The organism is Micromonospora sagamiensis (assembly GCF_014680085.1).
Lineage (GTDB): Bacteria > Actinomycetota > Actinomycetes > Mycobacteriales > Micromonosporaceae > Micromonospora > Micromonospora inyonensis.
The window spans coordinates 4927297-4984967 of the sequence record NZ_AP023438.1 but is presented as its reverse complement, the minus strand read 5'-3'; the positions used below and the strand labels follow the sequence as shown (position 1 = coordinate 4984967).

The 57671-nt window shown below is 72.6% G+C and carries 44 protein-coding genes, 1 CRISPR repeat array and 1 riboswitch (2 of these 46 only partly in view); of the genes, 19 read left to right on the top strand and 25 right to left on the bottom strand.

Going from position 1 to position 57671, the window contains the following annotated elements; genetic code table 11:
* A protein-coding gene (locus tag IGA62_RS22000) for a M14 family metallopeptidase (RefSeq protein WP_145819047.1) crosses the window boundary here: on the top strand, positions 1-1565 show its 3' portion. Its footprint begins 1546 nt before the window's first position; the window shows 1565 of its 3111 coding nt (coding positions 1547-3111); its start codon lies beyond the left edge, outside the window; it ends in the stop codon at positions 1563-1565.
* 71 nt (positions 1566-1636) lie between these two features.
* On the opposite strand, the gene wecB (IGA62_RS21995) is transcribed toward IGA62_RS22000, so the two are convergent.
* The 3 genes from wecB (IGA62_RS21995) to glgC form a co-directional block, all read right to left on the bottom strand.
* Positions 1637-2761, bottom strand: coding sequence for a non-hydrolyzing UDP-N-acetylglucosamine 2-epimerase (gene wecB / locus IGA62_RS21995; RefSeq protein ID WP_145819048.1), 1125 nt, complete (start codon positions 2759-2761; stop codon positions 1637-1639).
* 101 nt (positions 2762-2862) lie between these two features.
* Positions 2863-4506, bottom strand: coding sequence for a phosphoglucomutase (alpha-D-glucose-1,6-bisphosphate-dependent) (gene pgm, locus IGA62_RS21990; protein ID WP_145819049.1), 1644 nt, complete (start codon positions 4504-4506; stop codon positions 2863-2865).
* Positions 4507-4575: 69 nt separating this feature from the next.
* On the bottom strand, positions 4576-5808 hold the full coding sequence (glgC, locus tag IGA62_RS21985; RefSeq protein ID WP_145819050.1) for a glucose-1-phosphate adenylyltransferase: 1233 nt from the start codon (positions 5806-5808) through the stop codon (positions 4576-4578).
* Positions 5809-5913: 105 nt separating this feature from the next.
* On the opposite strand from glgC, the gene glgA reads away from it, so the two are divergent.
* A complete protein-coding gene (gene glgA / locus IGA62_RS21980; RefSeq protein ID WP_145819051.1) occupies positions 5914-7122 on the top strand; it encodes a glycogen synthase in 1209 nt (402 codons plus the stop codon).
* A 27-nt stretch (positions 7123-7149) separates the two neighbouring features.
* Here glgA and IGA62_RS21975 read toward each other — a convergent pair whose 3' ends face one another.
* Together IGA62_RS21975 and IGA62_RS21970 are read right to left on the bottom strand one after the other, a co-directional pair.
* On the bottom strand, positions 7150-8316 hold the full coding sequence (locus IGA62_RS21975; protein ID WP_145819052.1) for a helix-turn-helix domain-containing protein: 1167 nt from the start codon (positions 8314-8316) through the stop codon (positions 7150-7152).
* Positions 8317-8329: 13 nt separating this feature from the next.
* Complete coding sequence (locus IGA62_RS21970; RefSeq protein WP_145819053.1) at positions 8330-8527, bottom strand: hypothetical protein; 198 nt, start codon at positions 8525-8527, stop codon at positions 8330-8332.
* A gap of 203 nt (positions 8528-8730) precedes the next feature.
* Here IGA62_RS21970 and IGA62_RS21965 point away from each other — a divergent pair, with 203 nt between their 5' ends.
* Positions 8731-8958, top strand: coding sequence for a winged helix-turn-helix domain-containing protein (locus IGA62_RS21965; RefSeq protein WP_145819054.1), 228 nt, complete (start codon positions 8731-8733; stop codon positions 8956-8958).
* 139 nt (positions 8959-9097) lie between these two features.
* Positions 9098-10710: direct repeats of the CRISPR family, unit length 28 nt; unit sequence CTGCTCCCCGCGCACGCGGGGGTGATCC.
* A gap of 464 nt (positions 10711-11174) precedes the next feature.
* Positions 11175-12080, top strand: coding sequence for a hypothetical protein (locus tag IGA62_RS21960; RefSeq protein WP_145819055.1), 906 nt, complete (start codon positions 11175-11177; stop codon positions 12078-12080).
* A 111-nt stretch (positions 12081-12191) separates the two neighbouring features.
* Here the strand turns inward: IGA62_RS21960 and IGA62_RS21955 are convergent, their stop codons facing one another.
* Complete coding sequence (locus IGA62_RS21955; RefSeq protein WP_145819056.1) at positions 12192-12800, bottom strand: dihydrofolate reductase family protein; 609 nt, start codon at positions 12798-12800, stop codon at positions 12192-12194.
* A gap of 485 nt (positions 12801-13285) precedes the next feature.
* A complete protein-coding gene (locus IGA62_RS21950; protein ID WP_186499959.1) occupies positions 13286-14041 on the bottom strand; it encodes a hypothetical protein in 756 nt (251 codons plus the stop codon).
* Positions 14042-14273: 232 nt separating this feature from the next.
* Here IGA62_RS21950 and IGA62_RS21945 point away from each other — a divergent pair, with 232 nt between their 5' ends.
* Both IGA62_RS21945 and glgB read left to right on the top strand, forming a co-directional pair.
* A complete protein-coding gene (locus IGA62_RS21945) occupies positions 14274-16367 on the top strand; it encodes an alpha-1,4-glucan--maltose-1-phosphate maltosyltransferase (protein WP_145819057.1) in 2094 nt (697 codons plus the stop codon).
* A complete protein-coding gene (gene glgB, locus IGA62_RS21940; protein ID WP_145819058.1) occupies positions 16355-18457 on the top strand; it encodes a 1,4-alpha-glucan branching protein GlgB in 2103 nt (700 codons plus the stop codon). The genes IGA62_RS21945 and glgB overlap by 13 nt, the downstream gene beginning before the upstream one ends.
* Before the next feature lie 64 nt (positions 18458-18521).
* On the opposite strand, the gene IGA62_RS21935 is transcribed toward glgB, so the two are convergent.
* The 5 genes from IGA62_RS21935 to IGA62_RS21915 all read right to left on the bottom strand — a co-directional run bounded on the left by IGA62_RS21935 (position 18522) and on the right by IGA62_RS21915 (position 23432).
* Positions 18522-18935 (bottom strand): hypothetical protein, encoded by a 414-nt coding sequence (locus IGA62_RS21935; RefSeq protein ID WP_145819059.1) that lies wholly within the window; start codon positions 18933-18935, stop codon positions 18522-18524.
* A 357-nt stretch (positions 18936-19292) separates the two neighbouring features.
* Positions 19293-21341 carry a family 10 glycosylhydrolase gene (locus IGA62_RS21930; protein ID WP_232624738.1) on the bottom strand — a complete coding sequence of 683 codons (2049 nt, stop codon included), beginning with the start codon at positions 21339-21341 and terminating at the stop codon, positions 19293-19295.
* A gap of 84 nt (positions 21342-21425) precedes the next feature.
* Positions 21426-21842 carry a VOC family protein gene (locus IGA62_RS21925; RefSeq protein ID WP_145819060.1) on the bottom strand — a complete coding sequence of 139 codons (417 nt, stop codon included), beginning with the start codon at positions 21840-21842 and terminating at the stop codon, positions 21426-21428.
* Between the two features lie 5 nt (positions 21843-21847).
* On the bottom strand, positions 21848-22273 hold the full coding sequence (locus IGA62_RS21920; protein WP_091462968.1) for a helix-turn-helix transcriptional regulator: 426 nt from the start codon (positions 22271-22273) through the stop codon (positions 21848-21850).
* A 64-nt stretch (positions 22274-22337) separates the two neighbouring features.
* Positions 22338-23432, bottom strand: coding sequence for an App1 family protein (locus IGA62_RS21915; protein ID WP_232624737.1), 1095 nt, complete (start codon positions 23430-23432; stop codon positions 22338-22340).
* An 89-nt stretch (positions 23433-23521) separates the two neighbouring features.
* Between IGA62_RS21915 and IGA62_RS21910 the strand changes: the two genes are divergently transcribed.
* The 4 genes from IGA62_RS21910 to IGA62_RS21895 all read left to right on the top strand — a co-directional run bounded on the left by IGA62_RS21910 (position 23522) and on the right by IGA62_RS21895 (position 27909).
* On the top strand, positions 23522-25117 hold the full coding sequence (locus IGA62_RS21910) for an ArnT family glycosyltransferase (RefSeq protein WP_145819062.1): 1596 nt from the start codon (positions 23522-23524) through the stop codon (positions 25115-25117).
* Positions 25118-25264: 147 nt separating this feature from the next.
* The gene (gene yaaA, locus IGA62_RS21905) at positions 25265-26059 is read left to right on the top strand and encodes a peroxide stress protein YaaA (RefSeq protein WP_145819063.1); all 795 of its coding nucleotides are present in this window, start codon (positions 25265-25267) and stop codon (positions 26057-26059) included.
* Between the two features lie 154 nt (positions 26060-26213).
* Positions 26214-26891, top strand: a complete 678-nt coding sequence (locus tag IGA62_RS21900; protein WP_145819064.1) for a hypothetical protein — start codon at positions 26214-26216, stop codon at positions 26889-26891.
* A 55-nt stretch (positions 26892-26946) separates the two neighbouring features.
* Positions 26947-27909 (top strand): TAXI family TRAP transporter solute-binding subunit, encoded by a 963-nt coding sequence (locus IGA62_RS21895; protein ID WP_232624736.1) that lies wholly within the window; start codon positions 26947-26949, stop codon positions 27907-27909.
* 46 nt (positions 27910-27955) lie between these two features.
* Here the strand turns inward: IGA62_RS21895 and IGA62_RS21890 are convergent, their stop codons facing one another.
* Positions 27956-29377, bottom strand: a complete 1422-nt coding sequence (locus IGA62_RS21890; protein WP_145819065.1) for a sensor histidine kinase — start codon at positions 29375-29377, stop codon at positions 27956-27958.
* A gap of 7 nt (positions 29378-29384) precedes the next feature.
* Positions 29385-30041 carry a response regulator transcription factor gene (locus IGA62_RS21885; protein WP_145819066.1) on the bottom strand — a complete coding sequence of 219 codons (657 nt, stop codon included), beginning with the start codon at positions 30039-30041 and terminating at the stop codon, positions 29385-29387.
* Between the two features lie 370 nt (positions 30042-30411).
* On the opposite strand from IGA62_RS21885, the gene IGA62_RS21880 reads away from it, so the two are divergent.
* Entirely contained in the window at positions 30412-30945 is a 534-nt protein-coding gene (locus IGA62_RS21880) for an acyltransferase (protein WP_091462963.1), read from the top strand.
* 203 nt (positions 30946-31148) lie between these two features.
* Here IGA62_RS21880 and IGA62_RS21875 read toward each other — a convergent pair whose 3' ends face one another.
* The 3 genes from IGA62_RS21875 to IGA62_RS21865 are packed head-to-tail and all read right to left on the bottom strand — an operon-like array spanning position 31149 to position 35577.
* Positions 31149-32432 carry a nucleotide sugar dehydrogenase gene (locus tag IGA62_RS21875; RefSeq protein ID WP_145819067.1) on the bottom strand — a complete coding sequence of 428 codons (1284 nt, stop codon included), beginning with the start codon at positions 32430-32432 and terminating at the stop codon, positions 31149-31151.
* Positions 32433-32437: 5 nt separating this feature from the next.
* Entirely contained in the window at positions 32438-33994 is a 1557-nt protein-coding gene (locus tag IGA62_RS21870; protein WP_145819068.1) for a glycosyltransferase family 2 protein, read from the bottom strand.
* Positions 33991-35577, bottom strand: coding sequence for a glycosyltransferase family 4 protein (locus IGA62_RS21865; RefSeq protein ID WP_145822079.1), 1587 nt, complete (start codon positions 35575-35577; stop codon positions 33991-33993). The genes IGA62_RS21870 and IGA62_RS21865 overlap by 4 nt, the downstream gene beginning before the upstream one ends.
* Positions 35578-35868: 291 nt before the next feature.
* Between IGA62_RS21865 and IGA62_RS21860 the strand changes: the two genes are divergently transcribed.
* A complete protein-coding gene (locus IGA62_RS21860; protein WP_232624735.1) occupies positions 35869-37047 on the top strand; it encodes a hypothetical protein in 1179 nt (392 codons plus the stop codon).
* 36 nt (positions 37048-37083) lie between these two features.
* Here IGA62_RS21860 and IGA62_RS21855 read toward each other — a convergent pair whose 3' ends face one another.
* Complete coding sequence (locus IGA62_RS21855; protein WP_232624734.1) at positions 37084-38961, bottom strand: hypothetical protein; 1878 nt, start codon at positions 38959-38961, stop codon at positions 37084-37086.
* A gap of 299 nt (positions 38962-39260) precedes the next feature.
* Here IGA62_RS21855 and wecB (IGA62_RS21850) point away from each other — a divergent pair, with 299 nt between their 5' ends.
* The 3 genes from wecB (IGA62_RS21850) to IGA62_RS21840 are packed head-to-tail and all read left to right on the top strand — an operon-like array spanning position 39261 to position 43904.
* Complete coding sequence (gene wecB / locus IGA62_RS21850) at positions 39261-40343, top strand: non-hydrolyzing UDP-N-acetylglucosamine 2-epimerase (RefSeq protein WP_145819069.1); 1083 nt, start codon at positions 39261-39263, stop codon at positions 40341-40343.
* A 34-nt stretch (positions 40344-40377) separates the two neighbouring features.
* Positions 40378-41775, top strand: coding sequence for a glycosyltransferase family protein (locus tag IGA62_RS21845; RefSeq protein ID WP_232624733.1), 1398 nt, complete (start codon positions 40378-40380; stop codon positions 41773-41775).
* A gap of 5 nt (positions 41776-41780) precedes the next feature.
* Positions 41781-43904: a glycosyltransferase gene (locus tag IGA62_RS21840; protein ID WP_186499961.1), complete on the top strand. Its 2124-nt coding sequence runs from the start codon at positions 41781-41783 to the stop codon at positions 43902-43904.
* A 66-nt stretch (positions 43905-43970) separates the two neighbouring features.
* On the opposite strand, the gene IGA62_RS21835 is transcribed toward IGA62_RS21840, so the two are convergent.
* The 5 genes from IGA62_RS21835 to IGA62_RS21815 form a co-directional block, all read right to left on the bottom strand.
* Complete coding sequence (locus tag IGA62_RS21835; protein WP_232624732.1) at positions 43971-45596, bottom strand: glycosyltransferase family 4 protein; 1626 nt, start codon at positions 45594-45596, stop codon at positions 43971-43973.
* 83 nt (positions 45597-45679) lie between these two features.
* Positions 45680-47434 (bottom strand): glycosyltransferase family protein, encoded by a 1755-nt coding sequence (locus IGA62_RS21830; RefSeq protein WP_145819070.1) that lies wholly within the window; start codon positions 47432-47434, stop codon positions 45680-45682.
* Positions 47431-48459, bottom strand: a complete 1029-nt coding sequence (locus tag IGA62_RS21825; RefSeq protein ID WP_145819071.1) for a Gfo/Idh/MocA family protein — start codon at positions 48457-48459, stop codon at positions 47431-47433. Before IGA62_RS21825 ends, IGA62_RS21830 begins: the two co-directional genes overlap by 4 nt.
* Positions 48460-48526: 67 nt before the next feature.
* Positions 48527-49636, bottom strand: a complete 1110-nt coding sequence (locus IGA62_RS21820; RefSeq protein ID WP_145819072.1) for a DegT/DnrJ/EryC1/StrS family aminotransferase — start codon at positions 49634-49636, stop codon at positions 48527-48529.
* 112 nt (positions 49637-49748) lie between these two features.
* A complete protein-coding gene (locus tag IGA62_RS21815) occupies positions 49749-50360 on the bottom strand; it encodes a TetR/AcrR family transcriptional regulator (RefSeq protein WP_186500307.1) in 612 nt (203 codons plus the stop codon).
* A gap of 210 nt (positions 50361-50570) precedes the next feature.
* Here IGA62_RS21815 and IGA62_RS21810 point away from each other — a divergent pair, with 210 nt between their 5' ends.
* From IGA62_RS21810 to IGA62_RS21795, 4 genes are all read left to right on the top strand, one after another.
* Positions 50571-51467 carry an ABC transporter permease gene (locus IGA62_RS21810; RefSeq protein ID WP_091462995.1) on the top strand — a complete coding sequence of 299 codons (897 nt, stop codon included), beginning with the start codon at positions 50571-50573 and terminating at the stop codon, positions 51465-51467.
* Positions 51460-52269 (top strand): ABC transporter ATP-binding protein, encoded by an 810-nt coding sequence (locus IGA62_RS21805; RefSeq protein WP_145819074.1) that lies wholly within the window; start codon positions 51460-51462, stop codon positions 52267-52269. Before IGA62_RS21810 ends, IGA62_RS21805 begins: the two co-directional genes overlap by 8 nt.
* 127 nt (positions 52270-52396) lie before the next feature.
* A complete protein-coding gene (locus IGA62_RS21800) occupies positions 52397-53893 on the top strand; it encodes a bifunctional cytidylyltransferase/SDR family oxidoreductase (RefSeq protein ID WP_145819075.1) in 1497 nt (498 codons plus the stop codon).
* Positions 53894-53938: 45 nt separating this feature from the next.
* On the top strand, positions 53939-55642 hold the full coding sequence (locus IGA62_RS21795; protein ID WP_145819076.1) for a CDP-glycerol glycerophosphotransferase family protein: 1704 nt from the start codon (positions 53939-53941) through the stop codon (positions 55640-55642).
* Positions 55643-55742: 100 nt separating this feature from the next.
* On the opposite strand, the gene IGA62_RS21790 is transcribed toward IGA62_RS21795, so the two are convergent.
* Both IGA62_RS21790 and IGA62_RS21785 read right to left on the bottom strand, forming a co-directional pair.
* Positions 55743-56612 carry a C39 family peptidase gene (locus tag IGA62_RS21790; protein ID WP_377465309.1) on the bottom strand — a complete coding sequence of 290 codons (870 nt, stop codon included), beginning with the start codon at positions 56610-56612 and terminating at the stop codon, positions 55743-55745.
* Between the two features lie 196 nt (positions 56613-56808).
* Positions 56809-56947: riboswitch (cyclic di-AMP (ydaO/yuaA leader) on the bottom strand.
* 363 nt (positions 56948-57310) lie between these two features.
* A protein-coding gene (locus tag IGA62_RS21785; protein WP_190289194.1) for a hypothetical protein crosses the window boundary here: on the bottom strand, positions 57311-57671 show its end. The gene runs 413 nt beyond the window's last position; only the last 361 of its 774 coding nucleotides appear in the window; the start codon falls outside the window, past its right edge — the gene reads right to left on this strand; its stop codon occupies positions 57311-57313.

Sequence of the window (57671 nt, the reverse complement as noted above, 5' to 3'; positions counted from 1 at the left end):
ACGCCGAGATGCGGGGCACGGTCACCGGCGCGAAGCCCGGCGACCGGGTCGAGGTCTGGTTCACCGGCACCGGGCGCGGGCAGGGCGTGGTGGCCAGCGAGCACTTCACCTACCGGGTGCACACCGACATCGGCGGCGAGGTGCTGGTCCTGGCGGCCGAGGACGTCACCGGGCTCAGCCCGGTGCAGGAGGGCACCGGCGCGAAGTACGCCGACGAGGTGACCGCCGCGCTGACCGCCGCCGGGCGCAGCAGCGACGTGTACGACATCGACGCGATGGGGCGGAAGGCCCCGCACCACCTGGGCGTCCTCGCCCACTACCGGGCGGTGGTCTGGGAGACCGGCGACGACGTGATCCCCCGCTCCCCCGGCCAGGTGCCGGGCACGGCGGCCCGCGCGGCGGCGGAGACCGAGCTGGCCGTCCGGGACTACCTCAACGAGGGCGGCAAGCTCCTGGTCAGCGGGAAGTACGCGCTGTACGCGCAGGCCTCCGACGGCGGGTACGTGTACCAGCCGACCGCCCCGGCCGAGTGCACCGACCCGGACGACCCCACCTGCCTGCCGCTGTCCAACGACTTCCAGCAGTACTGGCTGGGCGCGTACAACCACGTCAGCGACGGCGGCAGCGCGGACGGCGTCCCGTACCCGCTGCGGGGCTCCGAGGGGGCGTTCGCCGGCTGGCAGGGCACCCTCAACGCCCCCGGCTCCGCCGGCAACCAGGACCACACGGCGTCCCTGCTCAGCACGTCGAGCTTCCTGCCGCCGGACCAGTTCCCGCAGTTCCGCAGCACCGCGGCGCTGGACTGGGTACGCCCCGGCGGTGCGCCGTTCGACCCGCGCACCGGCGGGTGGTACGTGTACAGCGGGCGGGCCGACGAGGCGTACAAGCGGCTCACCCGGACCGTCGACCTGACCTCGGCCACCAGCGGTGAGCTGCGCTTCTTCACCTCGTACGACATCGAGCCGAACTGGGACTTCATGATCGTCGAGGCGCACGAGGTGGGCACGGACGACTGGACCACCCTGCCGGACCGCAACGGCCACACCGGCACCGACACCGGGGACAGCTGCGAGAGCGGCCTGGCCACCGAGCTGCACCCGTTCCTGCTGCACTACCAGAGCGCGGACTGCTCGCCGACCGGCAGCACCGGCCAGTGGCACGCCGCGACCGGTGCGTCAAACGGTTGGCAGGAGTTCTCGGTGGACCTGTCGGCGTACGCCGGCAAGCGGGTCGAGGTGTCCATCTCGTACGTCTCGGACTGGGGCACCCAGGGGCTCGGCGTCTTCCTGGACGACGCCCGGGTGGTCGTCGACGGCGTCACCGTCGCGGAGACCTCGTTCGAGACGGCCGACCTGGGTGGCTGGACGGTGGCCGGGCCGCCGCCCGGCTCGCTGCCCGGCTCGAACGACTGGTCGCGCAGCGAGCGGGCCTTCGAGGAGGGCGCGGCGGTGGTCACCGCCGACACCGTCTACCTCGGGTTCGGGCTGGAGGGACTGGCCCCGGCGGCCCGGGACGACCTGGTCGCCCGGTCACTGACCCACCTGCTCGGCCGCCCTCGCCGCTGACCGACGGCCCCACGCGGAACGGCCCTCCACCCCGGCCGGCTCGGGCCGGCGGGAGTGGAGGGCCGGGTGGGTCAGCGCCGGACGCCGGCCCACTCGTGGTGCCGGCGGACCGTGGAGAGGATGAAGTCGACCACCCGGCGGGAGGTGTCCGGCACCCGGTAGTCGGCCGGGCAGGGCACCCCGTCGGCGGCGACCTGGTCGACCGTCACCCGGACCGCCTCGACCACACCGGCCGGGTCGAGCCCGGTCATGATGATCCCCCCGGCGTCCAGGGCCTCGGGGCGTTCGATCGACTCCCGCAGGGTCACCGCCGGGAACCCCAGGATCGCCGCCTCCTCGCTGATCGTCCCGCTGTCCGACAGGGTGCAACTGGCCCCGAGCTGGAGGCGTACGTAGTCGAAGAGGCCGAACGGCTCGTGGAACGTGATCCCGTCCAGGGTGCTGTCGTCCGGGGCGAGCGCCTCCAGCCGCTTGCGGGTCCGGGGGTGGGTGGAGACCAGCACCGGCAGGCCCCACTCGTCCCGGACCGCCCGCAGGCAGTCCAGCAGCCGGCCGAGCCGGGCGGGCGCGTCGACGTTCTCCTCCCGGTGCGCGCTGACCAGGAAGTACCCGCGCGGGGCCAGGCCGAGCTGGTCGAGGATGGTCGAGCCGTCGATGTCCGGCCGGTGGTGCTCCAGCACCTCCCGCATCGGCGAGCCGGTGAGCAGGATCCGCCGGGGGTGCAGCCCCTCGGCGAGCAGGTTCCGCCGGGCGTGCTCGGTGTAGACCAGGTTGAAGTCGGCGACGTGGTCGACGAGGCGGCGGTTGGTCTCCTCCGGCACGTTCAGGTCGAAACAGCGGTTGCCCGCCTCCATGTGGTAGACCGGCACCCGCATCCGGCGGGCCATCAGCGCGGCGATGCAGCTGTTCGTGTCGCCGAGCACCAGCAGCGCGTCCGGGCACAACTCGGCGACCGCCTGTTCCATGCCGACCAGCACGCCGCCGAGGGTGCGCCCCAGCGACGACGTGTCCACGTCGAGGAAGCGGTCCGGTTGGCGCAGTCGCAGCTCGCTGAAGAACACCTCGGAGAGCGAGTGGTCCCAGTTCTGCCCGGTGTGCACCAGGACGTGGTCCACGGTCCGGTCCAGCCGGTCCATCACCCGGGACAGCCGGATGATCTCCGGCCGGGTGCCGACCACCGTCATCACCCTGGTCACGGTCGTGCTCCCCTCGTCGACGCCACGGAGGGGCCAACGAGGGGACGGCGGTGCGGTGACGATCCCACCAGCACGCGGGACCGCACGCCCCGGAGCGGGCGTCAGCCCTGCCCGAGCACCGTCGAGACCAGTTCCCGCGCCTCCTCCTGGATCCGGGCCAGGTGCTCCGGGCCCTGGAACGACTCGGCGTAGATCTTGTAGACGTCCTCGGTGCCGGAGGGACGGGCGGCGAACCAACCCGAGGCGGTGGTCACCTTCAGGCCGCCGATCGACGCCCCGTTGCCCGGGGCGGTGGTGAGCGTCGCGGTGATCGGCTCACCGGCCAGCTCGGTCGCACCGACCTGCTCCGGGGAGAGCTTCCCGAGCACCGCCTTCTGCTCCCGGTCGGCCGGGGCGTCGATCCGGGCGTAGGCGGGTGCGCCGAACCGCTCGGTCAGGTCGGCGTAGTGCTGGCTCGGCGTCCGGCCCGTGGTGGCGATGATCTCGGCGGCGAGCAGGCAGAGTAGGATGCCGTCCTTGTCGGTGGTCCAGGTGCTGCCGTCCCGGCGCAGGAACGACGCCCCCGCGCTCTCCTCACCGCCGAAGCCGACCGTGCCGTCGAGCAGCCCCGGCACGAACCACTTGAAGCCGACCGGCACCTCCAGCAGCGGCCGTCCGAGGTCGGCCGCGACCCGGTCGATCATCGAGGAGGAGACCAGGGTCTTGCCGACCGCCGCGCCCGCACCCCATCCGGTACGGGTACGGAAGAGGTGCCCGATCGCCACCGCGAGGTAGTGGTTCGGGTTGAGCAGGCCGCCATCCGGGGTGACGATGCCGTGCCGGTCGGCGTCCGCGTCGTTGCCGGTGGAGACCTGGTAGTCGGCGCGGGCGGCGATCAGCGAGGCCATCGCGTTCGGCGAGGAGCAGTCCATCCGGATCTTGCCGTCGCCGTCCAGGGTCATGAACCGCCAGGTCGGGTCGACGGTCGGGTTCACCACGGTCAGGTCGAGCTTGTGCCGTTCGGCGATCTCGCCCCAGTACGCCACACTCGCCCCGCCCAGCGGGTCCGCGCCGATGCGCACCCCGGCGTCGCGGATCGCGGCGATGTCCAGCGCGGCGGGCAGGTCGTCGACGTAGCCGGCGAGGAAGTCGTACTCCCCGGTGGTGTCGGCGGCGCGGGCCCGCGCGTACGGGATCCGCCGCACCTCGGTGAGCCCGGCGGCGAGGATCGCGTTCGCCCGGTCCTGGATCCACCGGGTGACGTCGGTGTCGGCCGGGCCACCGTTGGTGGGGTTGTACTTGAAGCCACCGTCGTCCGGCGGGTTGTGCGACGGGGTGATGACGATGCCGTCGGCGAGCCCGCTGGTGCGGCCCCGGTTGTGGGTGAGCACGGCGTGCGACAGCGCCGGGGTCGGCGTGTAGCCGTCCCGGCTGTCGACCAGCACCGTCACGTCGTTGGCGGCGAGCACCTCCAGGGCGGTCACCGCCGCCGGGGCGGAGAGCGCGTGGGTGTCCCGGGCGAGGAGGAGCGGACCGTCGACGCCGAACGCCCGCCGGTAGTCGCAGAGTGCCTGGGTGACGGCGAGGATGTGGTGCTCGTTGAAGGCGTTGCGCAGGCTCGACCCACGGTGTCCGGACGTGCCGAAGGAGACCTGCTGCGCCGGGTCGGCCGGATCCGGGTGCTCGGCGTAGTAGGCGGTGACCAGCCGGGGCACGTCGACCAGGTCGGCGGGCTCGGCGGGCTGTCCGGCACGGGCGTGGACCACTTCTGCAACCTCCTCCTGACGGGGCGGACCGCCGGTTCCGGGACGGGCCCGGCGGATGGGACGGCGGCCTCAGACCTCGACGCGTTGACCCTTGCCGATCACGACGACGCCGTTGTCCGAGACGGTGTAGCGCTGCCGGTCCTTCTCCAGGTCGACACCGATCTCGGCGCCCTCGGGGACGTACACGTTCTTGTCCAGGATGGCCCGGCGGACCACCGCGTGCCGGCCGATCTCGACTCCCTCCATCAGCACCGCGCCGTCCACGTGCGCCCAGGAGTGGACCTTGACCTTCGGCGAGACGATCGAGTTCTCCACCAGCGACCCGGAGATCACCGCGCCCGGCGAGACCATCGAGGCGACCGCCCGGCCGACCCGCTCGCCCCACTGGTGCACGAACTTCGCCGGCGGGTAGGTCAGTTGCCCGGTGTAGATGGGCCACTCGAAGTTGTAGAGGTTGAAGATCGGGTGGACGTTTATCAGATCCATGTGCGCGTCGTAGAACGAGTCGAGGGTTCCCACGTCGCGCCAGTAGCCACGGTCCCGGTCGGTGCTGCCGGGCACCTCGTTGTCGCGGAAGTCGTAGACGTTCGCCTCACCCCGCTCGACCAGCATCGGGATGATGCTGCCGCCCATGTCGTGCTTGCTGGTCTTGTCTTCCGCGTCGGTCTCCAGCGCCTCGATCAGCGCTTTCCTGGAGAAGACGTAGTTGCCCATCGAGGCGTAGATCTGGTCGGGGGCGTCCGGCAGCCCGACCGCGTCGGTGGGCTTCTCCCGGAACGCCCGGATCCGCCGGCCGTCCTCGCCCACCTCGATCACACCGAACTGGTCGGCCATCGACAGCGGCTGTCGGATCCCGGCGACGGTGACGGCGGCCCCGGAGGCGATGTGCTCGTCCACCATCTGCCGGGGGTCCATCCGGTAGATGTGGTCCGCGCCGAAGACGATCACGTAGTCCGGCTGTTCGTCGTAGATCAGGTTGAAGCTCTGGTAGATCGCGTCGGCCGAGCCGGCGAACCACCACGGGCCGCGCCGCTGCTGGGCCGGGACCGGGGTGACGTAGTTGCCGAGCAGGGTCGACATCCGCCAGGTCTTGGTGATGTGCCGGTCCAGTGAGTGGGACTTGTACTGGGTCAGCACGACGATCTTCAGGAACCCGGCGTTCGCCAGGTTGGACAGGACGAAGTCCACCATCCGGTACATCCCACCGAACGGCACGGCGGGCTTGGCCCGGTCGGCGGTGAGCGGCATCAGGCGCTTGCCCTCCCCACCGGCCAGGACGATCGCGAGCACCTTCTCAGCCATGCACCGACGCTAACCACCCGCGTGCGACTTCACCACTCGTACGGGCACACTTCACGGTTGGTTCCACGCCGGGTGGCGCGGGCCGGTGTGCACTAGATTGCGGACATGACCGACTCCGCGCCGCTCCGCGTCGACCTGCTCACCCGGGAGTACCCGCCGGAGGTGTACGGCGGAGCCGGGGTGCACGTCGAGTACCTGGCCCGTGAGCTGCGCCGACTCGCCCACGTACGGGTGCACTGCTTCGGCGCGCCGCGCACCGGGGAGGGCGTCACCGCGTACGCCGAGCCGGCCGAACTGGCCGGGGCGAACGCGGCGCTGCGCACCATGGGCGTCGACCTGGCGATGGCCGCCGGATGCGCCGGCACCGACGTGGTGCACAGCCACACCTGGTACGCCAACCTCGCCGGGCACACCGCGAAGCTGCTGCACGGGGTGCCGCACGTGGTCACCGTGCACAGCCTGGAGCCGCTGCGCCCGTGGAAGGCCGAACAGCTCGGCGGCGGGTACGCGCTCTCCTCGTGGTGCGAGCGGACCGCGATCGAGGCAGCCGACGCGGTGATCGCGGTGAGCGCCGGCATGATGCGCGACGTGCTGGCCGCGTACCCGGCGGTCGACCCGGCGAAGGTCCGGGTGGTGCACAACGGCATCGACACCGCGCAGTACGCCCCGGACCACGGCACCGACGTGCTGACCCGGCTCGGCGTCGACCCGTCCCGCCCGAGCGTCGTCTACGTCGGGCGGATCACCCGGCAGAAGGGCCTGCCGTACCTGCTCCGGGCCGCCCGGTCCCTGCCGGCGGACGCGCAGCTCGTGCTGCTGGCCGGCGCGCCGGACACGCCGGAGATCGCCGCCGAGGTGGAGGATCTCGTCGACGAGCTGCGGGCGAAGCGCTCCGGGGTGGTCTGGGTGGCCGAGATGCTGCCCAAGCACGAGGTGATCCAGGTGCTCACCCACGCCACCGTCTTCGTCTGCCCGTCGGTCTACGAGCCGATGGGCATCGTCAACCTGGAGGCGATGGCCTGCGAGACGGCGGTGGTGGCGACCGCCACCGGCGGCATCCCCGAGGTGGTCGCCGACGGCGAGACCGGGCTGCTCGTGCCGATCGAGCAGGCGACCGACGGCAGCGGCACCCCGCTGGACCCGGACCGGTTCGTCGCCGACCTGGCCGGGGCGGTCAACGCGCTGCTCGCCGACCCGGAGCGGGTGGAGAAGTTCGGTCGCGCCGGTCGCCGCCGGGCCGTCGAGCACTTCTCCTGGGACGCCATCGCCGAACGCACCGTGGAGGTCTACCGCTCGGTGGGCGCGACCGCCTGACCTGCCGGGCGTCGCCGCGCCGGGAGGTCAGGTGACGTGGAGGGCGGCGGCGAGGCGGGCCAGGTCGGTCGGGGCGTCAGCGGGCCGTGCCACGACGGCAACCAGGTCCCGTACCGCCGGGCGGTCGTGCACCTCGCTGCGGGCGGTGCGTTCCGCGTCCAGCAGCGCCCGGCCCGCCCGCCGCATGTCACCGGCCAGCACGTACGCGCGGGCCGCGTCGAGCAGGTACGCGGCCCGGTGCTCGGTCGGCAGCCACCGCCAGCCGCCGCCGGCAGTCAGCCGCTCGTGCCGTGCCGTCGCCACCGTGACGTCCCCGAGGGCCGTCTCGGCGACCACCCGCGCCGCCTCGACCGCCGCCGGGCCGAACCCGCCGTCGCCGGCCACGACGTCCCTCGCCAACTCCGCCGCCTGGTCGAGCAACTGCCGCGCGTCACGGGCCAGTCCCCGGCCGGCGGCGGCGAGGGCGGCCTGGAGCAGCAGCGTCCCGAGCAGGGACGGATCGGCGGCGACACCGGACCGCGCCGACCTCAGCCGGTGTACGGCGACCACGGCGGCCTCCGTCGCGGCACGTCGCCGGTCGACGTGCCGGAGGGCCTGCGCCAGTGACACCGTGGCCACGGCGGCGACCTGCGGGTCACCCGTGGCCTGGGCGAGCGCCATCGCCCGGTCGGCAGCCAGCCAGGCCAGCTCCCCGTGGTCGACCTTGACCAGCGCCAGGGCGGCGAGCGCGTACCCGGCGACCAGCAGCCCGGCGGTCGCCCGGTCGGGGCGGACGGCACGCGCGGCGCGAGCGGCGTCGAGCAGACCGGGCAGCAGGGCGAGCAGTTGCGGGTAGCGGGCGTGCCGGTAGGTCTGCTCCGCGTGCGCCAGCCGGGCCCGCACCTCCGCGACGTCGACCGGCCCGGACGGGGCCTCGACGTGGTACCGCGACAGGGCGTTGCGTACCCCCTCCACACCTGCGGCAGCGGGATCCGGTCTGCCGGGCTGGTCGGTCAGCAGCACTCCCAGATCGATCCGGAGCGCGTCGGCGACCTCCCGCAGGCTGGACACCCGTTCCAGCCGGCGCACCCCGCGCTCGACCTTGTCCACCCAGCTCTTCGACCTGCCGAGGCGGTCGGCGAACTGCTGCTGGGTCATGTTCCGCCGTACCCGCCACTGGGCGACCCGGCGGCCCACCGGTAGCTCGTTCACCATCGGCCCCTCCCGCTCACCGGAGGATCCCGACCACGAGCAGCACCAGGACGAGCAGCGCGACCGTCAGGCCGTAGGCGTACTGCCGGCGGGTGAGCGGCGCGCGGTCCGGGCGGGCCGGGGTCGGCACCCGGTCTCCGTCGGGGTGCGGTGGCCGGGCACCCGGCACCGGGCTTGCCGACGGCAGCGGCCCATCGTGGGGACGCTCACGCATCCGTGCCTCCTCGGGGTTGGGGACGGGGGGAGGGCGGGGTGGCACGGGGAGGAACCACCCCGCCCGGATCCGAGGCACTCCGCTGCTGACGAGAGGACCTCCGCCACGAGCAACTTAGGACCCTAAGTCACCAGAGTCAACACAGGGTTCACACCGTGTCGCGCTTGGTGAGAGTCTGGACAGGCTGACGAGAGGTGGTCCACATGCCCCGCAAGCCTGTGTACGAGCAGGTCTTCGACGACATCACCGCGTCGATCCGCAGCGGCACGCTCAAGCCCGGCGACAAGTTGCCGACCATCGCCGAACTCGCCCGGCAGTACAGTTCCTCCGACAACCCGATCAAGCGGGCTCTCTGGATCCTCGACGAGCGCGGCTGGATCGAGGTGCACCAGGGCAAGGGCTCATTTGTCGCAGCCGAGCCGCCCGCCTAGAGCAGGCTTGATCCTTGACGACGCACGACCGATAGTTCTAGAGAAGCCGAACCACCATCCACCACTCCAGGAATCGATCTTGAGAGCCAAAGTGAATGAAAACGCAGTAGTTGATCTCTAGAAACGCAGGTCAAGAAGTCTGCTCCCCGCGCACGCGGGGGTGATCCTTGTCACGTCGTGTTTTTGGGACAAGGAAAGGCCTGCTCCCCGCGCACGCGGGGGTGATCCCACGCCCGCCGCACTGGACTTCCGTTCCGGGCTCTGCTCCCCGCGCACGCGGGGGTGATCCCGACGTACACGCCGGCCATGCTCCGTTCGACGTCTGCTCCCCGCGCACGCGGGGGTGATCCCGGTCGGTGCCCCTGGCCCCGGTCCCACGTAAGCTGCTCCCCGCGCACGCGGGGGTGATCCTCCCTCGCCCAGCATCAGGTGACCCAGACCCACCTGCTCCCCGCGCACGCGGGGGTGATCCCTCGCGGCACTTCTCCCGCACCGCAGGCCAGCCCTGCTCCCCGCGCACGCGGGGGTGATCCCTACCAGCGCGGGACGGCGTGGATCGTGAGCAGCTGCTCCCCGCGCACGCGGGGGTGATCCCGGGTCGTCGGTGTCCACCTCCACCGGGCCGTCCTGCTCCCCGCGCACGCGGGGGTGATCCGTTGCTCCGGGCGGCGTCCGACTTGACCACAATCTGCTCCCCGCGCACGCGGGGGTGATCCGTCCGCCGGGCTGACCCGGCAGACCCTCAACGACTGCTCCCCGCGCACGCGGGGGTGATCCCGAGCGACGACGACGTAGGGGAGATCAAGAGATCTGCTCCCCGCGCACGCGGGGGTGATCCTCCATGACGGCGCGTGTCGAGTTCGACAACATTCTGCTCCCCGCGCACGCGGGGGTGATCCGAACTCCGCGCCAAGGCGGCCCGCGTCGCTGCCCTGCTCCCCGCGCACGCGGGGGTGATCCGATCAGGTACGAGGAAGAGGTGAAGGACGGGCCCTGCTCCCCGCGCACGCGGGGGTGATCCCTGCAACGGGCCCTGGACGCGATCAACGCTCGCCTGCTCCCCGCGCACGCGGGGGTGATCCGGGCACCGCCGCGGCGATCGAGGAGTACGGCTACTGCTCCCCGCGCACGCGGGGGTGATCCCCCGGAATTCATCGCCGGGGACTTCGTCGTGGCCTGCTCCCCGCGCACGCGGGGGTGATCCCGTGTCGCGTCGTGCCTCGCTTGCCGCTCCGGCCTGCTCCCCGCGCACGCGGGGGTGATCCCGACCATTGCCGTTGCGATGAAGGAGTACGCGGCTGCTCCCCGCGCACGCGGGGGTGATCCGTAGCGCATCGGCAGACCGGTCACCCCGGCGACCTGCTCCCCGCGCACGCGGGGGTGATCCAGCAGCACGACCAGAGGAGTACGGCATGAAGTCTGCTCCCCGCGCACGCGGGGGTGATCCCTGGCGACGCTGGCGGACCTCGCCGCTCACCTCCTGCTCCCCGCGCACGCGGGGGTGATCCACCTCACCGATGCAGGCATTCAGCTAGTGGTGGCTGCTCCCCGCGCACGCGGGGGTGATCCCCGGCGGCACATCCAGGCACGGCTGAGCCAGTTCTGCTCCCCGCGCACGCGGGGGTGATCCCCCGGCGACCGCCGTCCCGCACGCGCAGACCGCCTGCTCCCCGCGCACGCGGGGATGATCCGGCCAAGATCACCCGCGAAACGTGGGACCAGGGCTGCTCCCCGCGCACGCGGGGGTAATCCCCGGCCACGAGGACTTCATGCTGTCGTTCGCCTGCTGCTCCCCGCGCGCGGGGGCGATCTCGCCGGCCCGGTTGCTCTGGCCTACCGCAGGGTCTGCTTCCTGCGCACGCGGGGGTGTTCCGGGATGGCCTGCTGCGCGAGCAGCTTGAGGACGCGTCGCCGGACAGGTGTAGACCGATGCCCTGACGTTGAAGACCGCGCCGCCTCTCGGCGCCGCGACCGATGTCGACGATGCCCGCCGGGCCGGAGTCCTGACCCGCGCCGCAGCTGGTGACCTCGCCCTCGGCCACGCTGCCACGCCACCCTCGCCCACCAGGTACAACCTGATAAATGTCGATCTCAAGACCGTCGATGCCGCAAAATGACCCTGCACCTGGCGGTCTCTGAGGCACCCGGCCTCAGGTCGTCGGGGGTTCGGGGAGGACAACATGCGGTTTGGCAGGCGACTGGTGGTTTCGGTCGCGATGGTTCTCGGTTTTCTGGTCCTGTCTGGGCAGCCGGCCCAGGCCGCCTACTACAACACGTACAGCGACATTGCCAGCACACCCGACACAGGATGCTGCACCGGGGTGCAGGGCTTCGCCGCCGGAGCCACCTACCTCTACTCGATCAAGACGCGCACCAACTACGACGACGTCTCCGTCATCTACCGTGTCCACAAGGACACCGGCGCGCGAGTGCTGATGACGAACGGCACGAACAACACGTCGACCAACCCCTGGCTCGGGCACGCGAACGACATGACGATCGTCGACATCGACGGGCAGCACCACATGTTCGTCGTCACCATGAAGTCGAGCGGCGCGCAGCTCGTCAGGCTCCGCTACGACGGCACCACCTACTACCACGCCGGGTCGTACCAGGTGCGGCTCAACGGGGCCGTGGCGACGCCGTCCGGGATCCACCGGGTCTCGGTCAGCAGCAGCGCGATCACGTTCATGTTCAAGAGTGGCAGGACGATCTACAACGCCAGTCTCCCGCTGCGCGCCAGCTCCGGGACCATCGATCTGACGCAGGCGTTCACCTTGCAGGTCGAAGGTGCTCTCGTCAACGGCGCCACCGTGCCGGACCTGGGGACCTTCGTCAACCAGGGGTTCTTCTACGACGCCCCCAAGAAGGTTCTCTACTACCCGCTGACCAAGGACAACCGCAGCATCGTGCTCGTCTACCGGAACGTGTCGCCGGCGACGACCGGGACCGCGCCTGCGGCCACCGACCTCTCCTTCCGCATCACGTCCTCGGCGTACTCCAAGTTCGAGATCGAAGGTGTGGGGATCAGCGACGGCAAGCTGTACTTCAACACGAACCGGTCGAACTCGAGCGGCGCCTACGACGGGGTCCACGTGTTCAACGGCTACGTCGCGGCCTGACCCACTCGACCGCGTGGACTCGTTGTGGCTCAGCGGTCGAGCCACAACGAGTCCCACGCCCGCCTGCCGGATTCGTACTCACCATGCGCCCCGGACGACAGCGCGAGACACCTACGCGGGCACCTGGTCCTTGACCTCGTCGTAGCCGACCGTGGCGGGGGCGGCGGTGGGCGCGTAGATCACCCGGATCGCACCGGTCGGGAACACCTCCGTCAACGTCACCTTGAGGTGGTACGGCTTGTCGCCGTCGTCGAAGAGCCGGCGGCCCTTCCGCGCCGCCACCGGGTGCACCAGCAGACGCAGCTCGTCGACCAGCCCGGCGGCGAGCAGTTGCTGCACCACGGAGATCGACCCGGGGATGAGGATGCCCTTGATGTCGGGATCGGCCTTGAGCGCGGTGACGACGTCGAGGAGGTCACCCTGGATCACCTCGGAGTTGCGCCAGGAGAACTCCAACTGCTGACGGGTGACGACGATCTTGCGTACGTCCCCGAGCTGCTTGGCGAACCCCGCGTCGTCGCCACCCGCGGCCTCGCGGTCGGGCCAGGCTCCGGCGAAGCTGTCGTAGGTATCGCGGCCGATGAGCAGCACGTCGGCGGTGTCGTAGTCCTCGCCGACGGCGCGGCCCATGTTGTCGTCGAAGTACGGGAAGTGCCAGTCAGGATCGATTTCGGCCACACCATCGGCCGAGATGAAGAGCGTGGAGACGACCTTTGCCATTGTCGTGATCCTTTCGGGTCAGCAGGTGCCGTGAGGCAGACCGCCGCATTCTGCTACACCCCACCGACAATCCCTGGCACGTTGAGCCCCACCGCGAGGGTGTTCTTGTCCTCGCAGTGGGGAATTCGCGGACGGATATCTGCTGTCGAACACGTCGTCGAGCACGAGCCTTGCCCGTCCTGGACCTGGCGTCGTGGTGCCGGCACGGATAAGCCCGAGGAACAGTCCGCCGAATCTGGCCCGGCTCGCGCCGGCCGCGCCGCCGATTCTTGGACAGTTTCCGTCCTCATCGAGCGGTAACTGTCCAAGATTCGGCTCGCGTGCTGGATACAGGCCACTTCGGCCGGGTGCCCCGCTGGTCGACCAGCCTGCCGTCGGCCCGGCAGCAGACCCGACAGCTCGTTGCCGAAGCAGGCAGCGAGCCGAGGACGGACCGCCAGATCCAGGTGTCCTTGCTGGCGAGCAGATCGAGGGTGACCGTGACGTCAGCGACGAGGTCGTCGGTGAGTGGCGGGAAAGCCCGACTGCCAGGGCTCGTTCGTGGAGTCGCTGTGCGGCGAATCGGGCCAGGGTGAACCGCCGACCAGCGCCGGGTCTGTCTCGTCGGCCCTACCCGGCTTCGTCGGATCCTCGGCCTGCTTCGTCGACCCGAGCCCGTCGGCACCGAGCGGGCGGAGCCCTTCCGCACCGAGCGGGCGGAGCCCTTCCGCGCCAAGCGGGCGGAGCCCCTCCGCGCCAAGCGGGCGATCCCGTTCCGGTACCGGCGGAATGACCGTGTCGGGGACGACGACCGCCGGCTCAGCAGCGTCCGGCTGTGGCCAGCGCCGCCACCGCTGGACACTGGCGACCCCGACCAGGAGCAGCGAGCCCAGCAGCACCGACGTCCCGGTCCGTACGGGGACGAGCAGGTCGATCTGGTAGCCCGCCACGCTCAGCTTGTGACCGAGCAGGTCCAGCAGCCGCGCCGGGCTGAACAACAGACCTACGTAGCTGGCCGAGTACGCCAGTCCGGTCAGCACCGAGCCGAGCGGAGAGATCCGTACGGTGGCGACGAGTCCGAGGAGAAGGCCGGCCGCCGCCAGCACCAGCAACGGCTTCAGCAGAGCGTCCGGGTCGAGGGCGCCACCACTTTCCTGCGCCTCCCCGAACACCCGCAGGGACCGGCCCTGTCCGGCGGCGAGCAGAAACCAGGCCAGCGGACCCACGCCGAGCGCGGCGATCACGGTCTTGATGTGTCGCATCCGGGCAAGGTACCGATCTTTCATCGTTGATCGGCAACGCGATAAGCAAAACTTAACCCGCCGTCACGTTCCGTCGTCCCGCGCGGCCGGCGGTATCGAAGGTCGGCTGTCAACATGCGTACCGCTCGACGAGTTCCGCGCCGAGACCACGACGAGGATCGCGCAGCACGCGCCGGTGGGACAGGGGGCGCTCGACCGAGCGCGAAGGGATCTCGGGCAGTAGGTTTACGGGGTGACTGGACGGTTCCCGATCGAAGACATCACCCCCTCGGTGGCCTGCGGTCGCTACCCGGCCAAGGCGGTCGTCGGCGAACTGGTGCCGGTGGCCGCCCGCGCCTACCGGGAGGGGCACGACGCGCTGGGCTGCGCGGTGCGCTGGCGGGGCCCGGACGGGCGGGAGCGCCCGGCGGTGCGGATGCGTCCCGGCGAGCCGGGGCAGGACCACTGGCACGCCACCATCCGGCCGGACGCCGTCGGCCGCTGGTCCTTCACCGTCGAGGCGTTCTCCGACCCGTATTTGACCTGGCAGAACGCGGTGACGAAGAAGATCGCCGCCGGGCAGGGGGCGGCCGAGCTGGCCAACGACCTGGCCGACGGGGCGAAGGTGCTGGACGCCGCCGCGACGACCGTACCGAGGGACGAGCGGAAGCGGGTCCGGGCAGCGGCGAAGGCGCTGCGCGACGGGAAGCTGCCGGTGCCGCGCCGGGTGGCTCCGGCCCTGGAGCTGGCCGAGCTGCTCTGGGCGCATCCGGTCCGGGAGCTGGTCACCCCCGCTGACGAGTACGCCCTCTGGGTGGACCGGCCGCGGGCGCTCTTCTCCGCCTGGTACGAGTTCTTCCCGCGCTCCGAGGGGGCGATCCCGGCCACGGTCGACGCGCCGGCCCGCTCGGGCACCTTCGTCACCGCGATGGAGCGGCTGCCCGGGGTCGCGGCGATGGGTTTCGACGTGCTCTACCTGCCGCCGATCCACCCGATCGGCCGGGTCAACCGCAAGGGCCGCAACAACACCCTGGTCGCCGGCCCGGACGACGTCGGCTCGCCGTGGGCGATCGGCGCGGCCGAGGGCGGCCACGACGCCCTCCACCCCGACCTGGGTACGCCGGAGGATTTCCGCGACTTCGTCGCCGCCGCCGCCGAGGTGGGGCTGGAGGTGGCGATGGACCTGGCGTTGCAGTGCGCGCCGGACCACCCGTGGGTCACCGAGCACCCGGAGTGGTTCACCACCCGCGCCGACGGCACCATCGCGTACGCGGAGAACCCGCCGAAGAAGTACCAGGACATCTACCCGCTGAACTTCGACAACGACCCGGAGGGGATCCGCGCCGAGATCCTGCGGGTGGTGCTGCACTGGGTCGGCGAGGGCGTGAAGATCTTCCGGGTCGACAACCCGCACACCAAGCCGGTCGACTTCTGGTACTGGCTGATCGGCGAGGTCAAGAAGGTCGACCCGGACGTGCTCTTCCTCGCCGAGGCGTTCACCCGCCCGGCGATGATGCACGGGCTCGGCAAGATCGGCTTCACCCAGTCGTACACGTACTTCACCTGGCGGACCACGCCGGCCGAGATGCGGGCGTACTGCGAGGAGCTGGTCGCCTCGGTCGACTGGATGCGCCCGAACTTCTGGCCCAACACGCCGGACATCCTGCACGAGACGTTGCAGCACGGCGGGCCGCCGATGTTCAAGATCCGGGCGGTGCTGGCCAGCCTGCTCTCCCCCTCCTGGGGCATGTACGCCGGCTACGAACTCTTCGAGCACGAGGCCCGCCCCGGCGCGGAGGAGTACCTCGACAACGAGAAGTTCGAGCTGCGCCCCCGGGACTGGGCCGGCGCGCAGGCGCAGGGCCGCTCGCTGGCGCCGTTCATCGCCACGCTCAACCGGGTACGCCGGGACCACCCCGCCCTGCACCGGCTGCGCAACCTGGTCTTCCACGAGATCGACAACCCGATGCTGCTCTGCTGGTCGAAGCGGGACGCCGAAACCGGCGACACCGTCCTGGTGGTCTGCTCGTTCGACGCGCAGAGCGTGCAGTGGGGCAACACCACCCTGGACATGCCCGCGCTCGGCTTCGATTGGCACGAGCGGTTCACCGTGCACGACGAGCTGACCGGGGCCAGTTACGAGTGGGGGCAGCGCAACGCCGTCCGGCTCGACCCGTACCTGCAACCCGCGCACGTGTTCACGGTGCGGCGGCCCGCCCCCACCGACCCTCCGGCCGCCGTCCCGGCCGCCCCGACCGAGCTGACCGTCGAGGCGGTGCCGGACGACCTCTCCGGCGGTACCGCACCGGTCGCCCCCGCTGGGAAGGATGTGGAATGGACCAGTTGATCGCCGGTGCGGCGCACGACCCGCACGCCGTGCTGGGGGCGCACCCCGCCGACGGAGGCACCACGATCCGCACGCTGCGCCGGGGCGCGGCGACGGTGGCCCTGCTGGCCGACGGTACGCGCCACGAGATGCGCCGGGTGCACGACGCGGGCGTGTTCGAGGTGACCGTGCCGGGCACCGTGCTCGACTACCGGGTCGAGGTGGACGGCACCGCGCACGACGACCCGTACCGCCACCCGCCCACCCTCGGCGAGCTGGACCTGCACCTGATCGGCGAGGGGCGGCACGAGCGGCTCTGGGAGGCGCTCGGGGCGCGGGTCACCGACGCCGGGGTGGCCTTCGCGGTGTGGGCACCGAACGCCCGGGGCGTCCGGGTGGTCGGCGAGTTCACCGGCTGGGGGCCGGACGACGGCTGGCCGATGCGCTGCCTCGGCTCCAGCGGGGTGTGGGAGGTCCTGGTGCCCGGGGCGACCGCCGGGCAGCGGTACAAGTACCGCATCCTCGGCGCGGACGGCCGCTGGCGGGACAAGGCCGACCCGATGGCCGCGTACGCCGAGGTGCCGCCGGCCACCGCCTCGGTGGTGCACCGGTCGACGTACGAGTGGTCGGACGCGGCGTGGCTCCAGCGCCGGGCGAAGCGGCAACCGCACCAGGAGCCGATGAGCGTGTACGAGGTGCACCTCGGCTCGTGGCGGCCCGGCCTCGGCTACCGGGAGCTGGCCGAGCAGCTCACCGCGTACGTCACCGACCTGGGCTTCACGCACGTCGAGTTCCTGCCCGTGATGGAGCACCCGTTCGGCGGTTCCTGGGGCTACCAGGTCACCGGCTACTACGCCCCGACGTCCCGCTTCGGCGACCCGGACGAGTTCCGCCACCTGGTCGACACCCTGCACGCCGCCGGAGTGGGCGTCCTGCTGGACTGGGTGCCCGCGCACTTCCCCAAGGACGACTGGGCGCTGGCCCGCTTCGACGGCACCCCGCTCTACGAGCACCCGGACCCGCGTCGCGGCGAGCACCCGGACTGGGGCACGTACGTCTTCGACTTCGGCCGCCGCGAGGTGCGCAACTTCCTGGTCGCCAACGCGCTCTACTGGCTGGACGAGTTCCACGTCGACGGACTGCGGGTGGACGCCGTCGCGTCCATGCTCTACCTGGACTACTCACGCGGCGAGGGGCAGTGGGAGCCCAACCAGTACGGCGGCCGGGAGAACCTGGAGGCGATCGCCTTCATGCAGGAGGTCAACGCCACCGTCTACAAGCACCACGCCGGGGTGGTGATGATCGCCGAGGAGTCGACCGCCTGGCCGGGCGTGACCCGGGCGACCAGCGAGGGCGGGCTCGGCTACGGGTTCAAGTGGAACATGGGCTGGATGCACGACACCCTGCTCTACACCTCGAAGGACCCGATCTGGCGGCAGCACCACCACCATCAGCTGACCTTCTCCCTCGCCTACGCCTTCAGCGAGAACTACGTGCTGCCGATCAGCCACGACGAGGTGGTGCACGGCAAGGGCTCGCTGGTCGGCAAGATGCCCGGTGACCTGTGGCAGAAGCTGGCGAACGTGCGGGCGCTGCTGGCGTACATGTGGGCGCACCCGGGCAAGCAGCTGCTCTTCATGGGCTGCGAGCTGGGTGACGAGCGGGAGTGGAGCGAGGAGCGTGGCCTCGACTGGTACCTCCTGCACGACCCGGCGCGGGCCGGGGTGCAGCGGCTGGTCAAGGACCTGAACGCGGTCTACCGGGACACCCCGGCGCTCTGGGCGCAGGACACCGAGCCGGCGGGCTTCCGCTGGATCGCCGGGGACGACGTCGCCAACAACACCGCCTCCTTCATCCGGATCGCCCCGGACGGCTCGACGCTGGTCTGCGTGGCGAACTTCTCCGCCCGGCCGCTGCACGACTACCGGATCGGCCTTCCGGCCGGCGGCACCTGGACGGAGGTCGTCAACACCGACGCGCACCACTACGGCGGCTCCGGTGTGGGCAACCTCGGGTCGGTCGTGGCGGAGTCGGTCCCGTGGCATGGCCTGCCCGCGTCCGCTCCCCTCCAGGTCCCCCCGCTCGGCGTGCTCTGGCTCCGCCCCGCCTGACGGTCGACGGTGATCGTGGTGGGAAACGGCCCCTCCGGGGGCACCTTCCCACCACGATCACGCCTCACTGGAGGCAGGCGTCTGCGGCCCGCGCGCACGCTTCCGTGATCTGTCGCACCGTTTCGTCCCGATACGGCGTTACCGGCTTCTTTGAGGACCAGATGAAGGCCGGGCCGGTCGGGAGGACGACCCGCACGAAAACAGTGCGCCCGGACCTCGTCCTGATCCTGACCCCCGCCCGGCCCACCGGCTCGACCGTGGCAACGTCCCGCAGGTCGATCCAGCGTCGCTGCACCGCGCATTCGCCAAACCCCGGAAGTTTCAGGAGCCGCGCCGGGGCGAACACCAGCCGGACGTCGGTGAGGACGAGCAGCACGCCGACGAAGGCCAGACGGGTACCCGGAACGGGAAAGTAGGCCCGCTGGGTGAGGTGTGTCCGCTCCCAGGTGAACAGGGGCGGCATGGCGTACGTCAGCATGGTCCGCCTCTCGTCGACCGACCGTCACCCGCCGCCGAGCAGCAGTGGTGGCATGACGGCGGTCTTCGGAACTAAGAGCCAACACTTACCGAGGGTGTCTGGTGCGTCAAGAGGTGCAGAGCAAAGGGCGCGCAGGCAGACAGGTCGCATCAGCCAGAGTCACTCCCAGTGAAGCACCCTCGCTATTGCAGGTGCCCGATACGCGAGACGGAACCCAGGGGGACGCTCCCACCCGATCCGCGTCGGGGATCAGCTACGCCACGAGGTGGACGCCACGAAGGCGGCCCAGGCGGACGGCGCGAAGGCCAACCATCTGGCCGGGACGGTCATCCCGCCCCGACCGGGCCGCCGCGCCGCTCACAGGCGGGTGATGCGGACGGCGTCGGCGACGACGTAGCCGGTGGTGGCGGTCCACCGGCTCACCCCGACCACCTGGTGGGTGCCGGCGGCCAACGGATAGCTGCCCAGCGTCCGCCACTGACCGCCGCCGCTGCGCTGGTCGACGGTGACCGTCACGTTGCCGGTGCTGGTGGCCACCAGGTGCGGGGTGGCGCTGTTGTAGCCGGGGTCGGCCGGATACCAGACCTCCACCCGGTAGGTGCCGGCGGCCGGGATCGCGGCGCTGAACCAGGCCACGTCGCTGACCGACTGCGGGTTGGCGAAGCGGTAGTTCGAGCCGTACCGGGTGCTCAGGAAGGTCGAGGTGCCCCAGTTGGCGCTGGCGGTGAAGCCGCCGGTGGTGGCGTTGTCCACGATCACGCTGAACGTGCCGGAGCCGTCGCCGGGCACCGTCCGGGCCGCGCTCGGCGCGCTCTCGTGGTGCAGCCGGTGCAGGGCGGTGACCAGGTACCGGTAGGTGCTGCCGGCCGCCGCCGTGGCGTCGGTGAAGGTGCCGGTGGCCCCGGAGGCGCGGACGGTCGCGATCAGGTGCCGGCCGTCGGTCAGCGCGCAGGCGTCCACCGGTCCGTCGCCGGGGAGCCGGTACACCGCGTACCCGGTGGTGGTGCCGGTCGTCGGGCGCTGCCAGGTCAGGGTCACCCCGGCGCTCCCCCGCGTCGCGGCGGTGAGGGCGGGCGCGCCGGGCGCGGACCCGCCCCGGGCCAGCGGTACGGGCAGCAGGGCCGGACGGCTGTAGTGGTCGGTGACCACCCGGGCCACCGCGCCGATCCGGTTGGCGCGGACGTCCTTGGCGCTGAAGTGGATGTCCCCGACCACCTGCGGGTGGCTGCGGTTGAGCGTGAGGTGGCTGGTCAGTTCGTCGACGTCCTGCCAGGCCGCGTCCTGGCCGGAGGCGCCGGCCCGGTAGGTGGCCTGCCCGACGACGAGTTGCACGTTCGTCCCGGTGGTCACCTGCGACCACCAGCGCACCAGTTCGGCGTAGTCGGCGGCGGGGTGCCCGATGTGCCAGTAGATCTGCGGGGCGATGTAGTCGATCCAGTTCTGCTTCACCCAGCGCCGGGTGTCGGCGTAGATCGCGTCGTAGGACTGGAGCCCGTTGGTACGCGAGCCGAGCGGGTCGGTGCCGGCGTTGCGCCAGATGGCGAACGGGCTGATCCCGAAGGTGACCCAGGACTTCGCGGCGTGGATCTTCTGCCCCATCTCCTGCACCAGCAGGTTCACGTTGTTACGCCGCCAGTCGGCGATGGTGGCGAACCCGGCGCCGTACTGGGCGAAGGTGTCCTGGTCGGGGAAGTTCACCCCGCTGACCGGGTACGGGTAGAAGTAGTCGTCCCAGTGCACGCCGTCGATGTCGTAGCGGCGCACCGCGTCCATCATGGCGTCCTGCACGAAGGCCCGGACGGCCGGGATGCCCGGGTTGTAGTAGAGCTGGCCGCCGTAGCTCTCCACCCAGCTCGGGTTGCGCCGGGCCGGATGGCTGCTGGTCAGCCGGGTCAGGTCGGTGTGGTTGGCGACCCGGTACGGGTTGAACCAGGCGTGGAACTCCAGGTTGCGGGCGTGTGCCTCGGCGACCATGAAGGCCAGCGGGTCGTAGCCCGGGTTCGTGCCCTGGGTGCCGGTGAGCCAGTGCGACCACGGCTCGTACGACGACGGCCAGAAGGCGTCGGCGGTGGGCCGGACCTGCACGACGACCGCGTTCATCCGGTTGCGTTTGGCCAGGTCGAGCCAGGAGCGGTACTCGGCCTGCTGCTCGGCGACGGTGAGCCCGGTGCGGCTGGGCCAGTCCACGTTGGCGACGCTGGCGATCCACATGGCCCGGAGCTGCCGCTTCGGGGTGGCCGGGTCGACCGGGCAGGCCGCCTGCACGGCCACCGGGACCGTCGCGGCCGGCCCGGACGGCGGCGGGGACGCCGACGCGACCAGACCCGCGCCGAGGAGCAGCGCCGTCACCAGCGCGGTACGGACGAGGGTCGGGATGCGCGGAGCCACCATGAAGGAGATCTTCATCGATCTCTCGCCCCGGCGCAAGGATCCTTCATGGCCGGCTCCGGTCCCGACCGCCCGCCCGCTACCGGCACCGGGGCCCGGCGATCACCGCCCGCGCGGCTGGCTGAAGCGCAGCATGTTGCCGGAGGGGTCGCGGAAGGCGCAGTCGCGGACGCCATAGGGCTGGTCGATCGGCTCCTGCAACACCTCACCACCCGCGGCGCGGATGCGCTCGAACGTGGCGTCGCAGTCCTGGGTGCGGAAGATGACCCCGCGCAGCAGGCCCTTCGCCAGCAGTTCCGCCATGGTCTTCTTGTCGGCGGGCGAGGCGTTCGGGTTCGCCAGGGGCGGTTCGAGAACGATGTTCACGTCGGGCTGCGACGGCGCGCCGACGGTGATCCAGCGCATCCCCTCGAATCCGACGTCGTTGCGTACCTCCAGGCCGAGAACGTCCCGGTAGAAGGCGAGCGCCCGGTCGTAATCGTCGACGGCGATGAAACAGTCGGAAAGCGTGATGTCCATGCGTTTCACGCTACGGACGTCGGGACGGCCTTCGCTTCTCGATTCCTGACCGGTCGCGTGAAAATCTTGGCGACGCAGGCCGGAATGGCCGTGCCCTCGTCGTGGCGACGGGCCCGGTACGCGCTGGGGCTCTCGCCGACCAGCTCGGTGAAGCGCGAGCTGAACGACCCCAGCGAGGTGCAACCGACCGCGAAGCAGACCTCCGTCACCGTCAGGTCACCCCGCCGCAGCAGCGCCTTGGCCCGCTCGATCCGGCGCGTCATCAGGTAGCTGTACGGCGTGTCCCCGAAGGCGGCGCGGAAGCTGCGGGAGAAGTGGCCCGGTGACATGAGCGCGGCGCGGGCCAGCGCCGGAACGTCGAGCGGCTTCGCGTAGTCGCGGTCGATCAGGTCACGGGCCCGGCGCAGCCGGACGAGGTCCTCCAACGTCACGCGACCACCTTTCCACAGCGCCCCGGGGCCACCGGCCTGTCGTCGTGCCCGAGCCGTACGCGGCTCAGACCAGGCCGGCCTGGCGGAGGAGTTTCCACAGGCCGGCGCCGTCCGGGGCGGAGAGCCACTTCTGCCCCACCGGCCCGGACGACGACTCCTGCCCGGCCAGCGGCGCAGGGAGCGTACCGGCGAGCACCGACTGTGTGGGCGAGAGCCGCCGGATCGCCACGCCCGCCACGTTGGCCGGATGGGCGGCGGCGAACTCCCGGTAGATCTCCTGGTCGTGCTGGCCGTCGTCGCCGACCAGCAGCCACTTCACGTCGGGGAACTCGCTCGCCAGCCGGGCCAGGGTGGCCCGCTTGTGTTCCTTGCCGCTGCGGAACCACCGGTCGTGGGTCGGACCCCAGTCGGTGAGCAGCAGCGGCCCGGCCGGGTAGAGGTGCCGGGAGAGGAACCGGGTCAGCGTCGGCGCGACGTTCCACGCGCCGGTGGAGAGGTAGAAGACCGGCGCGCCGGGGTGCGCGGTGACCAGGCGTTCGTAGAGCACCGCCATGCCGGGCACCGCGTTGCGGGCGTGCTCGTCGAGGACGAAGGTGTTCCAGGCGGCGAGCAGGGGTCGGGGCAGCGCGGTGACCATCACCGTGTCGTCGATGTCGGAGAGGATGCCGAACCGTACCTGCGGGTCGAGGATGCGCACCGGCGCCTCCACCGGTTCGGCGTCGGCCATGCTCAGCCGGACCGACCCCCACCCCGGGGGCAGGTCGGCCTTGACCACCGTGTTGACGAAGCCGCTGCGGTCGGCGCGCGCCTCGTGGCGGACGCCACCGGCCTCGATGGTGACGGTCACCCGTTTCGCCGGCAGGGTGGTGAAGCTGCGCCAGCCGCGTACCTTCTCCAGCCGCCCCTTCTTCCGGTTGTCCGCCCGGCCGAGCAGCACCCGGCACATCACCCGCACCCAACCCGGGCCGCCGTACCCCGTGTACGCGATGATGTTGGTCTGCCAGCCGGTGCGACGCAGGCGGCGTTCCACCAGCCGGTGGACGGCGTCTTCGATCCGAGCGGCGCGGTGCAGGCTGGGTACGGCGAGCTGGCCGGCGGGAGGCGTGGACACGCTGACACCCTGCCACACCCGCCGCCAGCCGGCCACGCGAGCGGCCATCCCGCCCCTCACCTGCGCCGATCCACCTCCCCCGGCCGGCTCCCCGTGACACACTTTCGCTCGCAGGGCGGCGACGGGGGCGTTCGGCGATGGCGACAGGCGTACCACGGTGGGTTCCGGCGCTGGACCGGCCGGCGCTGGTCGCGCTCCTGCTCGGCATCGCGGGGGTGGGCTACCGGCTGGTGCTGACGGTGCACACCGTCCCCGCCGGCAACAGCGACGAGGCGACCTTCGGTCTGGTCGCGCTGCACGTCGCCCAGGGCCGCGCGCACCCGGTCTTCCTGTACGGGCAGCGGTACATGGGGGTGCTGGAGTCGTACCTGGCGGCGCCGCTGGTCGCCGTCGCCGGGCCGTCCTGGACGGTGCTGCGGCTGCCCCTGCTGGCGCTCTACGCCCTGTTCGTCTGGCTGATGTACCGGTTGACCCGCCGGGTCTTCTCGCCCTGGTTCGCGGTGCTGGTGGTCGGCCTGCTGGCGCTCGGCACGGAACGGGTGGTCCGGGACCAGATGACCGCCGTGGGCGGACGACCCGAGGTCAAGGTGGCGGTGGCGGCGATGCTGCTGGTCGCGGTCGGGCTCGCCGAGCGCACGGTCCGGCACCGCCGGCTGGCCGTGGGCCTGTTCGGGCTGCTCGCCGGGGTGGCCACCTGGTCGGACTGGCTGATCGTGCCCTACCTGGCGGTGGCCGGTCTGGTCCTGGGGTACGCGCTGCGTCGGGAGCTGGTCGGCTGGGCGGCGGTGCTGCTGCTGGCCGGGTTCACCGTCGGGGTGTTCCCGATGCTCTGGGACAACCTCACCGCCGGGCCGGGGCAGGACTCGCTGTCGGTGTTCCGCCGGGTCGACGCGACCGGCGGACCTCCCGGTCCGCTGGCCGGGCGGATCGTCGGCGGGCTGACCGAGGGGGTACCGCTGGCCAGTGGGTTCTGCCCGGCGGAGGGCTGCGCCCGCTGGCAGGAGTGGTTCGGCCTGCTCTACCCGGTGCTGCTGGTGCTCGCCGCCGGGCTCGCGCTGGTCGCGCTGCGCCGCCGGGTCATCCACCCGGTCCGGCCGGTCGTGACGCTCGCCCTGGTCGCCGGGGCGGCGTTGACCCTGTTCGGGTACGTGCGCAGCCCGCTGGCCGCGTCCGATCCGCTCTCCAGCGCCCGCTACCTGTCGGTGCTCCAACTGTCCCTGCCGGCGGTGCTCTGGCCGCTGTGGGTGGCGGCGGTGTCCTGCTGGCGGGGCACGGCGGGGGTGGCCGGGCGGCTCGCGGGGGCCACCGCCACCGCCGTACTGGCCGCGCTGACCGTCACCGCGCTGGTGGCGACCGGCCAGTTCGCCACCGGCACGGGCGGCATCCGCGCCGAGGAACGTCAGGCCCGTCGGGTCGCCGAGGTGCTGCGCGCCGCCGGCCCCCGCCACGTGTACGGCGACTACTGGACCTGCCACCGGCTCACCTTCACCACCGCCGAGGAGGTGCTCTGCGGGGTACTCGACGACGGGCTGTACCCGGGGCAGAACCGCTACCCGGCGTACTGGCGGGCGGTGGGGCGCGCCGAGCGGCCCGGGTACGTGCTGCGGGCCGGATCGCCCGCCGAGCGGCGGCTGACCGAACTACTCGCCGCAGGCGGCGTCCCGGCCACGGTCACCGACGTCGGCGACTACCGGGTGTACCACCCGGCCACCGCCGTGCGCCCCTGGCGGTGAGCGCTGTCGTCCCCGCCGGTGGCATCCGGGTACGCCGCTGTCCGGCCCACCGGTGGGCAACGGGTGCGTCGCTGTCCGTCCCCGCCGACGGGGCCCGGGTAGGCTCGCCCGGCCAGCGTCCCACCGGCCCGTGAGGGGTGCCTCCCGATGCTCATCCTGCTGCCGCCCTCGGAGCGCAAGGCCGACGTCCGCGCCGGGCGGCGGCTCGACCTGACCCGGCTCAGCCTGCCCGAGCTGAACCCGGCCCGGGAGGAGGTGCTGGACGCGCTGGTCGCCGTCGCCACCGCGCCGGACACCGACGTCGAGCGGGAGGTGCTGCTCACCGGCGCCCAGCGGGACGACATCGCCCGCAACGCGCGACTGCGCCGGGCGGCCACCGCCCCGGCGGCGGCGGTCTACACCGGGGTGCTCTACGAGGCGCTGGACCTGGCCACGCTTCCCGCGCCAGCCCTGCGAGCCGCCCGCCGGCAGGTACTGGTCTCCTCCGGGCTCTGGGGCGCGGTACGCCTCACCGACCGGATCCCGCCGTACCGCTGCCCGATCGGGATCACCCTGCCCGGACCGGGGACGCTGACCGCGTACTGGAAGCGGGTGCTGGCACCGGCGATGGAGGCGGCGGCGGCCGACGGACCGGTGCTCGACCTGCGCTCCGCCGCCTACGCGGCGACCTGGACGCCCCGGGGGGAGCTGGCCGGGCGGACGGTGACCGTGCGGGTGCTGCACGAACGGGAGGTCGACGGAGTGGTGACCCGGTCGGTGGTCAGCCACTTCAACAAGGCGACCAAGGGCCGGCTGGTTCGTGACCTGCTCACCGCCGGGATCCGCCCGCGCGACGCGGCCGAACTGGTCACCGCGCTGCGCGACCTGAAGTACACGGTGCTGGAGGAACCGGTCACGCCCGGCCGGCCCCGCCGCGTCGACGTGGTGGTCACCCGGCTCTGACCGTGGGTGACCGACGACCGGCCGGCACCTCCGCCGCACTCGTCACCGGGGCGCGGCAACGCAAATTTTGCTCAAGGCTTGCGCCGATCGGTACCGCGCGGGCCCCCCACCGTCCACGGTAGGGATACCCCGACGAGTGGAGGAGCGGTCCCCGATGGAAACCACCCTGCTCGACCGGCCCCGGGCCACGGCGCACCCGCCGCCGCTGGACTGGCCGACCGTGGCCGACGCCTTCGAGGTCGCCTGCCTGCTGCGCTGCATGCCCCTGCCGGCGGGTCCCCGGGGCCGGCATCCCGGTGAGCCGTACCGGAGCACCGTCGAGTTCAACCGCGAGGACGCCGCGCTGCGCATGCGGCAGTTGCTCGGTCGGCTCGGCGTCCCGGTGGAGCACGAGATCACCGTCGGCGGTCTGCGCCGCCGTTACGAACTGCACCAACTACGGGTACCCGCGTCCGCCCGGACCGCCTACGCGACGCTGCTCGACACCGGGTGGCGGCAGGGCCGACGGGAACTGCTCGGCGGACCGGTGCCCGGCGCGTCCGCGGCCCGTCGGGTGTGGCGGTCCCGGCTGGCCGCCGCCGCCTGGCGGTCCGCGCTGCTGGCCGGTGGCCGGCACGTCCGCCGGCACATCCTCGGGGTCCGCCTCACCGACCGGGAGCTGGCCGCGGTCCTGGTCCGGGGTGCCGCCCTGCTGGAGGTTCCCGCCACGCTCCGCCCCGGGGCCGGCTGCTTCGTGGTGAGCGTCGCCGACGGGGCGGACCGCAACCGGATCCTGGAGAGCGCCAGCCTGAACCCCGCCCCGGTGGCCGCCCCGGCCGGGGAGACCGCCTAGCGTCCGCGCGACGGCGGGTTGCCAACCGGGGCTGTCCGGGCGCAGAGTACAGCCGGTGAACACCGTGCCCTCCGCCTCCGGCCGGCGGCCGGCGGTCGCCCTCGCGCTGCTGGCCGTACTGGTCGGGGCGGCTGTGCCGGCGTTGGCCGGGTGCCGCGACGAACCGGTCGAGCCGGTCCGGATCCGGATCGCCACCGGCAGCCCCACCGCGGTCTACCACGCCTTCGGCCAGTCGCTGGCGACCATCCTCAACCGGGAACTGCCCGGGGTCCGGGCGACCGTGGTGGTGACCGCCGCGTCGGCGGAGAACGTCCGGCTGGTCGCGGCGGGCGGGGCGGAACTCGGTTTCACCCAGGCCGACGTCCTCTCCGGGACCCCGGACGCCCACCCCGGCGTGGTGGCGGTGGCCCGGGTCTACGACGACCTGCTGCACCTGGTCACCAGCGCCGAGTCGCCGATCCGGACGGTGGCGGACCTGCGGGGCCGGCGGGTGTCGGTGGGTGCCCCCGGTTCGGGCACCGGGATCACCGCGGGCCGGCTGCTCGACGTGGCGGGGCTGGACGGCGGCGTGGTGCGACGGGAACGGCTCGGGCTGGACGACTCGGTGGCCGCGCTGCGCGACGGGCGGATCGACGCGTTCTTCTTCTCCGGCGGCCTGCCGGTACGGGCGATCGAGCAGCTCGCCGGCACGGCCGGGATCCGCCTGGTCGACCTGGGCGAGTGGACCGAGCCGTTGCGCCGCAGCCACCGGGAGGTCTACGTCTCCCGGGATATCCCCAGCTCGGCGTACGGCGCGGAACCGGTGACCACCGTGGCGAACCCGAACTACCTGGTGGTCGGGGCGGACGTGCCGGAGTCCGTGGTGCGGGAGGTGACCCGGCTGCTGATGGAACGCCGGGAGGAGCTGGCCGCCGCGCATCCGGCCGCCGGTCGGATGAGTGCCCGCTCGGCCATCGCCACCGTCCCACTCCCCCTGCACCCGGGCGCGGCGGCCTGGTACCGGGCGAACAAGCCCTGACCACGCCCGGCCGGCTCAGGGCGCCGCCGCGCTCGGCCCGGCCGGCTCAGGGCGCCGCCGGCTTCCGGTCCGGCTGGCACCCCGGCGGGCCGGCTCCGGTCGGCGCGGTGGGGAACCACAGCTCGGCGACCAGGCCGCGCGGCTCGCCCCGGCGCATGGTGAGGTGCCCGCCGGAGGCGTCCACCAGCACGGCCACGATGGTCAGTCCGAGCCCGGCCCCCTCGACGTTCTGCGCGTCCGGGGCCCGCCAGAAGCGTTCGGTCGCCTGCGCGAGCTGACTGTCGGTCATACCCGGACCGGTGTCGGCGACCACCAGGGTCACCCCGTCCTCGGCCGGCTCGACGGCCACCGTCACCGCGCCCCCGGCACCACTGAACTTCACCGCGTTGTCGATCAACGCGTCCAGGGCCTGGTCGATGGCGGTGGGCACGGTACGGGCGTACCGGGGGCCGGAGGCCGCGACCAGGCGCAGCGTGACCTGCCGGCGGCGGGCCAGCGGCTCCCAGGCGGTCACCCGGGAGGCGGCCACCACCACCGCGTCGACGGTGACCAGCCGGTTCTCCTCCCGCTCGGCCCGGGCCAGGGTGAGCAGCGCGTCGAGCACCTGGGCCAGCCGGTCGGTCTCCTCCAGGGCCAGCCGGTGCTCGGCCCGCCCCTCCGGGTCGGTCAGGCTCGGCCCCAGCTCCTCCACCCGCAGCCGCAGCGCGGTGAGCGGGTTGCGGAGCTGGTGGCTGGCGTGCGCGACGAAGGCCCGCTGCCGGTCCATCACGTCGGAGACCACGTCGGCCATGTGGTTGAAGCCGGCCGCGAGGCGGCGCAGCTCCGGCGGCCCGAGCCGGTGCTGGACCCGGGCGCTGCGATCCCCCTCGGCGATCTCGTGGGTCACCGCGTCCAGTTCGATGACCGGGCGCAGCACCCAGCCGGCCAGCCCGAACGCCGTCGACACGCAGGCCAGCACGGCGAGCAGCCCGATCGCCGCGAGCACCAGCCACCAGGTCGTGACGGCGCGGCGGACCGCGTCGACCGGGCTGGTGGTCACCACCGCGCCCAGCACCTCGCCGCCGTCGTTGATCGGCACCGCCACCACGATCGGTCCGTCCACCCAGGGCCAGACCGACTCGGCACCGGTGAACTGCTGCCCGGAGAGCGCGACCCGCAGGGCCAGCTCGGTCGTCGGGGACGACCGGTAGCCGTCGGAGACCGCCACCGTCCGCAGCTCCCGGTCGACCACGGCCGCGCCGATGCCGTACAGGCCCTCGTAGCTGCCCAGTTCCCCGTCGAGCTGACCGGTGCCGCCGCCGCGCAGGGCCGGGCCGGCGAGCGAGGCGAACCGGGTGGCGTCGGCGAGCCGGTCCGCGCGGACCCGGTCGGTCTCCCGGTTGGCCAGGGTCACCGCGAGCGGGGTCTCCAGTGCCACCAGCACCAGCGCCATCAGCAGCAGGTAGCTGATGACCAGCCGACGGCGCACCTCGGCCTCACTCGGCGCGGAGCCGGTAGCCGACCCCGCGCACGGTCTCCACCAGCCGCGCGTCGCCCAGCTTGCCGCGCAGCGACCCGACGTGCACCTCGACGGTGTGCCGGTCGGCCCAGGTGGTACCCCAGACGTCGAGCAGGATCCGCTCGCGGGGCACCACCGCGCCGGGCTGCCGGGCGAGCGACACGAGGATGTCGAACTCCTTGCGGGTCAGGGTGACCGACCGGTCGTCGACGGTGACGGTCCGGGCGGCCACGTCGATCCGGAGCCCGCCGGCGGTGATCCGGTCCAGTTCCGGGGCGGCGCGGGCGGCGCGGCGCAGCACCGCCTCGATCCGGGCCTGCAACTCGACCATCGAGAAGGGCTTCACTACGTAGTCGTCCGCGCCGAGGCGCAGCCCGAGCACCCGGTCCCGCTCCTCGCCCCGGGCGGTGACCGCGATGATGCCGATCTGCGCGCTGCGCCGCCGCAGCTCCCGGCACAGTTCGGTGCCGTCCCCGTCCGGCAGGGTCAGGTCGAGCAGGACCAGGTCGCACGGCGCGGCGGCCAGCGCCGCCGCCACGGTCGCGGCGTGCTCGACCTGGTAGCCCCGCCGGGTCAACGCCGACGACAGGGCCGCCGCCACCCGGCGGTCGTCCTCCACCAGCAGGACCCGCACCCGCACCTCCACTGTTGAGCCCCCGGTCAGCGAATGGTGCCAGACCCGCTGGCGTCACGACACCCCCGGCCGGGGACCGCACCGGGCACCGGCCCGTCCGCGCGCCGGCAGTGACGGCGGGAGTGACGGCGGGACCGGCCGCCCCGCCGGCCGGTGGGACAGCTCGGGTGGACGGCGTTGCGGCGGGTGAGCGTCGGGAGCGGGCGGGGCCGCCGGTTATGCTTCCCGCTGCCGTGGTGCTCCCCGGTGACGCGCGCCGGGACCACGGGTGACCGAGCACGTGCGCCGGCTCCGGGCGGGTCCGTCCCGCCGGTCGCCGGCCGTACGCCACACCGGCGCGGACGCGCCCTGCTGACTGTGAGTGGAGCCCATGAGCCAAGGAACCGACCAGGTCTTCGTGCACCCGACGGCCGACGTCGAGGAGGGCGCGCGGATCGGCGACGGCACGAAGGTCTGGCACCTGGCGCACGTCCGGTCCACCGCGCGGATCGGCGGCGGCTGCGTGATCGGCCGCAACGTCTACGTCGACAGCAACGTGGTCATCGGGGACCTCTGCAAGGTCCAGAACAACGTCTCCGTGTACCAGGGCGTGACGCTGGAGGACGAGGTCTTCGTCGGCCCGTGCGCCGTCTTCACCAACGACTTCCGCCCCCGGGCACAGAACCCGGACTGGGAGATCACTCCGACCGTGGTACGCCGGGGCGCGTCCATCGGCGCGAACGCCACCCTGGTCTGCGGGATCGAGGTCGGCTCGTACGCGATGATCGCCGCCGGTTCGGTGGTGACCCGGGACGTCGCCCCGTACCAGCTGGTCGCCGGTAACCCGGCCCGGCCCAAGGGCTGGGTGAACGAGAAGGGCGAGGTGGTCTCCCGGGACCCGGCCAACCCGCCGGCTGGCGTCTGAGGTGGTAGGAGGGGTCCCCTGTTACCGCTTTTTGTCGTGCAGGGGTCCCCTCCTACCACCCGGCGGCAGCGACGGACCGGCGGCAGTCGGCGCGGAGAGCGAGGACGCGCCGGCGAGGGGCCGGTGACGCGAACGGGCCCCGACCGGATCGGTCGGGGCCCGTGTCACGTGGGACGCGGTCCGGCGGGCCGGACCGGTGCGGCTCAGCCGCCGATGACGACGCGCCGGACGTCGGCCCAGCGCGCCGGATCGGTCACCCGACGGCCGTCGACAAGCACCCGCACGTCGGGCAGGTCGGTGGCGGCCAGGGACCGGTACTCGGCGTGGTCGGCCTGCACGACGGCGGCGGTGACCCGCTCCCCGGCGTAGGCGGGCAGCCCGTGCGCGGTCAACTCCTCGGCGGTGTACATCGGGTCCGAGACGTACGGCTTGGCGCCCCGGGCGCGCAGCGCCTCCACCGTCGGGAAGACCCCGGAGAAGGCGGTCTCCTTGACCCCGCCCCGGTAGGCGGCACCGAGCACCAGCACCTCCGCCCCGGTGAGGTCGCCGTACGCGGCGGCGAGCAGGTCGACGGCGTACTCCGGCATGGCGGCGTTCGCCTCGCGGGCGGAGCGGACCACGGTGGCGGCGGGGTCGTTCCACAGGTACATCCGGGGGTAGATCGGGATGCAGTGCCCACCGACCGCGATGCCCGGGGAGTGGATGTGGCTGTACGGCTGGGTGTTGCAGGCCTCGATGACCTTGGTGACGTCCACGCCGACGGTGTCGGCGAACCGGGCGAACTGGTTCGCCAGGCCGATGTTGACGTCCCGGTAGGTGGTCTCGGCGAGCTTGGCCAGCTCGGACGCCTCGGCCGAGCCGAGGTCCCACACGCCGTTCGGCTTGCCCAGGTCCGGGCGCTCGTCGAAGTCGAGCACCGCCTCGTAGAAGCGGACGCCGTGCACGGCGGACGCCTCGTCGATGCCGCCGACCAGCTTCGGGTAGCGGCGCAGGTCGGCGAAGACCCGGCCGGTGAGCACCCGCTCGGGGCTGAACACCAGGTGGAAGTCCGTGCCGGCGGTGAGCCCGGAGCCCTGCTCCAGCATGGGCGCCCAACGGTTACGGGTGGTGCCGACCGGCAGGGTGGTCTCGTAGCTGACCAGGGTGCCCGGCTTGAGACCGGCGGCGATGGCCCGGGTCGCGTCGTCCATCCAGCCGAAGTCCGGCACGCCCTCGGCGTCCACGAACAGCGGTACGACCACCACGACGGCCTCGCTGTCGGCCACCGCGGCGGCGGTGTCGGTGGTGGCCGAGAGGAGACCGGCCGAGACCACCTCCTTGAGCTTGACGTCCAGATCGGCTTCCCCGGGGAACGGCACCGCGCCGTCGTTGACCAGGCTGACCACCCGCTCGGAGACGTCGGCACCGATGACCCGGTGCCCCTTCGTCGCGAACTGCACGGCCAGCGGCAGTCCGATCTTCCCGAGGGCGACGACGCAGATGTTCATGTCTACTACTTTCCTCCTAGTGGAAGCCTGCGCCGCAGGCGGGCCATCACCCGGCGTGGCGTCACAGGTGCTACGGCGACGATCAGTTGACCCTTGTGGTTGGTGGTGGCGGTGAGGACGTGCAGGCGTGCGCCGCGGCGGACCACCACACGCTGGGGCACCGTCCGACGGGGACCGCGCAGGGGGGCCGTCCCGGTCGTACCGAACGCGTCGATCCGCGCCTGGATGAGTCGAAGCTTACCGCCGGGAGCCAGGTCGGTGAGGAGACCGGCCAACAGGATGCGCGCCCGGATGGTGGTGCCGGTGATGTCCGGGACCAGCTCGGTGCTCTCCGCCGGCACGTCGCCCGCCACGATCTTCAACGCCGAGGCGAGGTGCGGCAGGTCGGGGCGGGGGCTGCGGGCGGTCACCACGAGGGCGCGGGTGCCCTCGAAGGCGACCGAGACGGTGTCCAGCCGGGCGATCCAGTCCGCGGCGCTGCCGGTGATCTCGAACCACTGGTCCGGGATGCCGAGACGGGGGTCGCGGAAGCCGGGGTAGTCGGCGTACCAGCGGTCGTCCTCCACCACCGCGGGTGGGTTGCCCTGGTCGGCGTCCTGCCGGATCACCGCGAGCAGGTCGTCCAGCTCACCGTGCCAGGCCAGGGCGAGCCGGACCCGGGTCTCGATGCCGATCTGGTCCCGGATCGTGTCGGTGAGGTACCGCTCGGCCAGCGACCGCACCCCGGCCTGGACGCTGGCCTGGGTGGGCCGGTCCAACGCCAGGAAGTCGTTCTCCAGCAGCCGGGCGACCTCCCAGGCGAAGTGGCGCAACAGCACCGCGTCCCGCCGGGGACCGGCCTCGATCAGCCCGCCCACGAAGTCCATGATCGACTCGGCGCAGTGCAGCCGTTCCAGGTGCCGGCTCTTGTAGGTGATGTTGTGGGCGTTGAACCGCCGTACCGCGAAGTAGTAGTCGTAGTCGGCGAGCACGGAGACCCGTCGGGCCCGGTAGCAGGCCTCGATGGTGAACGGCTGGTCGCTGCCGACCGGCATGTCCTCCGGGTAGCGCAGCTTGTGCTGCTCGATCAGGTCCCGCCGGAACAGCTTGGTGTTCGACAGCGAGAACGGCAACGGGGAGGTGAACAGGTCCACCTCGGGCTGGGTCGACTCGTAGATCGCCTGGTGGATGTACCGGCTGTTCACCCCGACCATCCGGCCCAGCACCACGTCGGCGTCGTACCGGTCGGCGGCGGCGACGAGCCGTTCCAGCGCCTCCGGGCCGAGGTAGTCGTCCGACCCGATGAAGAAGACGTACCGGCCGGTGGCGACCTCCAGCGCGCGGTTGCTCGGTTTCGCCGGTCCGCCGGAGTTCGCCTGGTGGATCACCTTGACCGTGCCCGGGTACGACCGGGCGAACCGGTCCAGCTCCCGGCCGCTGCCGTCGGTGGAGCCGTCGTCCACGGCGACGATCTCGAGCCGGTCGAGGCCGATGGTCTGCTCCACCACCGACGTCAGACACCGGGTCAGGTAGGGCATGGTGTTGTAGACGGCGGTGATGACGGTGACGTCGGGGACGGTCACGTGCCGGCCCCCACCGCCGGCCGCGCGGACGCCGGACCGGCCGGGTCCGCCCCGGCAGCCGGTCGCACACCGGGCGGTGTCGGCCCGGGCCGGTCCGGCAGGAGTCGGCGGTAGACGCCGTCCAGCACCTCGGCCTGCGCCTCCCAGGTCCAGCTCTCCAGCAGGCCGGGTCGGTCGTACGCGGCACGGTAGCGCGCCGGGTCGGCGAGCACCGCACGGACGGCCCGGACGTAGTCCGCCACGTCCTCGGCGCGGAACACCTCACCCTGGCCGGTGGAGCGCACCGTACCGGCCATCGTCCGCACGTCGCTGACCACCAGCGGCAGCCGGGCGTGCGAGTACTCGAAGAACTTCGTGATCAGCGCGATCTCGTGGTTGGGCCAGTGGTGGATCGGGATCACCCCGACGTCGGCGGCGGAGAGGAAGGGCACCACCTGCCAGTGCGCCACGTACGGCAGGGCGTGCACCCGGTCGGCGACGCCGCGCCTGGTCGCGCGGGCGAGGACCTCGGTCATGTAGGGGCCGGCGGGCTTGTTGACCACCATCGCCACGTGCACCCCGGGCAGCTGCGGCAACGCGTCGACCATGGTGTCCAGGCCGCGCTGCCTCCCGGCCGACCCGCTGTAGACCAGCAGGGGCACCTCGGGGCCGATCCCGCAGAGGGCACGCAGGTCCGGTGCGGGTGCGTCCGGGGTCGGCTCACCGTGGTCGGCGGCCGGCGCGTTGAGCACCACGTCCGGCACGGCGGTCAGGCCGTGCTCCCGTTGCAGCAGCTCGGCCAGGCCGTCGGAGACGGTCATCACCGCGTCGGCGTACGGGGCGTACTCCCGCTCGTGGGCGCGGTGCGCGGGCAGCCAGCGGGCGTTGTCCTGCCAGGGCTTCACGCCGGGCAGGAACTCGTGCGCGTCCCAGACCACCTTGATCTCGCGTCCCCGCGCGGCGGCGCGGATCTTGGCGCGGGCGGCGACCCCGAGCATCCGGAAGTCGTTGGCGTGCACCAGGTCGGGCCGCAACTCGTCGACGGCCGGGCCGTAGGCCAGCTCGTAGTCCCACAGCCCCGGCTCCAGCCGCCGCCACGCGCCGTCGCCCTTCACCGTCTGCCAGAAGAGCGTGTACGCCCGGTCCCACGGGTTGCGGAACCGGCGGTGGGTGCGGGCCCGGGTGAGCATCCAGTACCGCCCCGACACCCAGGTGCGGGTCAGCTTCGCGGCGACCTGCTCGGCCCGGAGCGCCCGGCGACGCAGGCCGAGGCGGGGGGTCGCCGGGTCGGCGACGGCCAGCTGCGCGGCCCGGACGTCGAGGTCGGCCTGCCACGCCCGGACGGCCTGCCGCCGGTGGGCGGCGATCCCGCTCGGCGGGTACGCCAGCGGCCAGCGCAGCCAGGACCGCCGGAACTCGTGCCGGCGGCGGGCGAGCGGATCGGGCATCGCCAGCAGGCGCACCTCCGCGTCGCCGAGCCGCCAGGACTGCGCCACGCCTCCGGGGGCCCGCCCCAGCAGGACGACGTCCCAACCGGCGTCGGCAGCCGAACGGGCTGTCTTCTGGACCCGGGAGTCGCCGTGGACACCGTTGTCGACCAGCATGACGATCCGTCCCCGGGTGCCGGCCGTACCGTCAGATCCCATCATCCGCCCGTCTTCCGTCCCTCGCCGCGGCCCCGGCGAGTCTACGACAAGCGCTGCGAAGGGCCAGCCGCCCTGTCCGCCGTGTCCCCGCCGCGGGGAGTGTCCTGGTTGTTAATCTGCGTCCGGTTCCGCCGTCGGGGCCGGTGGCTCCGGTCCGGAGGCCCCCTTCGGTGTCCGGCACCTGAAGAAGCGACGTCCGTTCCCCGCTCGATACAGCCTCGACACAGACAGGACCCCATAATCGACGTGGTGACGACCGAGGAACGCCCCTCACCGGGCCGGGACGCCGACACGTCGGCGGCCGGCCCCGGCAGCCGTACCGTGCCCGGCCGACGGCTGGTCGCCGTCGTACGCCACGCACTGCCCGCCCTCGCCGCGTACACCGCGGTCCGGGTCCTCGGGGTGCTGTTCGTCTACGTCTGGGCCCGCAACGTCGGGGAGAGCCCGGCCTCCGTGCTGAGCAAGAACGACGGCCTCTACTACCTCTCGATCGCCCGGGTCGGCTACGACGGGTACGCCCGGGTGCAGAGCGACATGGCGTTCTTCCCGCTCTACCCGGGCCTGGTCGCCGCCGCCGACGTGGTCTCCCCGTTCGGCCTGCGGGAGACGGCGCTGCTGGTCGGCAGCGCCGCGTCGCTGGCCGCCGCGTGGGGGCTCTTCGCGCTCGGCAACCACCTGCACGGGCGGTCGGTCGGCGTGCTGCTCGCCGTGCTCTGGGGAGTGCTGCCGCATGCCGTGGTGGAGTCGATGTCCTACAGCGAGGGCCTGTTCACCGCGCTCGCCGCGTGGACCCTCTACGCCCTGCTCCGGGAGCGGTGGCTGACCGCCGGGGCGCTCTGCCTCCTCGCCGGACTGGCCCGGCCGACCGCCTCCGCCCTGATCCCGGTGGTGGCTCTGGCGGCCCTCGTGGCGGTCGTCCGCCGCCGGGACGGCTGGCGTCCCTGGGTGGCCGGGGCGCTGGCGCCGCTGGGCTGGCTGGGCTACCTCGCCTGGGTCGGTCGGCAGACCGGTCGGGCGGACGGGTGGTTCCACATCCAGGAGGCCGGCTGGGGCTCGTCGTTCGACTTCGGCGTCTTCCTCGTGCAGCGCGGTCGGGAGGTGCTGGCCGCCCCGTCCGGGTTGCAGCTGTACGTGGTGACCGGGGTGTGCCTCGTCGCGATCATGTTGTTCGTCCTGAGCGTGCTCGACCGGCAGCCGTGGCAGCTGTTGCTCTACGCCGGGCTGCTGCTGGCCACCACCCTGGGCACCGCCGGCTACTACCACTCCAAGGCGCGGTTCCTGATCCCCGCGTTCACCCTGCTGCTGCCGATCGCCGTCGGCCTGGCCCAGGCCGGACGCGCCAGGGCGACCACGGTGGTGGTCACGCTCGCCATCTTCTCCGCGTACTACGGCGGCTACCTGATGATGGTCTGGGGCCGCTCGCCGTGACCGGCGAGCGGCCGTCACCCCGCTCGGGCCACCCGCTCAACGGGTGAACGGCCGGACGTCCCAGAGCCACACGTCGTCGACCCGCTTGCCGGGGCCGAACATCGCGTCCAGGGTCGTCCGCAGCTCCGTCTCCCGGCCGTGTCTCGGCAGGGCGACGGCGTCGGCCTTCCAGTGCCGGACGTCGGCCCGGGCCTGCTCCACCTCGGCCGGGGTGACCGTCGGCGGACGCTGACCCCGGGCGACCGCGGTCAACAGCGTGGCCGTCGGCCGGGGCTCGACGCCCCACCGGCCGGTCCGGTCGGTGGCGGAGACCGGCGCGAGGAAGTAACCCTCGGGCACCGCGAACCCGGCCACCGCCTCGGCACCCCAGTAGATCGAGGTCATGCCGTTGACCGGCACCGGCACCAGGGTGCGTCCCGGCGCGACGTGCTCCTTCCAGGTGCCGCTGCCGACGAAGTCCGGCACCGGGACGCGGCTGCGGGCGTCCAGCGGCACCGGCATGACCGGCAGCAGCGCGGCCACCGCGACGGCCACCGTCAGCCCGCGGACCAGCCGGCCCTCCGACCGGTTCCGCGACTCGGCGCCGACGAGCCGGTCCCCGGCGAGCGCCAGCAGTACGCCCAGCGCCGCCGTGGTGATCAACGCGAACCGGGACACCACCACCGAGTCGAACACCGGCAGGTGGTGGAGCAACGCGAACGGCGCCGGGACGTCGGTGCGTTCGGTCCCCCACGTCCAGGTGGTGCCGACGGAGAGGAGGGCCGAGACGAGGGCGACCACGGCCAGCACCCGGACGAAGATCTCCCGGCGCAGCCACCACAGCGCGGCGAACGCCACCACCACCAGCGACCAGCCGTAGTAGCTGCTCTGCTCGGTGGTGTTCGGCCCCCAGGGCTGGGCGCTGGTCTCGCTGCCGGCGAGCGACTTCGTGGCGTACTCGACGTAGGAGCCGAGTTTCAGGGCGTAGGCGTCCGGGTCGCCCGGATGCCCGATGCGGTGCTGCGGGCCGGCGAACTGCATCCACAGCGGGTAGGCGGCGGCCAGTGCCACCATCACCCCGGCGATGGCCAGCCCGCCGAGCAGGGGGCGGGCCCGTCGCAGGGCCTCCCGGGGACGCACGGCGAGGTAGCCGAGCACCATGAACAGGCAGCCCAGCGCGGTCAGGAACAGGATCTCCAGGCCGATGAAGAACTGCGCGACGACGAGCGCGCCCAGCACCAGCCCGTCCCGGACCACCCGCTCGCCCCGGGCCAACGCCAGCACCCGCCAGACGAGGAACGGCACGAGCCACTGGGCGGTGATGTGCGGGTGACCGTTGCTGTGCGAGACCAGCGCGGGGGCGAAGGCGCAGAAGAGGCCACCGACGAAGGCCGCGCCCCGGGACCCCACCAGGTGCCGGGAGAGCACGTGGTACCACGCGTAGGCGGTGCCGGCGAGGTTCAGCGTGATGAACAGCAGGTACGAGAACGAGGCACCGAAGAGCAACGTGAACGGGGTCAGCACCAGGCCGGGCAGCTGCATCCCCACGTTGGTCATCAGGTTGATGCCCTCGGGGGCGTTCTGGAGGGTGGTGAAGAAGGGGTTCTCGAGGTGGGTGTAGGCGTGCGCCGCGTGGGCCAGCATCCACTCGTTGAAGCCCTGGTCGTTCGGGCGGCTGCCGAGCAGGCGACCGTCGTGGTCGCGCCAGCCACGGGCGGTCACCCAGAGCGCGCCGGCGAGGTAGACCAGGGCGGCGACCAGGTCCGCCCGACCTCGCCCGAACCGCCGCCGGGGCACCTCCGCATCGACCCGGGCCGCCGGGGAGCCGGCCTCCGGCCCGCCGTCCGGGGCGGTGGCCGGCTCCCGCTCGACGGGCCCGTCCGCGTCCGGGGACGCGCCGTCACGGCTCAGGCCTTGGGAGGGAAGGGCAGTCATGGCCCAGTAGTCTAAAAGGTGTCCAACGGCGCGGTTTCGCGCGAGGCGGCCGGGGCGGTCCGGTCGGCACCTGCGGAGAGCCGTCGACCGCCGGGCCGCGCGACGGGTCGCCGACGCGGCGGCGCACCCGGCGCGGGGCGGGCCGTGGCGCGGCGGACGGAGCGGGGACGACGCTATTGTGGTGTCGCGCTCTGCTTCGGGGCCGTCGCACGGCCGGACGTCAGGGCTGGCACCGCGTCCGGCCGAAACCGTGGGGCACAGTCTGCTGTACCTCTGCCACAGCCCGAGGAGACACACACGTGAAGGTCGTCAGCATCGTCGGCGCCCGTCCGCAGCTGGTGAAGCTCGCGCCGATCGCCGCCGCGTTCGCCGAGCGTGACTGTCGTCACGTCATCGTGCACACCGGTCAGCACTACGACGTCGACCTCTCCGACGTCTTCTTCTCCGGCCTGGGCATCCCCGCGCCGGACGTGCACCTGGGCATCGGCTCGGGCAGCCACGGCGTGCAGACCGGCCGGACGCTCGCCGCGCTCGACCCGGTGCTCGACGCCGAGCGGCCCGACTGGGTGCTGGTCTACGGCGACACGAACTCCACCCTGGCCGGCACCCTCTCCGCCGTGAAGCAGCACCTCCCGGTCGCCCACCTGGAGGCCGGGCTGCGCTCGTTCAACCGGCGGATGCCGGAAGAGCACAACCGGGTCCTCACCGACCACGCCGCCGACCTGCTGCTCGCCCCCACCGAGGAGGCCATGCGGCACCTCGCCGCCGAGGGGCTGGCCGCGCGGTCGACCCTGGTCGGCGACGTCATGGTGGACATCTGCCTGCGCATCCGCGACGCCGTGGAGCGGGGCGACCACCCCCGGCCGGAGCTACCCGAGGGCATCGACCCGCAGGCCCCGTACCTCGTCTCCACCCTGCACCGCGCGGAGAACACCGACGACCCGGCCCGGCTCACCGCGCTGGTCGACGCGCTCGCCGACCTGCCGGTCCCGGTGGCGCTGCTGGCCCACCCGCGCCTGCTGGCCAAGTCCGAGGAGTACGGCCTGAAGCTGAACCGGGGGGCGCTGCACGTGGGCCGGCCACTGCCCTACGCCGGCATGGTGGCGGCGGTGCTCGGCTCGGTGGGTGTGGTCACCGACTCCGGCGGGCTCCAGAAGGAGGCCTACCTGCTCGGCCGCCCCTGCACCACGCTGCGCACCGAGACCGAGTGGATCGAGACGCTGGACGGCGACTGGAACCGCCTGGTACCGGACCCGCACACGCTGGCCGACTGGGTCGCCACCGCCACCCGCCCCGCGCCGGAGGCGCCCCGGGGCACCCCGTACGGCGACGGCCGGGCGGCGCATCGCGTGATCGAGACCCTGCTCGCGCACCAGGCATGATCGAGCCCCGCACCCTCACGATCGGCAGCATGCGATGAACAAGCGTTTCTCCCTCCCCTGGACGCAACCCCGCTCCGGCCCCCGGCCGCACGTCATCTACCTGGCGATCGGCTTCCCACCGGCGGCGAAGAGCTGCGCCTACCGGATGCGCGAGACGGCCAACCAGTTCTGCGCCCTGGGTTGGGACGTCACCGTCATCACGTTGTGCGACGAGGCGTGGGAGCGGGAGTACGGCCTGGACCACACGCTCTCCGAGAGCGTCGACCCCCGGGTCAAGGTGGTCAAGCTGCCGCTGATCCGGCAGGACCTGGAGACGGACATCCGGGCGTTCTCGGAGGACCGGTCGCTGAACCCGGGCGGTTGGATCACCGAGCTGCGCAAGCGCGAGCAGAAGGTGTTCCCCGAGCCGGTCTTCGGCGGCTGGCGGCACGAGCTGGAGAAGGCGGTGCTGCGGGTGCACCGCGAGCACGCCGCCGACCTGCTGCTCTCCTCCTGCGCGCCGTACGTCAACATCGCCGCGACCTGGAAGCTCTGGGAGGAGTACAAGGTCCCGTACGCGATCGACTTCCGGGACGGCTGGTCGCTGGACGTGATCGGCGGCGGTGAGGCGTTCACCCGCGAGTCGGTCTCCGGGCGCTGGGAGAGCCGGGTCCTGGAGCAGGCGGTCGCCGTCTGGACGGTCAACGACCCGATCGCCGGCTGGTACCGCGAGCGCTACCCGCACCTGGCCGACCGGGTGCACGTGGTCCGTAACGGCTACGACGAGGAGAGCCTGCCGGCGATCAGCGGCCGGGCGCCCGACCCGGCAGCCGGCCTCACCTTCGGCTACCTGGGCTCGGTGAACTTCCCGCCGGACTTCCTCGACGCGGTGCTCACCGGCTGGCGGCTCGCCCGCCGCGACGACCCGCTGGTGGCCCGTTCCCGGTTCGAGGTGCGCGGGCACATCGGAGCCGGCGCGATGCGCGAGGCCAACCGCCACATGGACCTGCTCAAGGCGGCCGCGCCGGACGACGTCACGTTCGGCGGCCCGGTCGCCAAGACCGCGCTCTCGGCCACCTACGGGTCCTGGGACGCCCTGGTGCTGATGCTGGTCGGTGGCCGCTACGTCACCTCCGGCAAGGTCTACGAGTTCATGGCCACCGGGCTGCCGGTGCTCAGCGCGCACGACGTCGACCACGACGCCAGCAACGTGCTCGCCGGCCACCCGCTCTGGACCGGCGCGGTCGGGATCGACCCGCAGCGGCTAGCGCACTCGTTCTCCGAGGCGGCGCGCCTGGCGGTCACCGCCACCGAGGCCGACCGGGCCGAGGCGCGGGAACTGGCCCGCCGCTTCGCCCGCCCGGCCGTGCTCGCCCCCGCCGTCCGGCACCTGGCCCAGCTGGTCCGGCCGGGCTCGTCCGCCTCGACCGCGACCGCAATGACGGGAGTCTGACGACCGTGACCACTGTGCTCATCGTGGCCAGCAACGTCCCCGCCCAACCGGCCGTCCTGACCGAGGCGCTGGAACGCTTCAAGGGCCGGGGTGCCCGGGTCGCCGTGGCCTGTTTCTTCGACGCGGCCGAGCTGGAGATCGATCCGGCGCTGGCCGAGATCCGCTCGTTCGCCGTGCCGAAGGAGCAGATCGACAAGCGGCTCCGTACCGCCCTCGGCCGGGCCCCGGCCAACCGGAAGATCTGGCTGCACGCCCAGCGCAGCGGCTGGCTCATGAAGTGGGCACGCACCGCCGACCTGCTCGTGGCCATCGACCCGCGCTCGGTGCACACGGTCTGGGAGATGGCCCAGCGCAACGTCGCCGCCAGCGCGTGCTACGGCCTGGTGCCGGCGCTGCGCGCACTGGACGCCGGGGTGTCCGCCCCGGTCACCACCCGGCTGGAACGGCAGGTCTCCGCGACCGCCGCGCGGGGGGTGCGGGGGGCCCGTCGGGCGGCGATCTCCAGCGCCAAGACGACCCTGCGCAAGGCCACCGGCCAGAAGGTCATGGGCACGCCCGCCGGGGCGTGGCTCTGGACCCGCGCCGTGTCGGCACCGAAGATCCCGGACCGCTACCGCAGCAAACTCGCGGCACGGGTCCACGACAGCGCGGTACGGGCGGGACGGCACGCCGAGGCGGCCCGGGCCGCGACGGCGGCGGTGAGCCGCATCACCAACGCGGCCACCCGCGCCGAGCTGCTGACCAAGGCCGCGCAGTCCGAACTGGCGGTCGGCCGGGTGCCGGAGCGGCTACACGACGCGATCAGCGCCCAGCTGACGCTCGCCGACAGCCTGCTGCGCAAGGACCGCAAGCGGGCCGCCACCGCGCTCTCCAACGCGTGGAGCCTCGCCTCGAACCGGGTGCTGCACTTCGACCGGCTCTCCTCGCCGCTGGTCGACGACCCGGCCGGGTATCTCGCGCCGTTCCGGGCCAGCGAGGCCGCCCGCCTGCTGTCCGCGCCCCGGGGCCGGTCGGTTCCGGCGGCGCCGGTGCCCTCCGGCCGGCCGCTGCGGATCCTGCTGGCCACCCTGATCAACGACAACTTCCTGCACGAGATCCGCCAGCGGTACGAGGCGATGCCGAACGTCGAGGTGCGCTTCCTCGACCTGGACGACGACCCGGCCCGCCGGTCGCTGGCCCGCAGCGGCAGCTCGGTCATCGAGCACAAGCTCGCCGGTCACACGCCCTACGGCGAGAAGATCGAGGAGTGGCTGCGTCCGCACCTGGACTGGGCCGACACGGTCTTCATCGACTGGTGCCAGGCGACCGCCGCGCTGTTCACCATGCCGGATCCGGGTGACACCCGGATCGTCATCCGGCTGCACAGCTTCGAGGCGTTCAACTTCTGGCCGCACCTGGTGGACTTCTCCCGGGTCGACGACGTCGTCTTCGTCTCCGACCACCTGCGCGACCTCTCCACCGCGGTGCTGCCGCAGCTGCTCGGGGCCGAGGCTCCCCGGCTCTGGGTCATCGACAACGCGATGGACCTGCAACGCTACGCCCGGCCCAAGCCGGCCCAGGCGCGGTTCAACCTGGGCATGGTCGGGGTGGGTTCGGTCGCAAAGGACCCGCGCTGGACGATCGAGGTGCTGCGCCACCTGCGCCGGCAGGACGAGCGCTACCAGCTGCTGCTGATCGGCAGTGACCTCAACGCCAAGACCAGCGTCGCCGCCAAGCAGTACGCCGACCTGCTCAAGCGGGACCTCGCCGAGCTGGAGCCGAGCGGTGCCGTGCAGCGCCGGGGCCAGACCGACGACGTGCCGGCCGCGCTGGCCGAGGTGGGCGTCATCGTCAGCTCGTCGGTGCGGGAGAGCTTCCACTGCGGTCTGGTGGAGGGTGCCGCCAGCGGTGCGGTGCCGGTGGTCCGGGACTGGCCGTACTTCGCCGGCGGGGCGCACGGTGCCCGTACCCTCTTCCCGGCCGACTGGGTGGTGGACTCCCCGGCGCAGGCCGCCGAACGGATCCTGGCGGCGACCGCGACCGAGGAGGACTGGCGGCGCTCCGGTCAGGCCGCCGCCGAGCACACGCTGAAGACCTGGGACTGGACGGTCACGCAGACCGCCTTCGACCGGCTGTTCCTGACCGACTGAGCCGACGCCGCGACGACGGACGACGACGGTGGGCCCCGGCCATCCGGCCGGGGCCCGCCGTCGTCCTCAGCTGACCGGTGCCGGGTCCTTCTCCGGCTCGGGGGCGGGGACCGACGGCGCGGGGGGCCGGCCCGGGAGCAGCCGTCGGTAGACGTCCTCCATCACCTGCGCCTGCGCCTCCCAGGTCCAGCCCGCCAGCACACCCGGCTGGTCGTACGCCTTCCGGTACCGCTCCGGGTCGGCCAGCACCATCCGCACCGCGCGCAGGTAGTCGGCGAGGTCGTCGGCGACGAACACCTCGCCCTGGCCGGTGGCACGGGTGGTGTCCGCCATCGTCTGCACGTCGCTGACCACCATCGGCAGCCGGGCGTGTGCGTACTCGAAGAACTTCGTGATCAGTGCGATCTCGTGGTTGGGCTTGTGGTGGATCGGGATCACCCCGGCGTCGGCCGCGGCCAGGAACTGCGGCACCTGCCAGTGCGGGACGTACGGCAGCAGGTGCACCCGGTCGGCGACGCCCAGCTCGGCGGCGAGGTCCTCCAACTCGATCATCGTCGGCACCTTGCCGTTGGGGTGCAACGAGACCAGCGCGACGTGCGCGTCGGGCAGCTCGGTGAGCGCCCGGATCATGACGTCGACCCCGCGGGACGGGTTGATGCCACCGCAGTAGACCAGCAACGGCGTGGCGGCGTCGATCCCGCAGAGCGCCCGCAGGTCCGGTACCGGCAGGGCCCGCTGCTCCGGCGTGAGCGTACGCGGCGGCGCGTTGAGCACCACCGACGGCTGCTCGGGCAGGTCGTGCATCTTCCGGAGCAGGTCGGCCAGGGTGGGCGACACGGTCATCACCGCGTCGGCGTACGGGGCGTGCTCACGGACGTACGCGATCTGCGCGGGAAGCCAGCGCAGGTTCTTCGGTCGGCCGATGATGCCGGGCACGAACTCGTGGGCGTCCCAGACGAGCTTGACGTCCCGCCCGGCGGCACGGGCCCGCATGGTGGCCCGCGCGCCGACGCCGAGCATCCGGAAGTCGTGGGCGTGGATCAGGTCCGGCTTCAGCTCGTCCAGCACCGGGGCGAACGCCAGCTCGTAGTCCCACAGCTCCGGGTCCAGCCGACGCCAGGCGCGGTCCCCCATCGTGGTCTGCCAGAACCGCAGCGCCAGGTTGTCGATCCGGGAGCGTGGGTCCTGCTGGCGGTCCTGGAGGCGCTTCAGCTCGGCGTTGCGGAACTTGACCCACTGGAACTTCGCCTTGTTCACGAAGTAGGGGACGGCGAGCACCCCCTTGCGGCTCAGCTCGGAGAACTGCGAGATGGTGCCCTCCCGGCGCGCGACCTTGATCTCCGACAGCCGGAGGTCGAGGTCGTCGCGCCGGGCCTTCAGCCGTTGGATCTTGCGCCTGCCGTCCGGACCGGGTCGGTAGGCCAGCGGCCGGCGCAGCAGCGCCCGCCGGTAGGCCACCGGGTGCGGAATACGGCGGGAGACGCTGATCAGCCGCACCTCGGCGTCTCCGATCCACCAGGTGTCCTCGGTGGCGGCACCGCGACGGATGCCGACCAGGATCACCTCCCAGCCCGCTTCGGCAACCGAGCGGGCCGCCTTCTGGACCCGAGAGTCGCCGTGGACGCCGTTGTCGACGAGCATCACCACCCGCCCACGACGAGACGGAGCAGCGGTGCCCTGGACAGGTTCCATCGGTGAGTTCTCCTCGTTGAAGGTTCGGCGGACCGGTCAGTGGCCGGACCACGGGGACGGGTCATCGGACGGGCGTCGGCAGGTCACCGGAGGAACGCGTCGAAGGCGGCCGCCGTGCGCCGGCCGTCGTGGTGTTCACGGACGAACCCGGGGCCCTCCGCCGCGAGGCGGGCGGCGGTGGCCCGGTCCTCGATCAGCGACTCGATCGTCTTCACGAGGGTCGTGGCGGTCGCGTTGACGATCGGCGGCCGGAGATCGACCCGCTCGTGCACACTCTCGCTGAGGTAGGAGACCACCAGTTTGCCGGCGGCCATCGCCTCGCAGGCGAAGGTGCCGTAGGTGCCCATCACGAACTGTTCCGTGACGACGTCCGCCTCGAAGACCAGGCGGCGCATCTCGTCGTGCGGCATCCCCTCGACCAGCCTGAAGTCGATCACTTTACGGTCATGCAGCTCCTGAAGGTCGGGCAGGATCCGATCGGTCCCCTTCGTCCACCGGGTCGACGGCGCGTGCAGCACCACCGGCCGGGACCGTTCCATCACCGGACGGTCGCAGGCCCAGCCGTCGACGTCGACCACCAGCGGGGCCCAGGTCGCCCATGGTACGTCGTCCAGCAGGTCGGGCGTGGTGACGAAGAGTGGCAGCCCACTCTCCCGCGCGATCTGCCGGTTCCGTTGCGCCACCGTCGTGAGCCGCGCGCGCAGCTCCTCCGGGGCGTCGCGGAAACCGGACTCGGCGTGCCGGTCGAGGTGTTCGACCGGGTGCCGGATCTCGCTGCCGTGCGCCAGCAACGCGACCTTGACCCCGGCCCGGGTGAGGGCGGGCAGGTCACCGGCGATGTCGTCACCGTTGAGCCGGCCGAGCACCGGGCGGAAGGCGTCCACGATCAGGTGGGTGTAGCCACTCAGTACCCGCCGGATCTGGTCCAGCTGGACGTCGAGGTGGTGCTCGGTCGGGAAGTGCAGGTACACGTCGGCGGGGTACCGGAAGGAGGACGGCGGCTTCGCCATCACCAGCTCCGCCGACACGTCCGGCCGGGCGGCGCAGACGGCGGTGGCGATCGCCGCGAGCTGTCCGGCGTAGTTCGCCGTGCCGAGGCCGAGCCGGACCGGTCCGGTGCCCAGCGGGGTCCACGGGGTCGGCACCCCGGAGGGCCCGGCCGGCGCGGAGGCGGGAACCGGCGTGGCCGGGGCCGGCGCGGTGGCCGCTCTGCCCGCCGTCACCGGCGCGCTGTCCGCTCCGTCCGCCGGGGTCGGCGCGGTGGCCGCCCGCCGCACCGCGGCGGCGAAGGACGGCAGCGAGCCGGTAGCGAAGACCTCACCGGCACCGTGCCGGACGAGGTAGTCGCGGACCCCCCGGGCGTTGCCGGCGACGATCCTCAACCCGGCCGCCCGGTAGTCGTCGAACACCTCCGGCACCAGGGGGGACGACCCGTCCGGCCGGCAGAAGCCGTGCACCGCCAGGTCGGCGGCGGCCAGGAAGTCGGGCGTCAGCCGGCGGGGGCGGACCACCCGGTGCACCCGTGCGTCGACCCCGGCCGCCCGGGCCCGGCGGAGCAGGCCCTCGACCGCCGCCCGGTCGCCGCTGGTCCACCCGTGGACGACGGCCAGGTGGTACGTGGCCAGCCGGGGCAGGGCGTCGACGATCGCGCCGAGGCAACGATCGTCGACGATCCGTCCCGCGTGCACCAGCAGCGGGACCGCGTCGGAAAGCCCGCAGGCCTCCCGCACCGTGGAGTAGGACCGCCAGGCGGTGGCCTCCCGCAGGGCCGTCCGCACCGGCGAGTAGACCCGCCGCCTCATCACCGAGACCAGCCGCCGGGCCGGCGACGACGTCATGGCAGCGCCGGCTCCGGGGCGGCGCCGGACGGCGCGATCGAGACGGTGACACCAGCCGAGGCCGACTCGAGCGTCGCGGCGGCGACCTGCACGGTCCGCAGACCCTGCCGCAGGGTGACGATGTCGCTCTGCTTGCCCTCGACCGCGTCGCGGAACCGCTCGTGCTCGACCAGGAGAGGCTCCCGCTTGGGGATGGCGTACCGGACCATGTCGCCCTCGGCGACCCCGCGGAACGCGCGCAGCGCCTCCCACTCGGTGTCGATGGCACCGTTGGCGTAGAAGGTCAGGTCGGCGGTGAGCGTGTCGGCGACGAAGCAGCCCCGGTCACCGGTGATGACGGTGGACCGCTCCTTCAGCGGGCTCAGCCAGTTCACCAGGTGGTTGACCATCGTGCCGTCGGCGAGCTGGCCGACGACGGCGACCATGTCCTCGTGCAGCCGGCCGCTGCGGGAGACCGTCCGGGCCGAGACGGAGGTGTAGTCCTGCCCGGTCACCCAGCTGGTCAGGTCGATGTCGTGGGTGGCCAGGTCCATCACCACGCCGACGTCGGCGATCCGGTGCGGGAAGGGCCCCTGGCGGCGGGTGACCACCTGGTAGACCTCGCCCAGTTCACCGGCCTCCAGCCGGGTGCGCAGGTTCTGCAGGGCGGGGTTGTAGCGCTCGATGTGCCCGACACCGGCCACCAGGCCACGCGACTCGAACGCCTCGACCAGCCGTACCGCCGATTCGACGGACTGCGCCAGGGGCTTCTCGATCAGCGCGCAGACCCCGTTGGCGGCCAGGTCCAGGCCGACCTGCTCGTGCAGCGCGGTCGGGCAGGCCACCACCGCGTAGTCGAGGCCGAGGGCGAGCAGCTCGCCCAGCTCCGGCACGACGGGCGCGCGCAGGGTCCCGGTCGTGTCGCCGGCCGGGTCGACGATGCCGACCAGCTCGACGCCGTCCAGGCCGGAGAGGATCCGGGCGTGGTTGCGCCCCATCGCGCCGAGGCCGATCAGACCGGCGCGCAACTTCTTACCCTCGCTCACGCCGCCGCTCCGCTTCGCTCCGCGCCGGCCTGAGCCGTCACCGCGCTGATCATGACGATTCGCTCGCTCATGCCGCACCCCCGGCGACGTTCGCGGCGTCGGCGATCCGCTCCAGGTCGGCCTGGGCCAGCGACGGGTGGATCGGCAGGGAGATCACCTCGGCGGCGGCCCGCTCGGTCTCCGGCAGGTCCCACGGGCCCGGCTGGCCGTCGGCGTTGAGGTACGGCTTGAGCCGGTGGATCGGGGTCGGGTAGTAGACCGCGTTGCCGATGCCCAGCTCGGTGAGGCGCTGCTGGGCGGCGTCCCGGTCACCGCGTACCCGGACGGTGTACTGGTGGTAGACGTGCCGGGCGGCGTCGGCCACCGGCGGGGTGACCATGCCGGTGATCCGGGAGTCGAGGAACTTGGCGTTCGACCGGCGCTGCTCGGTCCACTCGCCGAGCTGGGTGAGCTGCACCCGGCCGATCGCCGCGGCGACGTCCGTCATCCGCATGTTCGCGCCGACGATCTCGTTGGCGTACCGCTGCTCCATGCCCTGGTTGCGCAGGAGCCGCAGGGTACGGGCGAGCGCCGGGTCGGCGGTGGTGATCATGCCGCCCTCGAGGGAGTGCATGTTCTTGGTCGGGTAGAAGCTGAAGCAGCCGGCGGTGCCGAACGCGCCCACCGGGGTGCCGTTCAGGGCCGCGCCGTGCGCCTGCGCGGCGTCCTCCACGACGGCCAGACCGTGCCGCTCGGCGATGGTCATGATCTTGTCCATCGCGGCCGGGTGGCCGTAGAGGTGCACCGGCATGATCGCCTTGGTCCGGGGCCCGACGGCGGCCTCCACGGCGGCCGGGTCCAGGCAGAACGAGCCCGGTTCGATGTCGACGAAGACCGGCTCCGCGCCGACCAGCCGGATCGAGTTGGCGCTGGCGGCGAAGGAGAAAGAGGGGACGATGATCTCGTCACCCGGCCCGAAACCGAGCGCCATCAGCGTGAGCTGGAGCGCGGAGGTGCCGGAGTTGACGGCCACGCAGTGCCGGCCGGCGACGAGCTCGGCGAATTCCTCCTCGAAGGCGGCGACCTCGGGGCCCTGCACCACCCGGCCGCTGCGCAGCACCCGGACGGCGGCGTCGATCTCGGCTTCGCCGATCACCGGCCGCGCCGGCGGGATGAATTCGGCGTTCTGCCCATCCATGGGCATTCCTCCTGTCGTGTGGAGCTCGTCCGGCCGCGATGCTAGCCGGTTCCGGTGTCTCCGGAACCCGGTGGTGCGGAATGGGCTGATGAAGCGGACGAGCTGGGGATCGTCACGGTTGTGCGCTCAGCTGGACGTCCGGCTCGTCCCGGATTGATGGTTGGCATGCTACTCGGAGCGCTGCGGCGACCGTCGCGGCCATCCGGGGCAGGTCGGCCGGGTCCAGCGGGAGCCGGGCGATGGCCAGCCGCCAGTAGAGCGGACCGACGATGAAGTCGACCACGGAGTCCGGATCCGCGCCAGTGGGCAGCTCGCCGCGCTCCACGGCCCGCCCGATCACCAGGCTGCCGACGGTGCGCTGGTTGAGCCGCAGCGCCTCCTCGAGGGTCTGGGCGATCTGCGGGTTGCGCGCCGCCTCGGCGAGCAGGTCGGGGATGATCTGGGAGGCGAGCGGGTGCCGCAGCGCCCCTGCCATGATCATGTAGAGCATCTCCAGGTCGCCCTGGAGGGTGCCGGTGTCCGGTAGCGGCAGGCGCTTGCCGGCCACGGCGGAGACGACCTCCAGCACCAGTTCCAACTTGGAACTCCAGCGCCGGTAGATCGCGGTCTTGCCCACCCCCGCCCGCCGGGCGACCGCCTCGATGGACAGCCGACCGTAGCCGACAGCGGCCAGCTCCTGCATGACGGCCCGGCGGATGGCCGTGGTGATCTCGCCACGGAGCACCGCCGCTCCCGCCGGAACCCGCCTCTTCTCGGTCGTCACGTGGAACAATGTAGCGCAGGGACGGTACGGTTGCGTCCCGACGTGTTTTCCACTACGGTCCACGCAGCGATGAGGCTCGACGTGCCCGCCGCGGACGGTTCGGGCCGGCGACGTGCCGGAGGCTCGCCTCGCGCGCATCCCGTAAACCCTGGAAGATCGGAGCGCCTACCCATGGCCAACACGGCGGTGGCTGACGCCGACTCAGGACTGACCCGGGCGCAACTGGCCGCCCGGTACGGTCTGACGGTCGCCGGCGAACGGCCCACCCTGGCCGGGTACACCCGGCAGTTGTGGTCCTACCGGCACTTCATCGCGGCGTACGCGAACGCGAAGCTGATCGCCACCTTCGCCACCGCCCGGCTCGGGCGGGTCTGGCAGGTTCTGACCCCGCTGACCAACGCGGCGATCTACTTCCTCATCTTCGGGGTGATCCTCAACACCAGGGCCGGGGTCGACAACTTCATCGCCTACCTCTGCGTGGGTCTGTTCGTCTTCAACTTCACCCAGTCGGTGGTGCTCAACGGCACCCAGTCGATCAGCGGCAACCTCGGCCTGATCCGGGCGCTGCACTTCCCCCGGGCCAGCCTGCCGATCGCGGTGACGCTGACCCAGTTCCAGAACCTGCTCACGGCCATGCTCGTGCTCGTCGCGATCGTGCTGGTCACCGGGGAGCCGTTGACCCTGGAGTGGCTGCTGGTGCTGCCGGCGCTGCTGCTCCAGTCGGTGTTCAACGTCGGCACGGCGCTGGGGATGGCCCGGCTCGGCTCGAAGATGACCGACCTCAAGCAGCTCATGCCGTTCGTGATGCGGACCTGGATGTACGCCTCCGGCGTGCTCTACAGCGTGCAGAACTTCGCCAAGCACCTGCCCGGCTGGGCGCAGCTGCTGGTCGAGCTGAACCCGCTGCTGATCTACATCGAGCTGGTCCGGCACGCCCTGATGGAGGACGTCCCGCTGACCTCCTCGGCGGCCCAGCTCTGGCTGGTCGGCACCGCGTGGGCGCTGGTCGCCTTCGTCGGCGGATACGTCTACTTCTGGCGCGGCGAGAAGGAGTACGGTCGTGGCTGAGTTCAACCAGGTCTCCCCCGGCGTCACCACCGTCGCCGACCAGCGCGTCCCCACCGTCATCGCGGACGACGTGCACCTCATCTACCGGGTCTACGGCGCCGGCACCCCCGGCAGCGGCTCGCCGGTGGCCGCGCTCAAGCGGATCGTCACCCGCACCAACGCGCCGAACGTCCGCGAGGTGCACGCGGTCAAGGGGGTCAGCTTCACCGCCTACCGGGGTGAGGCGATCGGGCTGATCGGCAGCAACGGCTCCGGCAAGTCGACGCTGCTGCGGGCCATCGCCGGCCTGATGCCGACGAACAAGGGCGCGATCTACACCCAGGGGCAGCCGTCGCTGCTCGGCGTCAACGCCGCCCTGCTCAACGACCTCTCCGGTGAGAAGAACGTGGCGCTCGGCTGCCTGGCCATGGGCATGACCCCGGCCCAGGTCCGTCGATTGACCCCGCAGATCATCGAGTTCTCCGGGATCAACGAGCGCGGCGACTTCGGTTCCCTGCCGATGCGGACCTACTCCTCCGGCATGGCGGCCCGGCTGCGGTTCTCCATCGCCGCGGCCAAGAAGCACGACGTGCTGCTCATCGACGAGGCGCTGGCCACCGGTGACGCCCGGTTCCGCCGACGCAGCGAGCAGCGGGTCCGGGAGCTGCGCGCCGAGGCGGGCACGGTCTTCCTGGTCAGCCACGCCATCGGCACCATCCGCGACACCTGCGAGCGGTCGATCTGGCTGGAGTCCGGCCTGATCCGGATGGACGGCCCGACCGACCAGGTCATCGCGGCATACAACGAGTACATGAAGAAGTAGCGTGCGGCGGCCTGCCCCCCGGTGAACACCGGGGGGCAGGTGCGTTCGGCGGCGGCGCTAAGGTCGTACCGCGTGCCCGCCGGAGGACTCGGGCACGGACGACGGCGTGGATCAGTGAGGATCGGCGATGACGCAGGACCACCCCAACGGAGCCGGCACCGGTACGGAGGCCCCGGCACCGTGGCGGCCCTCGCGGACGGTGGCGGTGGTGCTGGCCGGCGGAACGGGTTCCCGGGTCGGGCTGGGCATCCCGAAGCAGCTGGTCAAGATCGCCGGTAAGCCGATCATCGAACACACCATCGCGGTCTTCGAGGCGGCCCCCGAGATCGACGACATCCTCGTGCTGATGGCCCCCGGCTACGTCGACGACGCCCGGGGCATCGTCGAGGCGGCCGGCTTCCGCAAGGTCCGCCAGGTCCTCCCCGGCGGCGGGACGCGCAGCGACACCACCCGCCTCGCGCTGGACGCGATCGGCCCGGACGACTGCAACATCCTCTTCCACGACGCGGTCCGCCCCCTGCTCAGCGGGCGGATCGTTCGGGAGTGCGTGAACGCGCTCTGGACGTACCAGGCGGTGGACGTGGCGATCCCCTCGGCGGACACCATCGTCGAGGTCGGCGACGACGACTGCATCACCGGCATCCCGGTGCGCGCCCGGCTGCGGCGCGGGCAGACCCCGCAGGCGTTCCGCTCCGGCACCATCCGCGAGGCGTACCGGCGGGCCGCCGACGACCCGCACTTCGCGGCCACCGACGACTGTGGCGTGGTGCTGCGCTACCTCCCCGAGGTGCCGATCAAGGTGATCGACGGCGCGGACGAGAACATCAAGGTCACCCACCCGGTCGACGTGCACCTGGTGGACAAGCTCTTCCAGCTCGCCGCCGCGCGGGCCCCCCGTCCGGTGGACGAGCAGCGGTACACCGAGGAGCTGACCGGCCGCACGATGGTGATCTTCGGCGGCAGCTACGGCATCGGCCACGAGCTGGCCGAGCTGGCCCGCCGCTACGGCGCGCAGGTCTTCCCGGTCAGCCGCTCCGCCACCGGCACCCACGTCGAACGGGACGCCGACGTGCAGGCCGCGCTGCGCACCGCGTTCGAGGCCACCGGCCGGATCGACCACGTCGTGGTGACCGCCGGGATCCTGGAGAAGGGCGCCCTGGCCGAGATGGACGAGGCGACCATCGACCGGCTCCTCCAGGTCAACTTCGTCGGGCCGGTGACCGTCGCCCGGCACGCGCTGCCGTACCTGCGCCAGACCCGGGGACAGTTGCTGCTCTACACCTCCAGCTCGTACACCCGGGGCCGGGCCCGGTACGCGCTCTACTCGGCGACCAAGGCGGCGCTGGTCAACCTCACCCAGGCCCTCGCCGACGAGTGGGCCGAGTTCGGCGTCCGGGTCAACTGCGTCAACCCGGAGCGCACCGCCACCCCGATGCGCACCCGCGCGTTCGGCGCGGAGCCGGAAGGCACCCTGCTCGCCGCGGCGACGGTGGCCCGGGCCTCGCTGGACGTGCTCCTGTCCGACCTCACCGGCCAGGTGATCGACGTCCGCCGCTCGGCCGACGAACCGGTGGTGCCGGCCCAGGCCGGGCCGGCTCCCGCCGCCGCGCCGTCGGGTCGCTGAACCCGCGTCCCCACTTCCCACGCCACAGGCAGGAGAGTCAGCGAGATGCGTGGCACCCTGGTCCGGAAACTGCTCGCCCGGTGTCTCACCGTGGGCCTGGCGGTCCTGGCCTTCCTCCTGGTCGCGCTCACCGGGGCGACCCTGCCCGGACTGCTGCTCGCGGTCGCCGCGCTCGCCGCCGGGTTGTGGGAGCGCCGGGTCCGTCCGGGCGCGGACGTGGCGGCCGAGGCGGTCCTGGTCGCCGCCGGCATCCTGATCGGGTACGCCCGCCGCCTCGACGCCGGCTTCGACCCCGCCCTGGTGGCCACCGCGCTGGTGGTGCTGGCGCTGGTGCTGCTCGACGGCCCGCTGCGGGAGGCCGGTGGTCTGGAGATCCGCACCGCCAACCTGCCGGTACGGCACGGGCTGACCACCGCCCACGTCGGCACGGCGATCCCGGTGCTGCTCGGCGCGGTCGCGTTCGGCGCGCTGCTCGCCCTGCCCACCTGGTACGCCCTGCTGGTCAGCCTGCTCGTCGGCGGCCTCGCCGGGGTGGTCGGGCTGCGTCTGGCCCGGCGGCGGTTCCGCCCGTCGACGGCGGCCAGCCCGGTGGCCCGCGCGCTGGCCCGGCACCAGCCGGAGTTCCTGCTCTACTTCTCCGCCCCGCCCGGCTCGGAGTACCAGGTCACCATGTGGCTGCCGTACCTGGAGCGGATCGGCCGGCCGTTCCTGGTGCTGCTGCGCGAGCCGGAGTTCCTGGCTCCGATCGCGGCGGCGACCCGCGCGCCGGTGGTGTACTGCCCGACGCTGAAGGCGATCGACGAGGCGCTGGTGCCCACCCTGCGGGTGGCGTTCTACGTCAACCACGGCGCGAAGAACGCGCACTGCATCCGCTTCACCCAGCTCACCCACATCCAGATCCACCACGGCGACAGCGACAAGGCCCCGAGCGCCAACCCGGTCTCGGCGATCTTCGACCGGAACTTCGTGGCCGGGCAGGCGGCGATCGACCGGTACGCCCGCGCCGGGGTGCAGATCCCGGCGGAGAAGTTCGTCGTCGTCGGCCGTCCCCAGGTGGAGGCGATCGGGGTACGCCGGCCGCCGCTGCCGATGCCGGCCCAGCCGACCGTGCTCTACACGCCCACCTGGACCGGGCACCACGCGGACGCCAACTACTGCTCGCTGCCGGTGGCCGAGGCGCTGGTCGGGCGGCTGCTGGCCCGGGGCGCGACGGTGATCCTGCGGGCCCACCCGTACACCGCGCAGAACCCGGAGTCGGCCCGGCAGCTCGCCCGGGTGGAGGAGGTGCTCGCGGCGGACCGCTCCCGCACCGGCCGGCAGCACGTCTGGGGCACCGAGGCCAGTCGGGCGATGAGTCTGGTCGACTGCGTGAACCGCTCCGACGCGCTGATCTCCGACGTCTCCGGGGTGATCTCCGACTACCTCTACTCGGGCAAGCCGTACGCGGTGACCGACATGGGCGCCGACGGCGACGCGTTCACCGAGCGCTTCCCGCTGGCCCGCTCCGGCTACGTGCTGCGCCGGGACCTGGCCGACGTCGACGACGTCCTGGAGCGGCTGCTCGGCACCGACCCGCTGGCCGAGGCCCGCTGGGCGATGCGCACCCACTACCTCGGCGACTTCCCGGTCGAGTCGTACGCCGAGGGGTTCCTGTCGGCCGCCCGGGCGCACCTCGCGCCAGCCGCCGTGCCAGCCTCCCGCACCGGCGACACGCACCGGCCGGTCGGGACGGAGTCCGTCACCGGCTGAACCCGGCGCCCCCGCGGGTGGTAGGAGGGGTCCCCTGTTACCGCATTTTGAGGAGCAGGGGTCCCCTCCTACCACCGCAGCGGTTGCACCCCCGCGCGGGTCAGGCGGAGTAGCCGCGGGTGGCGGCCCAGTGCGCCAGGCTGATGGTGGTCATCCAGTACGAACCGGCGGCGGCGTTCGCCGGGTCCGCGATCTTGACGGTACGACCGTTGTCCCGGTAACCGACCACGGTCAGGTAGTGCCCGCCGGGGTAGGAGTGCCATCCGCCCGCCACGTCGGTGGCGGAACCGGCGATGTTCACCACGACGGCGTACCCGTTGCCGACGGCCCGCACCACGTCGGCCTGGAGCCGGTCCATCTGGGCCGGGGTGGCCGCGCCACCGGGGATCGTCCGGGTCCGGTAGACGTCCCGGCCGACGAGGTCGTTGAGGACCCGGGTGGTGTCCTCGGCGGAGTTGGTGCCGGCCTCGGTGGTGTTCAGCCGCCGGGCGAGGTCGTCCTGGCTGCGGACGACGTCCCGGGCGGTGAGCGCGATCCGGGTGGCGGCCGGACCGCAGTAGTAGAAGGTGGTCTGCTCCTGGTACTGGATGTCGAGCACCTTCGACGCGGGCGGCTTCGGCGGGGTGGGGCTGGTTGTCAGGTCCGGGTCCGCCGAGCGGGTGGCGGCGGGCGAGGCGGACCGGGTGGCCGGCGTCGCCGCGGTGGCCGGTGGGGTGGTGGCGACGGCGGACGGGGTGGCCGGGGACGCGGTGGCGCGGTCGCGGTGCCGGGAGGCGGCGGTCGACCGGTCCGGCTCGGCCGCCGTGGCGACGGTGTCGTCCCGGCGCACCGGAGTGTCGGGGTCGACGAGCAGGACGCCGGCGGTGGACGCCGCCACCAGCACCGCCGCCGAGGCGGTCACCTGGTAGGACCGGCGGGTTCGGAACAGGGTGAACGGTCGCGGGACCGGGTACTTCACGGATTCCTCCACGGAAGGCAGGGGTGGAGAGCGGCGCACCTCATCGGCGCGCGGACGTACCGCACGCGGGATCGACGGGTCGCGGAGGGTGCCCGCTCGGACGGCGTCTGAGGGCGGACGCCGGAGTCAGTGCCGGCGACGCGGACGGCCGGCCGGCGGCACCTGGGCACCGTGGAGGAACCGGGAAACGGGGGTGTACAGCACGGACTACTCCTTCCGATACCGCCTACCGGGTTAGCTGACGGATTCGGGCGGGAAGATCGCCCTACCGCGGGTCGGCCCCGCGGATTCACCCCGGACGTACGTGGGTCCCCGGCTCGTCGAGCACGATTAAGCGGGCCGGCGCGGTGTCGCCCTTTGCGACCTACGACCGCACCAGACGGGCCGACACTACTGATACCTCGATCCGCTGCCAACCCTCGTGAGCAGGCTGAACGGCCCCTCACACCCGGAATTTCGGTGCGTTGCCGGGCTGACGTCGCTCAATGGGACGAGCCGTTTACCAGTCATCGTCGAGGCGGTTACCGCCACGGGTCGGCACAACCGGGCCGCCGCACCGGGCGCGGAACGGGACGACCGGGGTCGAACGTGCCGCACGGCAGGGCGTGGCCCGGGTCACGTCACGATCCGGTCACGCCGCCGGCTGCGGTGACCCCGCAGTGCCACAGGGACCCCGCAGCGGCCCGGGAACGGGACCGGTCAGGTCAGGGTCAGCCCACCCGCGCCGGCCGCCACCGGGCAGCGGGACGGACCGCGCCGGGCACACGTCGGGACGCGGCGACGACCGTCGAGGTGCTCGCCCGGAGGCGCTCCGCGGCGAGGGACGCCTCCTCCGCCAGGGACCGCGCCGCCCTGGCGGCCACCTCGGCCCGCTGCCAGGCCGCCCGCTCCCGCTCGGCCGCCGTCCGGTACTCCACCCGCCGTAGGTCGCGCAGCACCCGGTGCAGGACCGCCTCCTGCACGACCGGGTGCAGACGGGGGTCCCACCCGTTGCGGCGGGCGAACACGTCGCTGAGCTCCCGCACCGACAGGTCCCCCCGCCAGTACGCGGCCATCGCGGACCGGTGCAGG

Coding starts and splice junctions, on each gene's coding strand:
- IGA62_RS21855 (WP_232624734.1), bottom strand. CDS start 38,961: ATGACTGCCCTTCCCTCCCAAGGCCTGAGCCGTGACGGCGCGTCCCCG.
- IGA62_RS21900 (WP_145819064.1), top strand. CDS start 26,214: ATGGAAACCACCCTGCTCGACCGGCCCCGGGCCACGGCGCACCCGCCG.
- IGA62_RS21810 (WP_091462995.1), top strand. CDS start 50,571: ATGGCCAACACGGCGGTGGCTGACGCCGACTCAGGACTGACCCGGGCG.
- IGA62_RS21960 (WP_145819055.1), top strand. CDS start 11,175: ATGGTTCTCGGTTTTCTGGTCCTGTCTGGGCAGCCGGCCCAGGCCGCC.
- IGA62_RS21915 (WP_232624737.1), bottom strand. CDS start 23,432: ATGGCCGCTCGCGTGGCCGGCTGGCGGCGGGTGTGGCAGGGTGTCAGC.
- IGA62_RS21935 (WP_145819059.1), bottom strand. CDS start 18,935: ATGCTGACGTACGCCATGCCGCCCCTGTTCACCTGGGAGCGGACACAC.
- IGA62_RS21950 (WP_186499959.1), bottom strand. CDS start 14,041: ATGCGACACATCAAGACCGTGATCGCCGCGCTCGGCGTGGGTCCGCTG.
- IGA62_RS21820 (WP_145819072.1), bottom strand. CDS start 49,636: ATGGATGGGCAGAACGCCGAATTCATCCCGCCGGCGCGGCCGGTGATC.
- IGA62_RS21795 (WP_145819076.1), top strand. CDS start 53,939: ATGCGTGGCACCCTGGTCCGGAAACTGCTCGCCCGGTGTCTCACCGTG.
- glgB (WP_145819058.1), top strand. CDS start 16,355: ATGGACCAGTTGATCGCCGGTGCGGCGCACGACCCGCACGCCGTGCTG.
- IGA62_RS21955 (WP_145819056.1), bottom strand. CDS start 12,800: ATGGCAAAGGTCGTCTCCACGCTCTTCATCTCGGCCGATGGTGTGGCC.
- IGA62_RS21975 (WP_145819052.1), bottom strand. CDS start 8,316: ATGGTGAACGAGCTACCGGTGGGCCGCCGGGTCGCCCAGTGGCGGGTA.
- IGA62_RS21910 (WP_145819062.1), top strand. CDS start 23,522: ATGGCGACAGGCGTACCACGGTGGGTTCCGGCGCTGGACCGGCCGGCG.
- IGA62_RS21865 (WP_145822079.1), bottom strand. CDS start 35,577: ATGCTGGTCGACAACGGTGTCCACGGCGACTCCCGGGTCCAGAAGACA.
- glgC (WP_145819050.1), bottom strand. CDS start 5,808: ATGGCTGAGAAGGTGCTCGCGATCGTCCTGGCCGGTGGGGAGGGCAAG.
- IGA62_RS21965 (WP_145819054.1), top strand. CDS start 8,731: ATGCCCCGCAAGCCTGTGTACGAGCAGGTCTTCGACGACATCACCGCG.
- IGA62_RS21930 (WP_232624738.1), bottom strand. CDS start 21,341: ATGAAGATCTCCTTCATGGTGGCTCCGCGCATCCCGACCCTCGTCCGT.
- IGA62_RS21835 (WP_232624732.1), bottom strand. CDS start 45,596: ATGGAACCTGTCCAGGGCACCGCTGCTCCGTCTCGTCGTGGGCGGGTG.
- IGA62_RS21875 (WP_145819067.1), bottom strand. CDS start 32,432: ATGAACATCTGCGTCGTCGCCCTCGGGAAGATCGGACTGCCGCTGGCC.
- IGA62_RS21880 (WP_091462963.1), top strand. CDS start 30,412: ATGAGCCAAGGAACCGACCAGGTCTTCGTGCACCCGACGGCCGACGTC.
- IGA62_RS21830 (WP_145819070.1), bottom strand. CDS start 47,434: ATGACGTCGTCGCCGGCCCGGCGGCTGGTCTCGGTGATGAGGCGGCGG.
- IGA62_RS21845 (WP_232624733.1), top strand. CDS start 40,378: ATGAACAAGCGTTTCTCCCTCCCCTGGACGCAACCCCGCTCCGGCCCC.
- IGA62_RS21925 (WP_145819060.1), bottom strand. CDS start 21,842: ATGGACATCACGCTTTCCGACTGTTTCATCGCCGTCGACGATTACGAC.
- glgA (WP_145819051.1), top strand. CDS start 5,914: ATGACCGACTCCGCGCCGCTCCGCGTCGACCTGCTCACCCGGGAGTAC.
- IGA62_RS21800 (WP_145819075.1), top strand. CDS start 52,397: ATGACGCAGGACCACCCCAACGGAGCCGGCACCGGTACGGAGGCCCCG.
- yaaA (WP_145819063.1), top strand. CDS start 25,265: ATGCTCATCCTGCTGCCGCCCTCGGAGCGCAAGGCCGACGTCCGCGCC.
- IGA62_RS21970 (WP_145819053.1), bottom strand. CDS start 8,527: ATGCGTGAGCGTCCCCACGATGGGCCGCTGCCGTCGGCAAGCCCGGTG.